This is a genomic window from Burkholderia sp. MR1-5-21 (assembly GCF_053427715.1).
Genome location: NZ_JBSAXD010000014.1, coordinates 110,374 through 168,044 on the forward strand (window position 1 = coordinate 110,374; position 57,671 = coordinate 168,044).

Below are 57,671 nucleotides of genomic sequence, written 5' to 3' on the forward strand. Positions count from 1 at the left end.
CGAGGTCGAGGTCGCGACCGACGTGATCGAAGCGTCGTTCGGGCCGCTCTGGCACCGCGAGACGCGCTGGCTGCGCACGATCCGGTCGCTGAACCCGGCCGGTTTCGCGTTTCTGTTCATCACGTTCACCGTGCCGTGGCTCGCGATCGGCGCGGGGCTCGCGCTGCGGCTCGACGGCACGTTCGCCGGCACGCTGGCGGGTGCGGCCGCCGCTGCGGGCGCGTTCGGGCGGCTCGTGCTGCATGCACGCGGCGAGGACGGCTGGCGCGCGTTCTGGCGCGATCTGCCGCTCGTCGCGGTGCGCGACACGCTGCTCGCGTTCGAGTGGCTCGTCGCGGCATTCGGCACGCAGGTCGTGTGGCGCGGCGCCAGGATGACGGTCGTCGGCGGCGAGCGCGCGACGGCCGTCGAGGGCGGCGACGGCCGCTGAGCGGCGCGGCGCGGTCCGACACCTATTCCGAGAGCGGGCGCCCGTGTGGCGGCCCGCGGTTTTTTTACTAGATTCTTGAAACGAACTCGAATTATGCAGGCTACCGGAGCATTCATGAAAACCCTGTTCTTGCAGGCCCCTTCGTACGACGGCTTCGACGGCGGAGCGGGCTCCCGCTACCAGGCGAAGCGCGAAATCCGTTCCTTCTGGTATCCGACGTGGCTCGCGCAGCCGGCCGCGCTCGTGCCGGGCAGCCGCGTCGTCGATGCGCCGGCCGACGGCCTGTCGGTCGAGGAGACGCTGAAGATCGCGAACGACTACGACCTCGTGATCATCCACACGAGCACGCCGTCGTTCCCGACCGACGCGATGTTCGCGCAGGATCTCAAGAAGATGAAGCCGTCGATGCTGGTCGGCATGGTGGGCGCGAAGGTGATGGTCGATCCGCACAACTCGCTCACGGCGAGCGAGGCAATCGACTTCGTGTGCCGCGAGGAATTCGACTACACCTGCAAGGAAATCGCCGAAGGCAAGCCGTTCCCCGAGATCAAGGGCTTGAGCTGGCGCGCGAAGGACGGCTCGATCGAGCACAACGAAGCGCGTCCGATCCTCGAGAACATGGACGAACTGCCGTTCGTCGCGCCCATCTACAAGCGCGACCTGAAGATCGACAACTACTTCATCGGCTACCTGAACTACCCGTACGTATCGATCTACACGGGCCGCGGCTGCAAGTCGCGCTGCACGTTCTGCCTGTGGCCGCAGACGGTCAGCGGCCATCGCTACCGCACGCGCTCGGTCGAGAACGTGCTCGCGGAAGCGAAGTGGATCCGCGACAACATGCCGGAAGTGAAGGAACTGATGTTCGACGACGACACCTTCACCGACGACCTGCCGCGCGCCGAAGCCATCGCCATCGGTCTGGGCAAGCTCGGCATGACGTGGTCGTGCAACGCGAAGGCCAACGTGCCGTACAAGTCGCTCAAGATCATGAAGGAAAACGGCCTGCGCCTGCTGCTGGTCGGCTTCGAATCCGGCGACGACCAGATCCTCGTGAACATCAAGAAGGGCGTGCGCACCGATTTCGCGCGCCGCTTCAGCGCGGACTGCAAGAAGCTCGGCATCAAGATCCACGGCACCTTCATTCTCGGCCTGCCGGGCGAGACGCAGGAAACCATCAAGAAAACGATCGAGTACGCGAAGGAAATCAATCCGCACACGATCCAGGTCTCGCTCGCCGCGCCGTATCCGGGCACGACGCTCTACAAGCAGGCCGTGGAAAACGGCTGGATGGAAGAGAACAAGACCATCAACCTGGTGAGCAAGGAAGGCGTGCAGCTCGCGGCGATCGGCTACGCGCATCTGTCGCGCGACGAGATCTATCACCACCTCGAGCAGTTCTATCGCCAGTTCTACTTCCGTCCGTCGAAGATCTGGGAAATCGTCCGCGAGATGCTGACGAGCTGGGACATGATGAAGCGCCGCCTGCGCGAGGGCGTCGAATTCTTCCGTTTCCTGCGCGCGCACGAGGCCTGATTCGTGACGACGCAGCGGGCGGCGCGGGCGCTCATCTTCACCGCGGACGACTTCGGGCTGCACCCGCGCGTCAACGCGGCGGTCGAGCGCGCGCACCGCGACGGCGTGCTGAACGCCGCGAGCCTGATGGTCGGCGCGAGCGCCGCGCAGGATGCGATCGAGCGCGCGCGGCGGCTGCCGTCGCTCGCGGTCGGCCTGCATCTCGTCCTCGCGGACGGCCCGGCTACGCTGCCCGCGGATGAGATTCCCGCGCTCGTCGGCGCCGACGGGCGCTTCGGCGATGCGATGGCGAAGGACGGCTGCCGCTTCTTCTTCCTGCCGCACGTGCGTGCGCAACTGCGCCGCGAGATCCGCGCGCAGTTCGACGCGTTCGCGGCGAGCGGCCTGCCGCTCGACCACGTGAACGCGCACAAGCATTTCCACCTGCATCCGACCGTGCTGTCGATGATCATCGAGATCGGCCGCGACTACGGGCTGCGCGCGGTCCGGCTGCCGTACGAGACGACCGCGCCCGCGTGGCTGAAGCCGTGGATCGGGCTCGTGCGCGCGCGGCTCGACCGCGCGGGGCTCGCGCACAACGACTACGTGGTCGGCATCGAGCACACGGGCCGCATGGACGAAGCCGTGCTGCTCGACGCGGTCGCGAAACTGCCGCCGGGTGTCGGCGAGATCTACTGCCATCCGGCCGAGGCGGGCGATGGCCCGATCACGCCGACGATGGCCGGCTACCGTCCCGTCGACGAACTGGACGCGCTGCTGTCGCCGCGCGTCGCTGCCGCGCTGAAGGCGGCGGGCGTCGCCACCGGCGGCTTCGCCGACGTGTTCGGCCAGCATTCGCCGTCGCGCGCGCCGCGCGCGGCGCGCCAACCGGGAGCGCAGCCGTCGTGACCAAGTGGATCAAATGGCTCGGCTGGCCGATCGGCATCGCGCTGCTGCTCGCGCTGGTGCTGCACGACGGCGTGGGCGACGTCACGCAGATGATCGGCCGTGCGGGGTTCGCGCTGCTGTGGCTCGTGCCGTTCCATGCGCTGCCGCTGCTGCTCGACGCGTACGCCTGGCACCTGTTGCTCGGCAAGCGCAATTCGCTGGCATTCCTGTGGTGGATCGCGACCGTGCGCGAGGCCGTCAACCGGTTGCTGCCGGTGGTCGGGATCGGCGGCGAGCTCGTCGGCATCCGGCTCGCGCGCTGGCAGAATCCGGACGCGAGCCGCGTGACCGCGTCGGTGATCGTCGAGGTGCTCGTCACGATCGTCGTCCAGTATGCGTTCGCCGCGCTCGGCCTCGTGCTGCTGCTCGCGACGACGCACGACATGAACGGCGGCACGATCGGCCTCGCGCTGCTGCTGTCGCTGCCGCTGCCGGTGCTCGGCGTCGTGCTGATGCGGCGCGGCGGGGTCTTCCATGCGATCGAGCGCTTCGCGAGCCGCCTGCTCGGCGATTCGCACCGGCTGCTGCAGGGTGTCGACGGCCGCCGGCTCGACGCGGACATCGACGCGCTGATGTCGCGCACGGGCCTGCTGTTCAGCGCATTCTTCTGGCAACTGCTCGGCTACGCGGTCGGCGCGCTCGAGATCTACTGGGCGCTCGAGCTGCTCGGCCATCCGGTGTCGATCGGCGGCGCGCTCGCGATCGAGGCGATGACGCAGGCTGCGCGCCACGCGGCGTTCATGGTGCCGGGCGGCCTCGGCGTGCAGGAGGCGACTGTCGTGCTGCTCGCGCAGATGTTCGGCGTCGACCGCGAAACGGCGCTGTCGCTCGCCCTCGTGAAGCGCGCGCGAGAAGTCGTGTTCGGCTGCCTCGCGCTCGGTTCGTGGCAGCTCGCGGAACTTGCGTACACGCGCCGCCGGATGAAGGCGCCCGCACCGCGCGCGCCGCGGCCGACGCCTGAGCACGAAACCGAAACGATGCACTGAACGAGACGGGCCGCGCGCCCGTCTTGCGCCTGTCTCGCGCTTTTGGCGGCGCGCGGGTATGCTTGCCGCGTGTTTGTCTCAATCCGCCTTTGCCTCCGATGATTTTCCGTTTCCGGCTGCTTCCCGTCGCCGTGCTGGCTGCAACGCTTGGGTTGTCCGGTTGCGACGACCAGCAAAGCGAGTTCAACGTGCAACGTCTGAAGGATTTCTTCAACGCGATCAAGCCGGCGCAACTGCTGCTGAAGGGGCTGAAGCCCGGCGAATCGACCGAGGCCGACATCCGCGGCACGATGGGCAAGCCGGAAACCGAGCGCGTGTTCACCGACGGCTCGAAGCGTTTCGAATATCCGCGCGGTCCGATGGGCAACCAGACCTGGTTCGTCGACATCGACGCGAACGGCCGCTACGTCGGCGCGACGCAGGTGCTCACCGCGGCCAACTTCGCGAAGGTGCAGCCCGGCATGAGCGAGGACGACGTGCGGCGGCTGCTCGGCAAGCCCGGCGACATCGCGGAGTATCCGCTGAAGCCCGAAACCGTCTGGAGCTGGCGCTGGCTCGAGGACGGCGTCAATACCGATGCATTCTTCAACGTGCATTTCGGCCCCGACGGACGCGTCTATACGACGTCGCGCTCCGACATCCTGAAAGGGCACTGACCGCCCCCGGCGCTATATCGAAAAAGCGACCGGAAAATTGCAAAAAGTCCGCTTCCCGGCGTGTTGTCGAACTGTCAGGAAGCGGCTTTTTTCCTTTTGAAACAGCCGCGTAGCGGGCCATTGTGAATGCCGGCACGGATTGTTGCGATGCAGCAAACCGGTGCAAGGTGATTTGAGGCAATCATTTCCGCTTGCGACTATCCGCGTCAGCCCGGCGCGGGACACGCATGCGCGCCGGCTTCCATTCCAACTCTGGAGACGCGCGTGTTTCTTTACGGCTTTGGTCCCGTTCTTTGGGCGGGCACCGTGCAGACGATCGAGCTGTCGGTGCTGTCGCTCGCCACTGCGGTGGCGCTGGGGCTGATCGGCGCGGTGGCTAAGCTGTCGCACAACCGGGTTCTGCGTTCGCTCGCGACCGGTTATACGACGCTGATCCGCTCGGTGCCCGATCTTGTCCTGATGCTGCTGCTGTTCTACAGCATGCAGATCTGGCTGAACCAGCTGACCGACCTGGCCGGCTGGGACCAGATCGATATCGACCCGTTCGTGGCCGGCGTGCTGACGCTCGGCTTCATCTACGGTGCGTACTTCACCGAGACGTTCCGCGGCGCGTTCCTGTCGGTGCCGCGCGGGCAGCTCGAGGCGGGCGCCGCGTACGGGATGAGCGGGCTGCGGGTGTTCGTGCGGATCATGTTTCCGCAGATGATGCGCTTCGCGCTGCCGGGGATCGGCAACAACTGGCAGGTGCTCGTGAAGGCGACCGCGCTCGTGTCGATCATCGGGCTCGCGGACGTCGTGAAGGCGGCGCAGGATGCGGGCAAGAGCACGTTCAACATGTTCTTCTTCATCCTCGTCGCGGCGCTGATCTATCTCGCGATCACGACCGTTTCCAACCTCGTGCTGATGCAGCTCGAGAAGCGTTATTCCATGGGCGTGCGCCACGCAGAACTATGATCGAGATTCTCCAGGAATTCGGGAAGGCGTTCCTTTACTGGGACGGCCAGCGCATGTCGGGCCTGGCGGTCACGCTGTGGCTGCTCGTCGCGTCGATTTCGTTCGGCTTCGTGTGCGCGGTGCCGCTGGCGGTCGCGCGCGTGTCGAAGAAGAAGTGGGTGTCGATGCCGGTGCGCTTCTACACGTACGTGTTCCGCGGCACGCCGCTTTACGTGCAGCTGCTGCTGATCTATACGGGCATGTACAGCCTGGAGTTCGTGCGCTCGCACTCGCTGCTCGACGCGTTCTTCAGGAGCGGCTTCAACTGCGCGATTCTCGCGTTTGCGCTGAACACCTGCGCGTACACGACCGAGATCTTCGCGGGCGCGATCCGTGCGATTCCGCACGTCGAGGTCGAGGCGGCGCGTGCGTACGGGATGACGCCGTTCACGATGTATCGCCGCGTGATCCTGCCGTCGGCGCTGCGCCGCGCGCTGCCGCTGTACAGCAACGAGGTGATCCTGATGCTGCATGCGACGACCGTCGCATTCACCGCGACCGTGCCGGACATCCTGAAGGTCGCGCGCGACGCGAATTCGGCGACGTACATGGCCTTCCAGTCGTTCGGGATCGCCGCGCTGATCTATCTTGCGGTATCGTTCGCACTCGTCGCGGCATTTCGCCGGGCAGAGCGCCACTGGCTCGCGTATCTCGCGGCCGGCCGTCATTGATTTCACTTCGAGGAGAGCCAGTTGGCCGAGATCACTCAAACGGGCGCTGCCTGCAAGCTTGCGGCGGTCGACATTCACAAGCGCTACGGTGACAACGAGGTGCTCAAGGGCGTTTCGCTGAACGCGAAGGCCGGCGACGTCATCAGCATCATCGGCGCGAGCGGCTCGGGCAAGAGCACGTTCCTGCGCTGCATCAATTTTCTCGAACGGCCGAATGCGGGGCAGATCGTCGTCGACGGCGAGGCCGTGCGCACGAAGGCCGACCGCGCCGGCGCGCTCGAGGTAGCCGACCACAAGCAGCTGCAGCGGATCCGCACGAAGCTTGCGATGGTGTTCCAGCACTTCAACCTGTGGGCGCACATGAACGTGCTCGAGAACGTGATGGAAGCGCCCGTGCACGTGCTTGGCATTTCGAAGAAGGAAGCCGAGGAGCGTGCGCGCGAGTACCTTGAGAAGGTCGGGCTGCCGCCGCGCGTCGAGAAGCAGTATCCGTCGCACCTGTCGGGCGGCCAGCAGCAGCGCGTGGCGATCGCGCGCGCGCTCGCGATGCATCCGGACGTGATGCTGTTCGACGAGCCGACTTCCGCGCTGGACCCGGAGCTCGTCGGCGAAGTGCTGAAGGTGATGCAGAAGCTCGCCGAGGAAGGCCGCACGATGATCGTCGTCACGCACGAGATGGGGTTTGCGCGCAACGTCTCGAACCATGTGATGTTCCTGCACCAGGGGCGGACCGAGGAGCAGGGCGATCCGTCGGAGGTGCTCGTGCGTCCGCAGAGCGAGCGCCTGAAGCAGTTCCTGTCCGGCAGTCTCAAGTAACGCAACGAAGCAGGTCGCATACGTGGTACCGGTGTCCCGTCCCGCAGGCGCCACCCGCACGACGCAGGTGGCGATCGTTGCATTGCCGCCCGTGTCGATGTCGGGTGTGGGTCCGATCGTCGATGCGTTGAGTCTCGCGAACGAGATCGACGGGCGGTTGCTGTATCGCTGGCAGGTGTGTTCGTGGGACGGGCGGCCGGTGCCGCTCGCCGGCGGTGCGCAATGGCATGCCGATGCGGCGTTCAATGACGCGATCGCGTGCGACTGGGTCATCGTCGTCAGCGAGCGGTTCCAGCAGTTTGCCGACTACCGGCTGTTTCTCGCGAGTCTCGCGCGGGTCGGGCAGCGCACGCCGCTCGTCACCGGCATTCACCATGGCGTGTGGTGGCTTGCGATGGCCGGGCAGTTGTCCGGGTATCGGGTCAGCGTGAACTGGGAGACGTACCAGCAGTTCGCGGAGCAGTTCGAGCGGTCGATCGTCACGCAGCAGATCTTCGAGATCGACCGGGATCGTGCGACGTGTGCCGGCGGGCAGGCGACCGTCGATTTCATGCTGGCCATGATTGGCCGGGAGCATGGGCCCGATCTTGCTGAAAGGATTGCCGATGCGCTCGGCGCGGGGACGTTGCGAAGCGGCGAAGAGCGCCAGCGGATTCCTTTCGTTACTGCGCCGGGCGAGCGGCATCCTCGTTTGAACGATGCATTGCTGCTGATGGAAGCGAATGTAGAGGATCCGCTCACGACCGACGAGATTGCCGGTTTGGTGGGGGTTTCGCGTCGGCAGCTCGAGCGGCTCTTTCGACAGTATCTCGGGGCGATGCCCTCCAAGTATTACCTCAACCTCCGTTTGCTCAAGGCTCGGACGCAGTTGCAGCGCACCAGCAAGTCGGTTGTGCAGGTCAGTCTCGCCTGCGGGTTCTCTTCTGCTGCGCACTTTTCCAACGCGTACCGCGAACGGTTCGGCGTGACGCCGCGCGAAGACCGGCGAGCCTGGCTCGAGAAGCAGACAGGGGGTGGCGCCGAGCCGCGGGCCGGGGCTCTGGTCGAGCGCGGAGGGAAGGACTGAGTGGCGCTTTCTTGCTGCGCCTGCTGTGGTTTGGGTGGTCGATCAGTGTTGCTCGTGAAGCACCTGTCATCTTTTCGGTCTATTAGCGTCGCCCCTCCCCGGGGCAGGGGTCACTTTTCTTTGTCTTGCCAAAGAAAAGTAACCAAAAGAAAGGCGCTGTGATAACGCAAGACTTCCCGGTGCCGTCGCCATCGGAGTGGATCGCACAAAAGTGTCCGCGCCACGTCACACACCGGAGTGGTTCGAGCAATGGTTCTGACACGTCGCACCACTGGGCAGAGTGGTATACCGCCCGCCAGCTCCGCCCTCGCTTCGCTCGGCCGACAGGTACACACCCACTTGCTTGCAAGCAACCAGTCGATTAGCGTGAGCAACAGCAACAGCAACAGCAACAGCAACAGCAACAGCAACAGCAACAGCAACGGTAGCCGTACCGGCACCGGCACCGGCACCGAATAGGGTGATAGCGGTTGCTACGGAGATGATGTGGGCGGCGGATTGAGCGAGTGGGAATCCGTCGTCATGCAGGCGTGGTAGAACGGTTGGCGTTGACCATGAGGTGGCTGCGAATGTGCGTGAGGGCGGGTCTGGTGCGAATGACGTGGATGTGTGGATCGTGAAGTACCTTGCAGCCGAGCTTAGCGAGGATGGAACTGATGAGCGGTATACCGCTCCGTTGGGTGGTGAGATGGGTCAGAACCATTGCTCGAACCACTCCGGCGTCGTGACTGGCGCGGACACTTTTGTGCGATCCACTTTGACGGCCACGGCACCGGGAAGTCATGCGTTATCCAGGCGCCTTTCTTTTGGTTACTTTTCTTTGGCAAGACAAAGAAAAGTGACCCCTGCCCCGGGGAGGGGCGACGCTAATAGACCGATATGAAAACGGGATCCGGCGAAAGCGTACGCGGATGACAAAAAAATCTGACCCTGCCCCGGGAAGGGGCGACGCAAATAGACCGATATGAAAACGGGATCCCGCGAAAGCATACGCGGATGACAAAAAATCTGACCCCCGCCCCGGGAAGGGGCGACGCAAACAGACCGATATGAAAACGGGATCCGGCGAAAGCATACGCGGATGACGAAGAAATCTGACCCCCGCCCCGGGAAGGGGCGACACAAACAGACCGCTATGAAAACGGGATCCGGCGAACGCATACGAGGATGACAAAAAATCTGACCAAACCGAAGCCCCCGCAAAGACCGCCCCCGCCGGAGGCGAACAAAGCGATAAAGGTGCTTCCGATAGAACCCGTCGCAATTCCGCAAGACGCTTGCATCACCCTTACCTAAACTTGAACCTGTTGCTTCAAGACCTCTTACGAAACCGAAAGGAACCCGCCATGACGAACCTGACCGTGAACCGCCAGACTTTCGACGAAGTGATGGTGCCGGTGTTTTCCCCCGCGCCGTTCGTGCCGGATCGTGGCGAAGGCTCGCGCGTGTGGGACACGGCAGGCCGCGAGTACGTGGATTTCGCATGCGGCATCGCCGTGACGTCGCTCGGCCACGGCCACCCGGAACTGATGAAGGTGCTGGACGAGCAAAGCCGCAAGCTCTGGCACATCGGCAACGGCTACACGAACGAGCCGGTGCTGCGCCTCGCAAAGCGCCTCGAATCGCTGACCTTCGCCGATCGCGCATTCTTCGCGAACTCGGGCGCGGAAGCGAACGAAGCCGCACTGAAGCTCGCGCGCCGCGTCGCATTCGAACGCCACGGCGCTGAAAAGTACGAAATCGTCTCGTTCGTGCAGTCGTTCCACGGCCGCACGTTCTTCACGGTCAGCGTCGGCGGCCAGCCGAAGTACTCGGAAGGCTTCGGCCCGGTGCCGGCCGGCATCAAGCACCTGCCGTTCAACGACATCGAAGCCGCAAAGGCCGCGATCGGTCCGCAAACCTGCGCCGTGATCGTCGAGCCCGTGCAGGGCGAAGGCGGCGTGATCCCCGCCGATCCGGCCTTCCTGAAGGCGCTGCGCGAAGCGTGCGACGCCAACAACGCACTGCTGATCTTCGACGAAGTGCAGACGGGCGTCGGCCGCACGGGCCAGTTCTACGCCTACATGGACACGGGCGTGACGCCTGACATCCTGACGACCGCGAAGGCGCTCGGCAACGGCTTCCCGATCGGCGCGATGCTGACGACGAACGAACTGGCCGCCCACTTCAAGGTCGGCGTGCACGGCACGACGTACGGCGGCAACCCGCTCGCATCGGCGATCGCCGACAAGGTCGTCGAACTGATCGGCGACCCGGCGCTGCTCGAAGGCGTGCGCGAACGCAGCGTGCGCCTGAAGGGCGCGCTCGAACGCATCAACGCACGCTTCGGCATCTTCAAGGAAGTGCGCGGCAAGGGCCTCCTCGTCGGCGCGGAACTCGTCGCCGCCTTCGACGGCCGCGCGAAGGACTTCGTCAACGCAGCCGCCGAGCACGGCGTGATCATGCTGATCGCAGGCCCGAACGTGCTGCGCTTCGTGCCGTCGCTCGTGATCCCGTTCGACGTGCTCGACGAAGGCCTCGCGCGCTTCGAGAAGGCAGTCGAACAGGTGGTCGCCGCGCAGGAAACCACCGCGCGCTGATTCGCGCATCCATCGCAGACAGGAACGACGATGCTATTTGTTCGCCCCGGCAAACTCACGGATCTCGATGCGCTCGCGCACATGGCGCGCACCGCGCAGCCGGTCCTGCACTCGCTGCCGCACGATCGCGCAGCGCTCGAGGCGCGTGTCGCGCTCTCGGAGGACTCGTTTCGCGCGGACGTCGACTTTCCCGGCGAGGAGTTCTATCTCTTCGTGCTGGAAGACAGCGCAACCGGCAAGCTGCTCGGCACCGCCAGCATCGTGGCGGCGGCCGGCTACTCCGAGCCGTTCTACGCGTTTCGCAACGACGCGCTGATCCACGCGTCGCGCGAACTGCACGTGAACCGCAAGATCCACGCGCTGACGATGTCGCACGAGCTGACCGGCAAGAGCCGGCTCGCGGGCTTCTACGTCGATCCGTCTCTGCGCGGCGACGCGGCCGCCCACCTGATCTCGCGCGCACGCATGATGTACATCGCCGCGAATCGCCGCCGCTTCACACCGGAAGTGTTCACGCTGCTGCTCGGCGTGAGCGACGAGAACGGCGCGTCGCCGTTCTGGGAAGCGGTGGGCCGCAAGTTCTTCGGCCGCGATTTCGCCGACGTCGACATCGCGTCGGGCGGCCGCAGCCGCACCTTCATCGCCGAAGTGATGCCCGGCTATCCGCTGTACGTGCCGCTGTTGCCCGAAGCCGCGCAGCGCGTGCTCGGCGAGCCGAACGCAACCGCGCTGCTCGCGTACGACATCCACCTCGAGGAAGGCTTCGAGCCGGACCGCTTCGTCGACATCTTCGACGCAGGCCCGGTGCTGACCCAGCAGGTCGATCGCACCGCGTGCGTGACGCACGCGGCCGAGCGCACGGTGCGCGAAGCCGCGCACCAGCGCGGCGACGTCGCGTACCTCGTGTCGAGCGGCAGTGGCGAATCGTTCCGCTGCGTGCTCGCCGACCTGCCGGGCGACGCGGGCCATGACGCACCGCTCGCCGGCGACGTGCGCGCAGCGCTGAACGTGAAGGACGGCGATGTCGTGCGCTGCGTGCCGCTGCACCAGCGCGATGACGAACATTCGAAGGGAGACGCAGCATGATCGTCGTTCGGGTCGTACAAACGGGCGATGTGGATGCGCTCGTGTCGCTCGCGAAAGAGACCGGTCCGGGCCTGACCACGTTCAAGCCCGACCGCGATGCGCTCGCCGCACGCATCGAACGCACGCGCCGCACGCTCGAAGGGCAGGCGCAGCCGTCGGAAGCCGGCTACTTCTTCGTGATGGAAGACTCGGCGACGGGCGACATCGCGGGCGTTTGCGGGATCGAGTCGCAGGTCGGCCTCGAGCAGCCGTTCTACAACTACCGTGTGAGCACCGTCGTGCATGCGAGCCAGGAGCTCGGCGTGTGGACGCGGATGTCCGCGCTGAACATCTCGCACGACCTGACCGGCTATGCGGAAGTGTGCTCGCTGTTCCTGAGCCCGCGCTACCGCACGGGCGGCGTCGGCGGCCTGCTGTCGCGCTCGCGCTTCATGTTCATCGCGCAGTTCCGCGAGCTTTTCCCGGAACGCATCTGCGCGGAACTGCGCGGCCACTTCGACGACGACGGCACGTCGCCGTTCTGGCGCGCTGTCGGTTCGCACTTCTACCAGATCGACTTCAACGCCGCGGACTATCTCAGCTCGCACGGCCGCAAGTCGTTCCTCGCGGAACTGATGCCGCGCTACCCCGTGTACGTCGACCTGCTGCCGCAGGACGCGCAGGACGCGGTCGGCCTCACGCACCGCGATACGCTGCCCGCACGCAAGATGCTCGAGGCGGAAGGGCTGCGCTACCAGAACCACGTCGACATCTTCGACGCGGGCCCCGTGCTCGAATGCCACGTCAACGACCTGCGCACGGTGCGCGAGAGCGTCGTCGTGCCGGTGTCGATCGGCGCGCCCGACGTGCGTGACGATAACCCGAAGGCGCTCGTGTCGAACACGTCGCTCGGCGATTTCCGCGTCGGCGTCGCGCCGGGCGTCGTCGCGAACGGCACGTTCGTGCTGTCGGCCGACGATGCCGCCGCGCTCGACGTGAAGGCCGGCGATCCGGTCCGCGTGCTGCCGCTCAAAGTCAAACAGGGATAAACGAATCATGACGGAACTCTTCATCGACGGCGCCTGGGTCGCAGGCTCGGGCCCCGCCTTCGCGTCGCGCAACCCCGGTACCGACGAAATCGCGTGGCAGGGCGCAAGCGCATCGGCCGCCGACGTCGACCGCGCGGTCACGAGCGCGCGCCGCGCGTTCGCCGAGTGGTCGGCGCTCGACTTCGAAGCGCGCTGCGAGATCGCGAAGCGCTTCGCCGCGCTGCTCAACGAGCGCAAGGAAGCGCTCGCCGCGGCGATCGGCCGCGAGACCGGCAAGCCGCTGTGGGAAGCGCGCACCGAAGTCGCGTCGATGGCCGCGAAGGTCGGCATCTCGATCCAGGCCTACCAGGAACGCACGGGCGAGAAGCGCCAGGACATGGCCGACGGCGTCGCGGTGCTGTGCCACCGTCCGCACGGCGTCGTCGCGGTGTTCGGCCCGTACAACTTCCCGGGCCATTTGCCGAACGGCCATATCGTGCCGGCGCTGATCGCGGGCAACACGGTCGTGTTCAAGCCGTCCGAGCTCGCACCGGGCGTTGCGCGCGCGACCGTCGAAGTGTGGAAGGACGCGGGCCTGCCTGCCGGCGTGCTGAACCTCGTGCAGGGCGAGAAGGACACGGGCATCGCGCTCGCGAACCACCGCCAGATCGACGGCCTGTTCTTTACCGGCAGCTCGGACACGGGCACGCTGCTGCACAAGCAGTTCGGCGGCCGTCCGGAGATCGTCCTCGCGCTCGAGATGGGCGGCAACAACCCGCTCGTGATCGGCGAAGTCGAGGACATCGACGCGGCCGTGCATCACACGATCCAGTCGGCGTTCCTGTCGGCCGGCCAGCGCTGCACGTGCGCGCGCCGCATCTTCGTGCCGGAAGGCGCGTTCGGCGACCGCTTCCTTGCGCGCTTTGCCGACGTCACGTCGAAGATCACGGCGGACGTGTACGACGCCGATCCGCAGCCGTTCATGGGCGCGGTGATCTCGGCGCGCGCGGCCGCGAAGCTCGTCGACGCGCAGTCGCGGCTCGTCGCGCAGGGCGCGAAGCCGATCATCGCGATGGCGCAGCGCGATCCGCGCCTCGGCTTCGTGAACGCGTCGATCCTCGACGTGACCGGCGTCGTCGACCTGCCCGACGAGGAGCACTTCGGTCCGCTCGCGCAGATCGTCCGCTACACGACGTTCGACGCCGCGATCGAGCGCGCGAACGACACGGCGTTCGGCCTGTCCGCTGGCCTGCTCGCCGACGACGCGCGCGTGTGGGAGCACTTCCGCCGCACGATCCGCGCCGGGATCGTCAACTGGAACCGCCCGACCAACGGCGCATCGTCGGCCGCGCCGTTCGGCGGCACGGGCCGCTCGGGCAACCATCGCCCGAGCGCGTACTACGCGGCGGACTACTGCGCGTTCCCGATGGCGTCGGTGGAAAGCACGCAACTGACCCTGCCCGCGACGCTGTCGCCGGGCCTGCACTTCTGATTCGAGGGAACGACGATGAACGCACAAGAAGCCAATTTCGACGGACTCGTCGGCCCGACCCACAACTACGCCGGGCTGTCGTTCGGCAACGTGGCGTCGCTGAACAACGAGAAATCGGCCGCGAACCCGAAGGCCGCCGCGAAGCAGGGGCTGCGCAAGATGAAGCAGCTCGCCGACCTCGGCTTCGCGCAGGGCGTGTTGCCGCCGCAGGAGCGGCCGTCGCTGCGCCTGCTGCGCGAACTCGGCTTCTCCGGCAAGGACGCGGACGTGATCGCGAAGGCCGCGAAGCAGGCGCCCGAACTGCTCGCCGCGGCGAGCTCGGCATCGGCGATGTGGACCGCGAACGCGGCGACCGTCAGCCCGTCGGCCGACACGAGCGACGGCCGCGTGCACTTCACGCCGGCGAACCTGTGCAGCAAGCTGCACCGCGCGATCGAGCACGAGGCGACGCGCCGCACGCTGTCGACACTGTTCGCCGATCCCGCGTACTTCGCGGTGCACGAAGCGCTGACCGGCACGCCGGCGCTCGGCGACGAGGGCGCAGCGAACCACACGCGCTTTTGCGCCGAATACGCGCAGCCGGGCGTCGAGTTCTTCGTGTACGGCCGCTCGGAATACCGCCGCGGGCCGGAGCCGAAGCGCTTCCCGGCGCGCCAGACGTTCGAGGCGAGCCGCGCGGTCGCGCATCGCCACGGGCTGAGCGAGGAAGCGACGGTCTACGCGCAGCAGGATCCGGACGTGATCGACGCGGGCGTGTTCCACAACGACGTGATCTCGGTCGGCAACCGCGACACGCTGTTCACGCATGAGCGCGCGTTCGTCAACAAGCAGGCGATCTACGACACGCTGACCGCGGCGCTCGACGCGCGCGGCGCGCGCCTGAAGGTGATCGAGGTGCCCGACGCGGCGGTGAGCGTGAACGACGCCGTCACGTCGTATCTGTTCAACAGCCAGCTGCTGTCGCGCGCCGATGGTTCGCAAGTGCTCGTCGTGCCGCAGGAGTGCCGCGAGAACGCGAACGTCGCCGCGTACCTGGACCAGCTCGCGGCCGGCAGCGGACCGATCCGCGACGTGCTCGTGTTCGACCTGCGCGAAAGCATGAAGAACGGCGGCGGCCCCGCGTGCCTGCGGTTGCGCGTCGTGCTGAACGACGCGCAGCGCGCGGCCGTCACGTCGAACGTGTGGATCAACGACACGCTGTTCGCGTCGCTCGACGCGTGGATCGAGAAGCACTACCGCGACCGCCTCGCGCCGGAAGATCTCGCGGATCCGGTGCTGCTCGACGAGTCGCGCACCGCGCTCGACGAACTGACGCAGATCCTGCGCGTCGGGTCGCTGTATGACTTCCAGCGCTGAGGGCCGCATGCGCGATGCGGCAGGCTCGGGCGGCGCTGCCGCCGGCGCATGGCTCGACGACTTCCTCGCGTTCACGCTCGCGGGCGTTGCGCCGACCGAGCGTGACGGCGTCTGTGCCGGCGGCGCGGTGCGCTGGCGATGGCACGGCGAGGGGCTGCTCGCGCTCGAGCCGAGTATAGAGCCGCATGCCGAACCGCATACCGCCGATGCAGCGGAAGGCCGGACGACGGCCCCGCAGCAACCGGTGTCACAGCGAAGCGTGCTCGTGTCGGCCGGCGTGCACGGCGACGAGACCGCGCCGATCGAGCTGCTGTCGATGCTCGTGCGTGACGTCGCGGCCGGCGCGGTGCCGCTCGCGTGCCGATTGTTCGTCGTGCTCGGCAATTCGCCGGCGATGCGCGCGGGCGAACGCTATCTCGACGACGACCTGAACCGGCTGTTCAGCGGCCGCCACGCGCAGGTACCGGACAGCCGCGAGGCGCCGCGCGCCGCGCAGCTCGAAGCGGCCGCCGCGGCGTTCTTCGCCGCTGCGCCGGCCGATGCGGGCGCGCGCTGGCATATCGACATGCACACGGCGATCCGCGCATCGGTGTTCGAGCAGTTTGCGCTGCTGCCGCATACGGGCACGCCGCCGTCGCGCGCGATGTTCGAATGGCTCGGCGATGCGCGCATCGCGGCGGTGCTGCTGCATACCGCAAAAGGGCAGACGTATTCGCACTATACGGCCGAGCATTGCGGCGCACTCGCGTGCACGCTGGAGCTCGGCAAGGTGCGCCCGTTCGGCCAGAACGACCTGACTCGCTTCGCGGCGGCCGATCGCGCGGTGCGCCGGCTCGTGTCGGGCGCGTGGGGCGGCCATCCGCCGAAGGATGCCGGCGCATCGCTGCCGCGCGTGTTCACCGTGATCGACCAGATCACGAAGCAGAGCGACGCGCTCGAGCTGTTCGTCGCGGCCGACGTCGCAAACTTCACGCCGTTCCCGCGCGGCACGGTGCTCGCGCAGGACGGCGCGTACCGCTATACGGTGCAGCACGTCGAGGAACGGATCGTGTTTCCGAACCCGTCGGTGAAGCCCGGGCTGCGCGCGGGGCTGCTCGTCGTCGACACGACGCGCGAGACGCTCGCCACGCTCGTCTGACGGCGTGCGTGCATGCGTTCGCGCGTGACGGCGCGGCGCATGCACGTCGTCCCGATCGCATGTGCGACGCGGATGCCTTGCGCATTTGCGACACCATCTTGCAAGTTCGACATGCGTTGCGCGCGGTGCCATGCGCGCGGTGCAGCAAGCGGCCCGGCCGGCCGCTTTGCCGGGACGGCGCGCGCGGATTGGTACAATCGCGGCCTTGCGGCTGTTGCGCCGCATCACGGCGCCGCATCGCGATTGTCCGGGTAATTCGACCCTGCAATGATGCGTGCGCACGTTGTTCCGGAAATACCCGTTCGTATCAGGAGGACCCTCTAATGAAGTTGGTTTGGCGAAAAATGGCCGCGCACGCGGTGGTGGCGGCAGTGGCCGTGGCGGCGGGAAGCGCGTTTGCTGCGGATCTGAAGGAGCTCCGCTTCGGCGTCGAGGCTTCGTACGCGCCGTTCGAATTCAAGACGCCCGACGGCAAGCTGACCGGCTTCGACATCGACGTCGGCAACGCGGTGTGCGCGAAGCTGAAGACGAAGTGCGTGTGGGTCGAGAACGACTTCGACGGCCTGATCCCGGCGCTGCAGGCACGCAAGTTCGACGCGATCAACTCGGACATGACGATCACCGACCAGCGCAAGCACGCGATCGCGTTCACCGATCCGATCTACACGATCCCGAACCAGCTGATCGCGAAGCAGGGCAGCGGCCTGCTGCCGACCCCGCAATCGCTGAAGGGCAAGCGCGTCGGCGTGCTGCAAGGCACGATCCAGGAAGCGTATGCGAAGAAGAAGTGGGCGCCGGCCGGCGTCGAAGTCGTGCCTTACCAGACGCAGGATCTCGCGTACGCGGACCTGAAGTCGGGCCGTCTCGACGCGACCTTCCAGGATTCGGAAGCGGGCGCGAAGGGCTTCCTGTCGAAGCCGCAGGGCCAGGGCTTCGGTTACGCGGGCGGCACCGTCAGCGACGCCGAGATCCTCGGCTCGGGCGTCGGCTTCGGCCTGCGCAAGAACGACGCGGCGCTGAAGACCGCGCTCGACCAGGCGCTGAAGGAACTGAAGGCGGACGGCACGATCGACAACCTCGCGAAGAAGTACTTCAGCGTGCCAGTGACGCTCAAGTAAGCGCGCGTTCCGACCCCCGTCGCACGATGCAGCCGGCCGCTTTTGCGGCCGGTTTGCTTTTGGGGGGCGGGGGCAGGAAGGGGGCGCAACGCGCTGCGGGTACGCAGCGCCATCAGGCGCAGCCGGGCCGCTCAGGCCTTGAAGAACCGGCTCAGCTCTCGTGCCAGCTCGTTGAGCACGCCCATTTCCTGCTGCGTGATCTTGCGCGCGCGCTGCGCGCCGGCCCAGTCGCCGTACAGCAGCGCCGTCGTCGACGTGCCGACGCGCACCGGCAGCAGCACGAACGCTTGCGCGTCGTCGAACGCGTTGAGATACCACGCGGGCAGGCGCTTCACCATCTTCGGGTCCTGCGCCTGCTCGATGAAGATGCCGACCGAGTTGGTGATTGCGAGATGGAACACGTCCGGCTCGAAGCGTTCGTTGAAGCGCAGCTGGCCGAGCGCAGCGTCGACGCCGGGGCCGAAGCCGAGGCGCGCGGCGAACGTGCCGTCGTCGTGCCGCACGAACATCACGGTGCGCGTGAACGCGAGACCCGCGAGCAGGCTTTCGGACGCGAGCGCGAGCACCGGCGTCAGCACATGCTCGGACGGCAGCGCACGCAGGTCCGCGAGACCGGCCTCCAGGCGGACTTCCGGCTCGGCTTGCGCGCGCGCGATCGCGTCCGCGTTCGCGCGCAGCTCGATGATTTCGCGCATCACGGTGTCGCTCGTCTCCTCGCGCGCGAGCTGGTCGGCGATCTGGATGAGCGCATCGGGCCCTGTATCGAGCTCCGCGCCATAGTGCTGAGCGAGCGATGCGATGCGCGCGTCGCGCTGCGGGCTCGCCGGCATCACGAGCGCGGCCGCGACGTCGGTCGAGCAGCGGCTCACCGCGCGCAGCCAGCGCACATCGCTGTCCGGGCTGTTGCCGTCGTCGTCGCTGACGTCCGCGTGGTCCTGCAGCGCGCCGCCGTCCGCCAGTTCGGCAAGGCGGACGTCGTCGGCCATGCCGGCGCGGATCACGTCGGGCAGCCGCCAGCGCGCGGCGGCCTCGAGGCCGATCTCGTCGAACCCGACGCCGAGCACGTCGACGCAGGCCGCAGCCTCGTCGCCGTGCAGTTCGGCCGCCCGCCGGCGGATCCGGTCCCATTCGCTGTCGAGGTAGCAGACGACGAGCAGCTTGCCGACCTGGCGCATCAGCGTGCAGACGACGGCCTCCTCGCCAGCGCGCAGGTCCGCGTGCTCGGTCAGCTTGCGCGCGACGCAGCCCGACAGCAGCGCGCGGTTCAGCTCGAGCTTCGCGTCGATCCGCCGGGGGGTGCTCTGGTGGAAGTGATCGACGAGCTTGAGGCCGACGACGAGATGGCCGACCGCGTCCATCCCGAGCACCATCAGCGCACGGGTGACAGTCGTGATGTTGCCGCCGAACGCCATGTACATCGCGGAGTTCGCGAGCCGCAGCACTTTCTGCGTGAGCGCGAAGTCCGACAGCACGACGCGCACGAGCGCGGTGAAGTCGAGGTCGTCGTTCTTCATCGCGGCCATCGTCGCGCGCAGCGAATCCGACAGCAGCGGGAAATCGCCCCGCTCGTTCATCCGGGCCCACAGCTTGTCGAGCAGCGCCGTCCGGGGCAGGTGTTCGGTGATTGACATACAGATCCGTTCGGTTCGCGGCGGCGCGTCAGGTGGCCGCGTGCAGGCGCAGCTGCTGCGCCTCGAAGCGTTGCGCCAGTTCCTCTGACGGCAGCGCCTTGCAGACCAGCCAGCCCTGGATGTGGTTGCAGCCCATCTCGGTCAGCAGCTCGCGCTGCGCCTCGGTCTCGACGCCTTCGGCGACGAGTTCGAGATCGAGCGTCTGCGCGAGGCCGACGACCGCCGACACGATCGCGCGGTCATTGCGCGACGTCAGCAGGTTCTCGACGAAGCTGCGGTCGATCTTCAGCTTCGCGAGCGGGAAGCGCTGCAGGTAGGCGAGGCTCGAATAGCCGGTGCCGAAGTCGTCGATCGCGAAGCGGATGCCGAGATCGGTCAGCTCCTCGAGCAGCCCCTTCGCGTGCGCCGGGTCGTGCATCAAGAGGCTCTCGGTGATCTCGAGCACGATGCGGCGCGGGTCGATGCCGGTCAGCGTGATCGCTTCGCGCACGCTCTGCGTGAAGCGCGGATCGCGGAACTGCTGCGGCGACACGTTGACTGCGACGTACTGCAGCGCGAGCCCCTGGCGGTCCCACGCGACGAGCTGCATGCACGCGGCCTTCAGCACCCAGTTGCCGAGGTAGTTGATGAGGCCGATCGATTCGGCGAGCGGGATGAACGTCGCCGGCGGCACGAGCCCGTGCACGGGGTGGCGCCACCGGATCAGCGCCTCGACGCCGACCACCGCGCCCGAGTGGCTGCGCGAGATCGGCTGGAAATGCAGCGAGAACTCGCCGTTGCGCACGCCGTCGTACAGGTCGGCTTCGAGCTTCAGGCGTTCGGCGTCGGCCGGGTCGTCGACCGGCGTATGGAACGCGAGCGCGTTGCCGCCGGACGCCTTCGCCTGCGCGAGCGCGTGGTCCGCGCGGCGCAACAGCGGGCTGTGATGCTGCGCCCGGTGCGGGGCCGCGCGCTCGTCCGGGTAGAGCGCGATGCCGATGCTCGCGGACAGGTGCACGGGCTGCCCGTGGTACACGTACGGCTGCCGCACCGCCGCCTGCAGCCGCCGGCCGAGCGCGCCCGCGATGTCGCTCGCCTGCGCGCGGCTCGGCGCGGTGAACACGATCGCGAACTTGTCGCTCGCGACCCGCGCGAGCTGCTCGTCCGGCGCCATCAGCGCCTGCAGCCGCTGCGCGGTCTCGCGCAGCAGTGCGTCGCCGGCGTCGTAGCCGAGCGCGCGGTTGATCCGCTGGTAATCGTCGAGGTCGAGCAGCAGCAGCGCCGCGCAGGTGCCCGACTCGTCGGCGATCTGCTGCGCGCGCATCAGCGCGGGCACGAGCGCCGACAGGTTGTCGAGCCCCGTCATCGGGTCGTGGTGCATTTCGTAGGTCAGGCGCGCCTCGAGCGCGCGCCACGACGACACGTCGAACGCCGCGATCGCGAAGCCGTCGACGCCGTGGTGGCGGCTCTTGACCGCGCGCACCTCGACGTCGAGCGGGTAGGTCAGCGACTTGACGATGCACATCGTCGCCTTTTCGACGTGGCCGGAGCGCGCGGCGCGGGCGAGCAGGTCTTCGAGCGCCGCGGTATCCTGTTCGGCGATCAGGTCGCGCAGCGTCAGCGTGTGCAGATAGTCGCGGTGGTAGCCGATGAAGCGCAGGCTTGCATCGGATACGTAGAGAAAGCGCAGCTCGCGGTCGACGTGCGCGAGGAAATCCACCGGGCCGACCGTCTGTTCCAGCCAGTTGCGCACGGTGTCGTCGCGGCGCGGCGCGCCGGCGCGCGCAGGCATCAGCGCGCCGCCCGACCAGGCGAAGCGGCGCAGCGTGTGCAAGGCGCTGCGCCAGGAGCCCTTGCGTGGCGTCTGTTTCCTGTTGGCTTCCATGTTTCTCGCTGACGTGAAGGGCTGGAACCGGTTGTCCGGGAGGAATAACGGCAAACCACGCGGAATCTTTAACATGTGATCAACTCGGGCGGCTCCGCTGGAGCGCGGGCGGCCCGAACTGGTCGCAGGCAACCGGATCACGCGCCGATGTTCGGCTGGCGAACATCGGCGCGTCACACATCGAGGCTGACTTTATAAGAAATGAGGACGCAGATGAAGCGAAAACTAATGGTGTCGATGGCGAGTATGGCGGCGGCGACGCTCGTCGCGGGCTATGCGCTGACCGCGCAGGCGGAACTGAAGCCGGGCGATCCGGCGCCGTATTTCACGACGCAGGCGTCGCTGGGCGGCAAGACCTACACGTATTCGCTCGCCGACGCGCTGAAGCAGGGTCCGGTCGTGCTGTATTTCTATCCGGCCGCGTTCACGAAGGGCTGCACGATCGAGGCGCACGCGTTCGCGGAAGCGGTCGACCGCTACAAGGCGTACGGCGCGACCGTGATCGGCGTATCCGCAGACAATATCGACACGCTGGAGAAGTTCTCGGTCAGCGAGTGCCGCAGCAAGTTCCCGGTTGCGGCCGATCCGGACGCGAAGATCATTCGCGAGTACGACGCGAAGCTGCCCGCGCTCAACCGCGCGAACCGCGTGTCCTACGTGATTTCGCCGGAAGGGAAGGTCCTGTACGAGTACACGAGCCTGTCGCCGGACAAGCACGTCGAGAACACGCTCGAGACCGTCAAGGCCTGGGCGGAGTCGCACCCGAAAAAGTGAGCGCGCAGGTGGCCCCGCGGTCCCGCGGGCACGCCGCGGGGCGGGGCAGCAGTGGACGGGGCGTCCGTGCGGCTGCTGCGGCGGCGCCCGCGGATGTCACGCGCGCAACGCCTGCTCGATCGGCACGCTGCCGCCGACGAAGCCGATCGTCTTCTTCGAGATCCCGAGCTTGATCGCCTCGATCGCGGCCCATGCGACGTCCTGCCGCGACACGGGCGGCGCGTGGTCGAGCCGTTCTTCGGTCAGCGCGATCTTGCCGACGCCGGGACCGTCCGCGAGCGGGCCCGGACGCAGGATCACATAGTCGACGCCCGACGCGATCACGTGGTCGTCGCCTTCGCGTTTCATCTGCGAGTAGTGGCGCAGCGCGTCGGGGCTGCGCTCGGGCCAGTAGGCGGACAGCGAACTGATCACGACCAGCTTCTGCACGTTGCACGCGAGCGCATAGGCGGCCGCGCGGGCGACGGCATCGCGGTCGACCTGTTCCTCCTCGGCCGCACCCTCCGACTCGGCCGAGCCGGCCGTGTAGATCACGTGCGTGATGCCCTGGAACGCGTGCGAGAAATCGTCCGTCAGGTCGACCTCGATCACCTTCGCGCCCGGCAGCGTGTAGCCGTGCCTGCGCACGAGCGCCGTGACCTCGAATTCCGGCTGCTTGAGCAGCAGATCGGCGCAGGCCTGGCCGGTGCGGCCGGCGGCGCCAATCAGCAGTACCTTCATCGTCATGAAACCGCTCCTTGATCCGTGCGTCGCCCGTCCAGATGGGGACGCACGACCGATACTCAAGTGTATGTCGATTTGACCCGGCGGCGGGCGCCAAAATGGGGGCGTACCGGCGGGGGCGTACCGGCGCGGGCGTACCGGCGCCAGCGTACCGATCAGGGCGTACCGATCAGGGCGTACCGGCGCGGGTATGCCTGCAAGGGCATGAAGCCGCGGGCGCGCAACTATCACGGGTGAGACCCCGCCGACCGGCTATCATGTGCGCCACGCATTTCCTGCCGCTACGCAATACAACGCGTCGGCCAACCGGTTGGAGTACACATGGCAATACCCCTCGATAACGTCAGCATGGCGGTGTTCTGCGACTTCGAGAACGTCGCGCTGGGCGTGCGCGATGCGAAGTACGAGAAATTCGACATCAAGCCGGTGCTCGAACGGCTGCTGCTGAAAGGCAGCATCGTCGTCAAGAAGGCCTATTGCGACTGGGATCGCTACAAGGGTTTCAAGGCGGCGATGCACGAGGCGAGCTTCGAGCTGATCGAGATCCCGCACGTGCGCCAGTCGGGCAAGAACTCGGCCGACATCCGGCTCGTCGTCGACGCGCTCGACCTCTGCTACACGAAGTCGCACGTCGACACGTTCGTGATCATCAGCGGCGACTCGGATTTCTCGCCGCTCGTGTCGAAGCTGCGCGAGAACGCGAAGAAGGTAATCGGCGTCGGCGTCAAGAAGTCGACGTCGGACCTGCTGGTCGCGAACTGCGACGAATTCATCTTCTACGACGATCTCGTGCGCGAGCAGCAGCGCGCGCTCGCGAAGCGCGAGCAGCAGCGGGCCGGCAACGGCGGCGCGAAGCGGCCGGACGAGCCGTCGCGCAAGCCCGAACTGGAGGTGCGCAGGGCCGAGGCGATCGCGCTTGCGGTCGAAACCTTCGACGCGCTCGCATCGGAGCGGGACGACGTCGGCAAGATCTGGGCGTCGGTGCTCAAGAGCGCGATCAAGCGCCGCAAGCCCGATTTCAACGAGTCGTATTACGGCTTCCGCGCGTTCGGCAACCTGCTCGACGAGGCGCAGGCGCGCGGCCTGCTCGAGGTCGGGCGCGACGACAAGTCGGGCGCGTTCGTGTCGCGGGCGCGCCAGAGCGCGGCGGCGGAGCCCGCGATGCTTGCCGACGTGCCGGCTGCGCGGGACGACGGCCGCGTGGCCGAGCGCGCGCGCTCGGAGCACGAGCGCCGCCACGCGCGGCATGCGGCGCCGGTTGCGCACGAGCCTGCGGCACCGGTCGTGGCCGAAGCTGCCGACGTGACCGAAACGGCCGAGGCGGTTGAAATCGACGACGCACTCGCCATTGCGCCGATGCCGGCGGATCGCGCCGAAGCAGGCGGCACGGCCACGGAAGACGCGCACGACGGCCGGAAGGACGACCGCAAGCGCACCCGCAAGAGCGCCGCGAAGAAGGCGGCGGTCAAGAAGGGCAGTGCGAAGAAGGAGGTGGCGAAGGATGAGGGGCATGCGGACGCGAAGCATGGCGTCCGCAAGCACGGCGACCACAAGGAAGCCGGCCACAAGCACGGCGACGAACACCACGCGGACGAAAAGCATGGCGAGCGGGCGCAGGCTGACGCCAGCCCGCGCGATGCGGCACCCGCCGGCGCGACGCACTCGGACGTCAACGGGGCAGGCACTGCGGCGGCTGAGGCGCGCGAAGCGGTCGCTGCGGTCGAATCGCCTGCGGAAACGGCAGTCGGCGACGCCAAGCCGAAAAAGCCCGCTCGCAAGACGGCGCCGCGCGCGCGTCGTCCGCGCAAGACCACGCCGGCTGCCGAGTAAGGCCGGCTGACATGGGCTGTCGCAGCCGCTTGACGCGGCTGCCCGCCGCTCCCCGCTAGCCGCCCAGCACGTAGGGCCGCGTCATCACTTCGAGGAAATGGCCGTCCGGGTCGTCGAAATACACGCCCCGGCCGCCGTTGTACCGGTAGATTTCGCCAGCGCGCTGTTTCGACGGATCGGCCCAGTACGGCAGCCCGTGCTCTCGAATCCGGGCAAAGACCGCGTCAAAAGCGGTTTCGTCGATCAGGAACGCATAATGCTGCTTCGTGATGTCGCCCGCCCGTTCGCAGAAGTCGAGCGACACGCCGTTATCGAGCTGGACGACCAGCATCGGCCCGAACGGGACCGGCGGCGGCAACGCGAGGAGGTCCGTCAGAAACCGGGCCGACGCGGCCTTGTCGCGACACCAGACGATCGTGTGGTTCAACTGGACGTTCATGTCGTGTCCCCTCGTGCATCCGCCAAGGGCGCGGCGGTGCGCATGGACACACGATAGTCGATGTCCGCCCGCGTTCAAGCCGGGATCGACGGCACCCGGGCGCGGCGGCCAGCGGCCGGCCCGCGCCGCTGCACCCACGCCGCCGCGAGCGGCGCGGGCTCATGCGCGACCGGGAGCGCCGTCATTCGCCGTCACTCGCCGGCAACCGCCGGCCCGCCGGCCGAACTGCCGCTGCGGCGCCGCTTCTCGGCCCACACCCGCAGCCGGTCCATGTACAGGTAGACGACCGGCGTCGTATAGAGCGTCAGCATCTGCGACACGATCAGGCCGCCGGCGATCGCGATCCCGAGCGGCGCGCGCAGCTCGGCGCCGTCGCCGCTGCCGAACGCGAGCGGCACCGCGCCGAGCAGCGCTGCCATCGTCGTCATCATGATCGGCCTGAAACGCAGCAGGCACGCCTCGTGGATCGCGTCGAACGACGATTTCCCGCCCGTGCGCGTCGCGTCGATCGCGAAGTCGACCATCATGATCGCGTTCTTCTTCACGATACCGATCAGCAGGATCACGCCGATCAGCGCGATGATGCTGAACTCGGTCTGGAACAGCAGCAGGCCGAGCAGCGCGCCGACGCCGGCCGACGGCAGCGTCGACAGGATCGTGATCGGGTGGATGTAGCTCTCGTACAGCACGCCGAGCACGATATAGACGGCCATCAGCGCGGCGAGGATCAGGATCGGCTGGTCGTTCAGCGACTGCTGGAACGCCTGCGCGGTGCCCTGGAAGCTGCCCTGGATCGTCGGCGGCATGCCGATCTCGGCCATCGTCTGGTAGATCGCCTGCGTCGCCTGCGACAGCGACACCCCCGGCGGCAGGTTGAACGAGATCGTCGTCGCGACGAAAAGCCCTTGGTGGTTGACCGCGAGCGGCGTCGTGCTCGGCCCGAACGACGCGATTGCGGACAGCGGCACCATCGTCGACTTCGACGTCGACACCGCCGCGCCCGACGACGCGCTCGACTTGCCGCTCGCCGCGATCGAGTTGAGCGCCTGGTTGCGCGCGGAATCGGACGCGATCGCGGCGGCGCTCTGCGCGGCCGTGCCGGCGCTCGACGTGCCGGCCGACGTCGCGACGTAGGTGCCCGCCGACGCGTTGGTCGTCTGCGCGCCGCTCGCGCTGCCGCCCGACGTGCTGACCCAGATCTGGTTCAGTGTTTCCGGGCTCTGCCAGTATTGCGGCGCGACCTCCATCACGACGTGATACTGGTTCAGCGGGTTGTAGATCGTCGAGACCTGGCGCTGGCCGAATGCGTCGTACAGCGTGTTGTCGATCTGCGCGGGCTTGATGCCGAGCCGCGACGCGGTCGCGCGGTCGATCGTGACCATCGCCTCGAGGCCGCCCTGCTGCTGGTCGGAGTTCACGTCGGCGAGTTCCTTGCGCTTCTGCAGCGCCTCGGTCAGGATCGGCCCCCACTTGTACAGATCGGGCGTCGAATCGCCGAGCAGCGTGAACTGGTACTGCGCGCTGCTCTGCCGGCCGCCGACGCGGATGTCCTGCGCGGCCTGCAGGAACGTGCGCGCGCCCGCGACGTCGGCGAGCGGCCGACGCAACTGCTGGATCACCTGGTCGGCCGACAGCTTGCGTTCGGTGCGGTCCTTCAGCGTGACGAACATGAAGCCCGAGTTGGTCTGCGTGCCGCCGGTGAAGCCGGCGACGCTCTTCACGTTCGGGTTGCCCTGCACGATCCGCATCATCTCGGAGAACTTCAGCTTCATCGACTGGAACGACGTGCTCTGGTCGGCCTGGATCCCCCCGATCATCAGCCCCGTGTCCTGCTGCGGGAAGAAGCCCTTCGGCACGACGATGTACAGGTAGACGTTCAGGCCGATCGTCGCGAAGAGGATCAGCAAGATCGTCCGCGGATGGCGCAGCGCCCACGACAGCGAGCGCTCGTAGCCGCGCTGCAGGCGCTCGAAGCAGCGCTCGAGAAAGCGCGCGAAGGGGCCTTCGTCGCGCTTGTCGTGCGTCTCGGCGAGCAGGCGCGCGCACATCATCGGCGTGACGGTCAGCGACACGGCCAGCGACACCGCGATCGCGAGCGACAGCGTCAGCGCGAACTCGCGGAACAGGCGCCCGACGATGCCGCCCATCAGCAGGATCGGCAGGAACACGGCGACGAGCGACAGGCTCATCGACAGCACCGTGAAGCCGACCTCGCGCGCGCCGTCGAACGCGGCCTGCAGCCGCGGCGTGCCGTTCTCGATATGGCGGGAGATGTTCTCGAGCACGACGATCGCGTCGTCGACGACGAAGCCGGTCGCGACGATCAGCGCCATCAGCGACAGGTTGTCGATCGAGAAGCCGAGCAGGTACATCGCGCCGAACGTGCCGATGATCGAGATCGGCACCGCGACGCTCGGGATCAGCGTCGCGCGCCAGTTGCGCAGGAACAGGAACACGACCATCACGACGAGGCTGACGGCAATCAGCAGCGTGTGCTCGGTGTCCTTCAGCGACGCGCGGATCGTCGTCGACCGGTCGAGCACCGGCGTGACCGTGATGTCGGCCGGCAGCGACGCGGTGAGCTGCGGCAGCGCCGCACGCACGCGGTCGATCGTGTCGATGATGTTCGCGCCAGGGGAGCGGTAGAGGATCACGAGCACCGCGCGCTTGCCGTTCGCGAGGCCGAGGTTGCGGAGGTCCTCGACGGAATCGACGACGTCGGACAGGTCGGCCAGCCGCACGGCCGCGCCGTCGCGGTAGGCGACGACGAGATCGCGGTATTGGGATGCCTGCGACGCCTGGTCGTTCGTATAGAGCTGGTAGCGCTGCGGGCCGAACTCGATCGCGCCCTTCGGGCTGTTTGCGTTCGCCGATGCGAGCGCCGCGCGCACGTCCTCGAGCCCGATGCCGTAATGGAACAGCGCGTGCGGCTGCAGCTCGACGCGCACCGCCGGGTTCGCGGAGCCGCTGACCGACACCTGGCCGACCCCGTCGATCTGCGACAGCGACTGCTGCAGCACGGTCGACGCGGCGTCGTACAGCTTGGCCGCCGACGACGTTTCCGACGTCAGCGACACGACCATGATCGGCGAATCGGCCGGGTTGACCTTGCGGTAGGTCGGATTGCTCTTCAGCGACGCCGGCAGGTCGGCGCGCGCGGCGTTGATCGCTGCCTGCACGTCGCGCGCGGCGCCGTCGATGTCGCGGTTCAGGCCGAACTGCAGGATGATCCGCGAGTTGCCGACCGTGCTGGTCGACGTCATTTCGGACACGTCGGCGATCGAGCCGAGGTGCCGCTCGAGCGGGCTCGTCACGCTGGTCGCGACGGTTTCCGGGCTCGCGCCCGGTAGCGACGCCTGCACCGAGATCGTCGGGAAGTCGACCTGCGGCAGCGGCGACACCGGCAGCTTCACGAACGCGAACAGGCCCGCGAGCGCGACGCCGAGCGCGAGCAGCGTCGTCGCGACGGGGCGGGTGATGAAGGGGCGCGACAGGTTCATCGCTTACGCATCCGTGCGCGTGCCGCCGGCGGCGGGGCCGTGGCGTTCGAACCAGCCGCGCACGCGGCGGGCGAGCGAGTCGAAGCCGAGATAGATCACGGGCGTCGTGAACAGTGTCAGCACCTGCGACACGATCAGGCCGCCCGCGATCGCGATACCGAGCGGCTGGCGCAGCTCGGAACCGGCGCCGGAGCCGACGATCAGCGGCACTGCGCCGAGCAGCGCGGCGAGCGTCGTCATCAGGATCGGCCGGAAGCGCAGCAGGCACGCCTGGTAGATCGCCTCGCGCGGCGGCTTGCCCTCGGCGCGCTCGGCCTCGAGCGCGAAGTCGATCATCATGATCGCGTTCTTCTTAACGATGCCGATCAGCAGCACGATGCCGATGATGCCGATGATGTCGAGGTCGTGCCCGGTCAGCATCAGCGCGAGCAGCGCGCCGACGCCGGCCGACGGCAGCGTCGACAGGATCGTGATCGGGTGGATGTAGCTCTCGTACAGCACGCCGAGCACGATGTACATCGTGATGATCGCCGCGAGGATCAGGAACAGCTGGTTCGACAGCGACGCCTGGAACGCGAGCGCCGCGCCCTGGAAGCGGGTCTGGAACGACGGGGGCAGCGCGATCTCCTTCTCCGCGGCGTCGATCGCCTTCACCGCCTCGCCGAGCGACGCGCCCGGCGCAAGGTTGAACGAGACCGTCGTTGACGGGAACTGCGACAGGTGCGACACGAGCAGCGGCGACGGCCGTTCGTGGAACGACGCGATCGACGCGAGCGGCACCTGGCCGCCGCCCGCGGACGGCAGGTAGATGTCGTTCAGCGATTGCGCGTAGTGCTGGTCCTTCGGTTCGGACTCGAGGATCACGCGGTACTGGTTCGATTGCGTGAAGATCGTCGACACGATGCGCTGGCCGAATGCGTCGTACAGCGCGTTGTCGACGGTCGCGGGTGTGATGCCGAAGCGCGCGGCGCTCGAGCGGTCGATCTCGACGTACACCGACTGGCCGCTGTTCTGCAGGTCGGTCGCGACGTCGGCGAGCGACGGCTCCTGCTTCAGGCGCGCGACGAGCTTCGGCACCCAGGTCGCGAATTCGTCGGGGTTCGGGCTCGTCAGCATGAACTGGTACTGCGTCGGGCTGACGGTCGAGTCGATCGTCAGGTCCTGCACCGACTGCATGTACAGCGAGATGCCCAGGATGTTCGACACGCGCTGCTGCAGGTCGCGGATGATCTCGGCTGCGGTTTGCGTGCGCTGGTCGCGGTCCTTCAGGTTGATCAGCATTCGACCGCTGTTGAGCGTGATGTTGGTGCCGTCGACGCCGATGAACGACGTCAGGCTGACAACGTTCGGATCCTTCAGGATCTCGGCCGCGAGCTGCTGCTGGCGATCGGCCATCGCGCCGTACGAGATCGACTGCGGCGCCTGCGTGATCGCCTGGATCACGCCGGTGTCCTGCGCCGGGAAGAAGCCCTTCGGCACGAGCACGTAGAGGAGGCCCGTCAGCACGAGCGTCAGCACCGCGACGACGAGCGTCGAGCGCTGGCGGTTCAGCACCCATTCGAGCGCGACCGCGTAGCGCGCGATCACCCAGTCGATCGCCTGGTGCACGCGCGCCTCGAAGCGGTGGCTCTCGGGCGGCGGCGAGTGGCGCAACAGCTTCGCGCACATCATCGGCACGAGCGTCAGCGACACGATCGCCGAGATCACGATCGTCACCGCGAGCGTGATCGCGAACTCGTGGAACAGCCGCCCGACGACGTCGCCCATGAACAGCAGCGGGATCAGCACCGCGATCAGCGACACCGTCAGCGAGATGATCGTGAAGCCGATCTGCTTCGAGCCCTTCAGCGCCGCCTCGAGCGCCGAATCGCCTTCCTCGACGTAGCGCGCGATGTTCTCGATCATCACGATCGCGTCGTCGACGACGAAGCCGGTCGCGATCGTCAGCGCCATCAGCGACAGGTTGTTCAGCGAGAAGCCGGACAGGTACATCACCGCGAGCGTGCCGATCAGCGACAGCGGCACCGACAGGCTCGGGATGATCGTCGCGTAGATGTTCGCGAGGAACAGGTACATCACCAGCACGACGAGCGCGACCGCGAGGCCGAGCTCGAACTGCACGTCGCGCACGGCCGCGCGGATCATCGTCGTGCGGTCGGTGACGACGCGCACGTCGAGCGCCGTGGGCAGCGATTCCTGCAGCTTCGGCAGCTGGGCCTTGATCGCGTCGACCGTCTGGATCACGTTCGCGCCCGGCTGGCGCTGCACGTTCAGGATGATCGCGGGTTCCGAGTCGACCCATGCGCCGAGCTTGGTGTTCTCCGAGCCGTCGATGATCTTCGCGACGTCGGTCAGCATCACGGGCCGCCCGTTCTTGTACGCGACGACGGCGCTCTGGTACTCGTCGGCGCTCGTCAGCTGGTCGTTCGCGTTGATCGTGTACGCGCGCGTCGGGCCGTCGAAGTTGCCCTTCGGCGTGTTGACGTTCAGGTTCGAGATCGTCGTGCGCAGGTCGTCGAGGTTCAGCCCGTACTGCGCGAGCACGGTCGGGTTCGCCTGGATCCGCACGGCCGGGCGGTTGCCGCCCGACAGGCTGACGAGGCCGACGCCCGCGACCTGCGAGATCTTCATCGCGAGCCGCGTATCGGCGAGATCCTGCACCTGCGTGAGCGGCAGCGTCTTCGACGTGACGGCGAGCGTCAGCACCGGCGCGTCGGCGGGGTTGACCTTCGCGTAGATCGGCGGCGCGGGCAGGTCGGACGGCAGCAGGTTGCCGGCCGCGTTGATCGCGGCCTGCACTTCCTGCTCGGCGATGTCGAGCGGCAGGTCGAGCGAAAACTGCAGCGTGATCACCGACGCGCCGGCCGAGCTCTGCGACGACATCTGGTTCAGCGACGGCATCTGCCCGAACTGCCGCTCGAGCGGCGCGGTGACCGACGACGTCATCACTTCGGGGCTCGCGCCCGGATAGAAGGTCTGGACCTGGATGGTCGGGTAGTCGACCTCGGGCAGCGCCGCGAGTGGCAGGAAGCGCAGCGCGACGAGGCCGGCCAGCAAGATGGCCGCCATCAGCAGGGCGGTGCCGACCGGCCGGAGAATGAAGATGCGGGACGGATTCATCAGGCAGCCCGCGCGTTATTGGGCGGACGCCTGTGATGCGCCCCCGTGATGCTGGTCGCGATGTCCGCCTTTCGTGCCCGATGCGCCCATTGCGCCCGATGCGGCGCTCGCGCCATGTGCGCCCGACGCGCCTTTCGGCTTGTCCGCCGGGATCGTGATCTTCGAGCCTTCGCGCAGGCGGTCGGAGCCGTCGGTGACGACCCGCTCGCCGATCGCGATGCCATCGACGATGCTCGTGCGTTCGCCGTCGACCGGGCCGGTCTTGACCTTGCGCACCGTCACCGTGTTGTCCGGCTTCACGATATAGACGAACTGGCCGATCGAGCCGGTCAGCACGGCCGACGTCGGCACGATCGTCGCGTCGCGGATCACATTGACGAGCAGCCGCGTGTTGACGAACTGATTCGGGAACAGCAGGCCTTCCTTGTTATCGAAGGTCGCGCGCAGCTTGACCGTGCCGGTGGTGGTGTCGATCTGGTTGTCGAGCGTCGCGAGCGAGCCGGTTTCGAGCGGGTTCGTGTTGCTGCGGTCGTAGGCCGTCACCGACAGCTTGTTGCCCGCGTTCACCTGCTTGATGATTGCCGGCAGGTTGTCTTCGGACGTCGTGAAGATCACGCTCATCGGCTGCAGTTGCGTGATCACGACGATGCCGTTCGTATCGCTCGGCGTCACGTAGTTGCCGGGGTCGACCTGGCGCAGGCCGACGCGGCCCGACACGGGCGCGGTGATGTGCGCGTAGACGAGGTTCAGCTTGGCCGAATCGATTGCCGCCTGGTCGGTCTTCACGGTGCCTTCGTACTGCTTGACGAGCGACGCCTGCGTGTCGACCGTCTGCGACGCGATCGAGTCCTGCGACAGCAGCGTCTGGTAGCGCTTCAGGTCGCGGCGGGCGGTCGCGAGGAGCGCCTGGTCGCGCGCGAGCGTGCCTTCGGCGTTCTCGAGCGCGTTCTGGTACGGGCGCGGGTCGATCTGCGCGAGCAGGTCGCCCTTCTTCACGATCTGGCCTTCCTGGAACGCGACCGCCTGCAGGTAGCCCGAAAGCTGCGTCTTCACGGTCACGTTCGCGAGCGGCGTCACGGTGCCGAGCGCGGACAGCACGATCGGCATCTCGCCGTGCGTCGCGGTCGCGACCTGCACGGGCTGCGGGACGTTCGCCATCGCGGCGGGACCGCCGCGGCTGCGCTTGCCGGCGGTGGCGCTGGCGCCGTCCGCTCCGGACGGGCCGCTGGCCGTGCTGCGCCACGGGTGCCACCACAGCAGGCCGCCGACCACGACGAGCGCGAGCGCGCCGGCCATCAGCTTGCGGCGCGGGCGTCGCGCGGCGGGGGAGGCGGGCGCAGGTTCGTGCGCTGACGGCGTGGGCTTTTGTTGATTGTCCATCGGTTCTGTCTGGATGACGACGCGGCGCGCTGCGTACGGGGAGCGCAAGCGGGCCGCGCGTGGGCATACGGCATCTGGCGGGCCGGCCCGGCCCCCGACCCGCGCGGGAAAAGAACGGTGCGCACCGCGGATGCGGCGCGACGATGGGCATGATCCTACGTCCCGTCCCCGTTACAGTCCAGCCCCCTATCTTTCAACGGGTTACGGTCGTTACAGAACGCGACAGGAAGATGACAGACGGGTCAGTTGCCGCTGCGGCGGGCCGGGGCGCCGCCGATCTCGCGGGTGATCTTCGCGATGCACTCGTGCAGCGCCGGCACGACGTGCTGCTCGAGCCATTCGGGCGGGCACTGGTGCGATGCGCCGCCGCAGTTGACCGAGTAGCGCTGGCCGGACGGGCCGACGAAACCCGCGGCGACCGCGTTCAGGCCTTCGCGCCATTCGCCGATCGCGATCGCGTGGCCGTTGCGTGTCGCGTCGTCGAGCGCCGGGTTGAGCCGCGCGAACACGTGCGGCCAGTCGTCGCCGGCGGCGGCCCGCAGCGCGTCGATCAGCGCGCTGCGATCGTCGTCCTCGAGCGCGGCGAGATAGGCGCGGCCCACCGCGGTGCGCGCGATGTCCATCCGCGAGCCGATTTCGAGCCGCGTGACGAGCACCGCCGAGCGCGGCCGGATCACGTCGATCGCGACCATGTCAAGGCGGTCGCGCACCGCGAGGTGCACGGACAGCGACGTGCGCTCGGCCAGCTCGATCATGAACGGCCGCGAACGCGCGCGGATGTCGAAGTTGCGCAGGAAGCCGTGACTCAGCTCGAGCACCGATGCGGTGAGCACGAAGCGTTCGCTGTCCGGCAGCTGGAACAGGAAGCCGGCGCTGACGAGCGTCGCGGTGATCCGCGACACGGTCGGCTTCGGGATGCCGGTCAGCTCGGTCAGCTCGCGATTGCTGACCGGCGCGTCGGCGGCCGCGATGCGGCGCAGGACAGCAAGGCCGCGCGCGAGCGCGGTAATCTCGTCGGGCGACGATTCGCGTTCGCGGGAAGCGGGAGGAGGCACGGGTATCGACACGGGAGGTTCTCTCAATTTCCGAAACTGTATTTCAATTTTGTTGGTATCGTAGGATGATTGTCAAAAAATGCATGTTATACGCATGAACCGGTCATGCGATGAGATTTTACGGGTTCACCCTTGGTTTATTAGGAAAACGCTGAAGCTTTCGTTGCTGTAAATTGCAACGATTGGTGCAAATACCGCTTGACTTGACGATCGGAAACGGAAAGAATGTGTCACGTTTTCGAAACATCGTTTCGGAGTTTAACCGGCAACGTTGTTTCGCGCAGTCTCTCAGGTTCTAGCACGGCCCTCGGAATGGCTAGAACTTTTTTAGCGCCACGGTCTCCGTGGCGCTTTTTTTTGCCCGTCGCTTTTGCCCGTCTCCGCGCCACTTCAGGCCCGTATTATCCCCCGTCCTCCACATCCGTCCGCGCAAGTGCCCGCGGCGGACCTTCGCGCGCGCAAAAAAAAGCGCGATGCCCGCAAAGGCATCGCGCGAAAGGCGGCGTGGAGCCGACGAATGAAACGTGATGAAGCCGGAGTCCGTGTGCGTCAGGCCTTCGCGAGCTTGATGCTCGTCGGCTCGGCCGTCAGGTAGCCGACGCTCGCGCCGAACCGGTCCTTGAAATTCGCGCGCACGAGCGGGTCGAGCGTCGGCTTGACCTTGTCGTGCAGCGGCGATTCCCAGTCGCCCGCGTGCTGGAAGTTGCTCATGATGTAGGTCCAGCCGTTGATCTCGTCGACCGCGTGCAGGCCCGTCGATTCGGCGCCGGCCGGGCAGGACAGCACGCGCGTGAGCGTTTTCGTGTCGACGTTGTACGCCCACAGGAAGTTGTTCACGTGCATGCCCGAGTCCTCGCCGATGAACAGCGTGCGCAACTTTTCGGAGAACTTGAGGTTGTCGGGGTTCGCGACCTTGTCTGGGTTCGCGAGGTTGCCGAGCGCGTCCGCGGCGGCGAGGTCCTCGCCGACGAGCGCGGCCGGCGCGCTCATGTCGACCGGCACCCACTCGCTGTCGATCGCGGCGCCGTTCGAGTCGCGCTGACCGCCCTTCAGGTTCAGCGCATAGGTCGCGCCCGCGGCGATCTTCTTGTCGAGCGCAACGTCGCGCGATACGGCATTGCCCTTGACCATCGACGTCTCGATCCGCGACATCGCCGTGTAGACGATCTTGTCCTTCGCGTTCACCGTCGTCCCCTCGAGCTTCGTGAACGCCATGCTGCCGCCGAGCAGCGCCGCGTAGCGGTGCGTCTCGAGGAACGCGGCGGCCTTTTCCATGCCGGGCTTCACGCGGATCCAGTTGAACTTGCCGCTGAAATGGATCTTCGTGAAGCTCGCGTCGTTCGGATCGCTCGTCGCGACGTCCATGATGTCCGACCACTTCAGCGTGTTCGCGAGCGCCTCGATCTCCGCGCTCGTCGCGTGGCCGACCTTGATCCACGCGAGCGTCGCCGAGCCCGCGCCCGCCGACGACGTCTGCGTCCACTTCGCGACGTAGAGCGTGCCCGCCGACAGGTCGGCCGGCTTGTCGGCGACGAACATGAAGAGGCCGCCGTTGGTCGCGTCGTCGCCCATCATCACCGTGCGCTGGTCCGGCATCACCTGGATCAGCTCGTGCGAGATCCGGCCGAGGCAGTAGTGCTTCTTCGCGGTGCCGGTGCCGTCGGCGTTGACGATGATCTCGGGCAGGTGGCCGTAGTGATACGGGTTGGCCTTCGTCTCGTCGCCGAACGTGTTCCTGCTGAATGCCTTGAACTGCGCGTCGGTCGCGGCCTTCGTCGCGTCGGGCTCGTATTCCTCGCTCGACAGGTGCGTCCCCCACGGCGACAGGCTCGCGCCGCAGGTGATCCACAGGCCGTGCGCCTTCGACGTGTCGACGTTGTGGTACTTGACGAGCTTCAGCGCGCCGGTCGCCGGATCCTGGTCGAGCGTCAGCACCGCGATCGGCGACGGCAGCTGGCCGTACTGCGACACGCTCGCCTGGTCGCGCGTCGTGTATTCGAACTGCACGACCGCGAACACCGTGTTGCCCTTCACGCCGGGCACGCTCGCGTTCTTCACCGTCAGCAGCGAGCTGCCGTCCGGGCAGTCCGAATAGAACTGGCGTTCCTTGCCTGCCACCGAACGGTCGATGATCGGCTGGTTGTTGATGTCGTAGTAGCCGCCCGCGAGGATCGTGCCGCCCTTGCCGTCCGGCACCTTGTCGCCCGTCACGAAGAACGGCCGGTACGCGAGCTTGAAGTTGCGCGACGTGCCGTCGGAGAAGGACACCGACAGCATCGAGCCGACCGTCGTCGTCGCCATCGCGGACGCATCGGCGAGCGTCGGCGCGGCCATTGCCGAGAACGTCGCCGCGGCGAACGCGGCGGCGGCGGGCGTCGAGGCCGGGCCGTCGTCGCCGCCGCAACCCGTCAGCAGGGCGGGCAGCGCGAGACCGGAGAGGGGAAGCATCGGTGCGCCGGCGAGGATCTTCAGAGCCTGGCGACGGGAAGCATTGGGCAACGCGGGCATGGGGTGTCCAGTTTCAGGTGTTGGAAGAATCTTCGCCTTCGCACCGTTTGCAACAAGCAAGCAGGGCGAAGGCAAATTGAAAACTGGACGGAAGTGTAAGGACGCTCGATGAAAGTTTTTTGAATTGCAATTGTAATGTGATGCATGGCGTCCGAGTGGCGCTCAGTCGCGCTCGGGCGTCGCCGAGATGCGGTGGATCGACAGGTCGGCGCCGTCGAATTCCGCCTCGCGGTCGAGGCGCAGGCCGACGGTCGCCTTCAGCGCGCCGTAGACGAGCGTGCCGCCGGCCAGCGCGATCGCGATCCCGCCGAGCGTGCCGATGAGCTGCGACACGAACGACACGCCGCCGAGCCCGCCGAGCGCCGGCAGCCCGAACACGCCGGCCGCGAGGCCGCCGAGCGCGCCGCACATCCCGTGCAGCGGCCACACGCCGAGCACGTCGTCGATCCGCCACTTGTTCTGCACGCACGTGAACATCGCGACGAACAGCGCGCCGGCCGCGGCGCCGGTCGCGAGCGCACCGATCGGGTGCATCACGTCGGAACCCGCGCACACTGCGACGAGCCCCGCGAGCGGGCCGTTGTACGTGAAGCCCGGGTCGTTGCGGCCGGCGAGCCACGCGGCGAGCGTGCCGCCGACCATTGCCATCAGCGAGTTCACCGCGACGAGGCCGCTTACCTTGTCGAGCGTCTGTGCGCTCATCACGTTGAAGCCGAACCAGCCGACCGCGAGCACCCAGGCGCCGAGCGCGAGGAACGGGATGTTCGACGGCGGGTGCGCGGCGATCCGTCCGTCGTTGCCGTAGCGGCCGTGGCGCGCGCCGAGCAGCAGCACGGCGGGCAGCGCGACCCAGCCGCCGAACGCATGCACGACGACCGAGCCCGCGAAATCGTGGAACGGCGCGCCGAACGCGTGCGTGAGCCATGCCTGCACGCCGTAGCGCGCGTTCCACGCGATGCCTTCGAAGAACGGATAGACGAAGCCGACGATGATCAGCGTCGCGACGAGCTGCGGATTGAATTTCGCGCGCTCGGCAATGCCGCCGGAGATGATCGCCGGAATGGCGGCGGCGAAGGTCAGCAGGAAGAAGAAGCGCACGAGCGCATAGCCGCTGTGTTGCGACAGCGTGCCGATGTCGTCGAAGAACTCGACGCCGTACGCGATCGTGTAGCCGATGAAGAAGTACGCGATGGTCGACACCGAGAAATCGACCAGGATCTTCACGAGCGCATTGACCTGGTTCTTCTTGCGCACCGTGCCGAGTTCGAGAAACGCGAAGCCGGCATGCATCGCGAGCACCATGACGGCGCCGATCAACAGGAACAGCGTATCGACGCCGGATTTCAGATCATCCATTCCGAAGCTTCCTTGCTCAAAAAACGGGCAAGGGACGCAAAAATCGAGCCAAGTTGGTGAACGGATGCGTGGAAGTGGTGCGGGGGCACGACCCCGTGCGGCTTTCCGGTGAATTACACCTGTGCATCACCGGACGGCTTTCGCGTGGCGCCGGCCGGTGTTGCACGCGTGTGGTGCGACGCGTCCCGATCTGGTGCGTCATGAGGGGCGGCGCGGTGCACGCCGCGCACCGGCCTGGCGCGTCACTGGCGCGCGAACAGCAGGCGGGTGCGGCGCAGCCGCAGCGCGAGCACGGCCCAGTACGTGGCGACCGACGTGAGGCCGAGCGCGGCGAACGCGAGCGCCGCGAAGCCGGCCAGCGACGCGTCGGCGCCCTCGGCGCCCAGGATGCCGCGCACGACGATCAGCGCGGCCGTCCAGAACGCGAGGGCGGCTTGCGCCATCAGGCGCGCGGCATCGAAGCGGCGCTCGCGCCCGATTTCGGACGCGCGGGCAGTGAGCGGCGCGCGCAGGCACAGGAACAGGGTGGCGGCCAGCATGGCGGCGAGAAAGATGAACCAGTCGACAAGGAAATGCATGGACTTCGAAGGGCGGGCGATGCGAGTTGAGGCTGCGTCACTTTAGTGCGGCCGTCCGCACGTTTAAATCAGACGAGTCCGAAATTGAAAGCCATTTTTAACCTGCGGCTGGCAAATGGCGGTGCGCATCGGCGGTATCATCGACGTCGGTTCAATCCTGAGGGCCGCGCGACGCGCGGCCGGAGAATGCTGATGAAGATGAAGTCATCGCGGGTGCGCAGTACGCCCGTTCTGATCGCCGCCGCATGCGCGGCGGTGTTGCTCGCAGGCTGTGAGAAATCCCCGGCGCCGTCCGCGCCACCGCCCGATACGGCTGCGAGCGCGGCCGCCGACGTCGCGAAGCAGGCGACGCAGGCGATCGACCAGGTCGCGAGCGCGGTGAACCAGCAACTCGGCGTGGCGAAGGCCGGGATCGCGTCGGCGGCGTCGGCCGTGCCGCCGCTGAGTGCGAGCGGCCTTGCATCCGCCGCGCAGGCGCAGTTGAACGCGGCGGCGTCCGCGGTGGTGGGCCAGGCCGCGTCGGAAGCCGGCGCGCAGATCGCGGAGGCGGGCCGCAAGCTCCAGCAATGGAGCCAGCAGGGCGCGTCCGCAGCAAAGCCTGCCAGCGGTCAGTGACATGCCGGTTGCGCGATCCATAAAATGTAATTATCATGGTTACACATTGACGCCGGAAGCCGTGGTGGTCGCAGTACGGGGCCGGCGTCGCCGAGTGAGTGACGAATGAATACCAGCAGCCGGTTCGCGTTTGCCGTCCACGTGCTCGCCTTGCTGTCGATGCAGGAAGGCGTGCCGCTGTCGTCCGACGTGATCGCGGGCAGCGTGAACACGAATCCGGCGCTGATCCGCCGGCTGCTGTCGATGCTGGCGTCCGCGGGGCTGACGACGTCGCAGCTCGGCGCGGGCGGCGGCGCGCTGCTGGCGCGCGAGCCGGGCGGCATCACGCTGCTCGACGTGTACCGGGCGGTCGACGATGCGCAGCTGTTCGCGCTGCACCGCGAGGCGCCGAATCCCGCGTGCCTCGTGGGGCGGCACATCCAGGGCGTGCTCACCGGCTACATCGGCGACGCGCAGCGCGCGATGGAAGCGTCGCTCGCGACGCGCACGCTGGCCGACGTGACGGCCGACTTGCTGAATTCCGAGCAGCTTGGGCAGCAGGCGGGCGCCGGTGGATGAGCGCCAGCATGTGATGCAGTGAGCCGGACGGTGCGCATGCGCGACGTCCGGCGCGACGGGGTTGACCACCCCATTTTTTTCGTTCTTTTATGTAATTAACAGAGTTACATATTTTTCTTTCTGGAGAATCGACATGACGCAACGTCCCCTGAACATCGCGCTGTTTGGCGCCACCGGCATGATCGGCTCGCGCATCGCGGCGGAAGCCGCGCGACGCGGCCATCGCGTGACGGCGCTGTCGCGCACGCCCGGCGACAGCGCCGACGGCATCGCCGCGAAAGCCGCCGACCTGTTCGATCCCGCCAGCATCGCGGCCGCGCTGCCGGGGCATGACGTCGTCGCGAGTGCTTATGGTCCGAAGCAGGACGACACGGCGAAGGTCGTCGCGGCCGCGCGGGCGCTCGTCGCCGGCACGCGCGACGCAGGCCTGAAGAGGCTCGTCGTGGTGGGCGGCGCGGGCTCGCTCGAAGTCGCGCCGGGCAAGCAGCTCGTCGACGCCGAAGGGTTTCCGGACGCATACAAGGCGGTCGCGCTCGCGCACCGTGACGCGTTCGACTACCTGCGTTCCGTCGACGACCTCGACTGGACGTTCTTTGCGCCGGCCGCGCTGATCGCGCCGGGCGAGCGCACGGGCACGTTCCGCACCGGCGTCGGCAAGCTGATCGTCGACGCGAACGGCGACAGCAAGATCTCGGCGGAAGACTACGCGGTCGCGTTCGTCGACGCGCTCGAGCAGGGCAGCTTCGTGCGCGAGATCGCGACCGTCGCGTATTGAGCGGCGCGGTGGCCGGCGGCGCGAAGCCGCCGGTTCGCCCCAGGTTTGCCGTCGTTACGACCCCGCCGTTGCGTCCCGCCGTTACGTACCGTTACGCCCGGTTCGACGGTCGGGGCGCGGTGAGCGGCTACACTAGGCGATCCGTGCTTCCCCAGACAGGATCGCAATTTGCTTTCGTATTCCTTGCATTTTCTGGACTGGGCCTTGACGGCCTGTTGTCTTGTCTTGCTGACCGCCGTCGCCACCGCTGCGCGCGGACGGGTCAGGCTCCGTGTCGTGCTGGGCGCGGCGGCGCTCGGCCTCGCGGTCGCGCAGCCGGCCGGCGCGGCTGCCGCGCCTCCCGCCCTCGCGGCGTTCCAGAAACTGATCGCGCCGGCCGCCGAAGCGCCCGCGTCGGCGGCATCGGCTGTCGCCGCGTCGGGCGCCGCCGCGGCATCGGCGCCGTCGCCCGCGAGCGCGGCCGAGATCGCCCGATCGTTCAACGCGGTGATTCGCATGCTCGACAACGATCGGCAGCGCACCGCGCTCGTGTCGCAGCTCAAGGCGTTGCGCGACGTCGCGCAGACCGCGCAGGCGTCGTCCGCCGCATCGGCTGCATCGGCGGCGAACGCGGGCCTGTGGGGCGCGATCGCGTCCGGCATGGCGTCCGTCGAAACGAGCATGAAGCAGGGCGATTCGCCCGCGCGCTACTGGGCAGGCCGTTTCAATGCGGCCGGCAACGAGCTGTACACGATCGTGAGCGGCCATGGGCCCGAGTCGTTCGGCCATATCGTGCTCGACTGCGCGCTGCTGCTGTTCGGCTGGGGCGCCTGTGCGGTCGCGCTGATCTGGCTGCAGCAGCGGCTTGCCGCGCGGGTCGGCCTCGTCATCAAGCTGGATCCGAATCCGAGCGCGCGCGAGATGCTGATGTTCGCGCTGCGCCGCGTCGGGCCGTGGATCATCGCGTTCGCGGTCGTGCTCGCGATTGCCCGCAACCTGCCGGAATCGCTCGGCCGCACCGTCGCGCTCGTGATCGCGTACGCGATCGTGTCGGGCTCGGTGTTCGCGGCGCTGTGCCTGATCATGTTCGCGCTCTTCAGCGCGGGGCATCGCAGGGCGGCGGGGCGTGTGCTGATCGAGCGGTCGTGGCGGCTGCTGCGCGTGATCGGCGCGTTCGGCGCACTCGGCGACGCCGCGCTCAACTACGACGTCGCGCATCAGCTCGGCACCAATCTCGCGGGCCTGATCGCGACCGTTGCGAACATGGCGGCCGCGACGCTCTGCGCGTATTTCGCGCTTGCGTACCGGCGGCCCGTTGCGCACCTGATCCGCAACCGCAGCCATACGCTGCGCACGAACCACCGCGCGACGACCGAGATGGCGGAATTCGCCGCGTGGATCTGGCCGGTGCCGGTGCTGCTGCTCGCGTTCGCCGCGGTATTCGGCACGCTTGCGGGCAGCAGTACGTCGTCGAACCTGCTGCAGACGTCGATCGTCACCGCGCTGCTGCTCGTGCTCGCATTCTTCCTGTCGGCGGTCGTGCTGCGCATGACGCGCCCGAACCCTGCGCGTCGCCGCGTGCGGCGCAACCAGTCCGCGTACATCGCGCGGCTCGTGCGCTTCGCCGGCTCGCTCGCGACGCTGCTCATCTGGCTCGGCTACATCGAACTGACATCGCGGCTGTGGGGCATCTCGATCGCGCGCATCGTCGAGCACAGTGTCGCCGCGCGCGGGATCGCGCAGGCGGTGACCGCGATCGTCGTCACGTGGTTCGTGTCGTGGCTCACGTGGATCATCGTCGACACGGCGATTCTCGAGGCGCTCAATTCGGCCGCCGCGCGCCGCGGCCGCAATCCGAGCGTGCGTGCGCGCACGATGCTGCCGCTCGTGCGCAACGTCGTGTTCGTGACGATCCTCACGATCGCCGCGGTGGTCACCGCGGCGAACCTCGGCATCAACGTGACGCCGCTGCTCGCCGGCGCCGGCGTGATCGGCCTCGCGGTCGGCTTCGGCGCGCAGTCGCTCGTGACCGACCTGATCACGGGGCTGTTCATCATCGTCGAGGACACGATCTCGGTCGGCGACTGGATCGACGTGGACGGCGGGCATGCAGGCACGGTCGAACACCTGTCGATCCGCACCGTGCGGCTGCGCGACGGGCAGGGCGCGCTGCATGCGATTCCGTTCTCGCAGATCAAGATCGTCAAGAACCTGTCACGCGACTTCGGCTGCGCGGTGTTCGAGGTGCGCGCGCCGCTGTCCGCCGATGTGGATGCGCTCACGCACCTGATCCGCGACGCGGGTGCGGACCTGTGGAGCGACTTCACGGTGCGGCGCCTGATGCTGGGTGGGGTCGAGGTGTGGGGGCTCGACCGCTTCGAGCCGAACTGGCTGATCATCAAAGGCCAGATCCGCACGCAACCGCAGCAGCAGTCGACCGTGATGCGCGCGTTCAACGCGCGCGTGAAGGCGAGGATGGAGGCGGCAGGCATCGAGATGCCGGTGCCGCAGATGCAGATCGTGACGCCGACGGGGACGCGGCCGGAGCCCGTCGCGGCCGCCGGCGACACGGTGGCGGCCAACGAGGCCGCGGTGGCGGTGCCGGTTGCGGAGACGGGGACGTCCGCGTCGGCGGGCGCCGCGCACTCGGCGGCTTCGGGGGCGACGCACGCGGCGCCGGTTTCGGTTTCGGCTGCGTCCCTTCGGGACGGCGGTCTGGCTTGATGCGTCGCGGCAGGGCGACTGCGGCCGCGCTTCAGCGTTGTGGTTTCGCTACACGACGCGCGCCGAACGGCGCGTCGACGCGCCGTTACGCGTGACCGGACGCCGCGACGCGCACGACATCGTTGACGTGCGTCGCGATCTGCTCGCCCGCCACGCCATACACGTGCAGCGAGACGGCTGCCGTCTCGTCTGCCGCGTCCGCCGCGCCGGCGTGGCCGAGCTGGTGGATCCCTTGCGCGCCGGCCCGCACGAACGACACCGCGCCCGCTTCGCGCAAGTGGCGGCGCGCCTCGGTCGCCAGTCCCGCCGCCGCATCCCAGTCATACAGCGTTTCGGACAGCGTGCCGTCGAGCACCGTGTAGCCGCACCACGTCCGGTGGCCGTGGACGGGGCTGCACTGGCCCGGACGCCAGACCAGCACGACGATCGCGTAGCGCCCGAGCGGATCGGCGGCGAGCAGGTGGCGGCAATATTTCTGCGGATCGCACGCGCGCTCGGCGTCGGTGAGCCACGGCTCGGTGGCGCTGGCCTCGGCGAGCGCGGCCCGGACGCGGCGCGCGAATTCGGCATGCCGCGACGGATCGGTCGCGTCGTCGTCCGATGCGGCGGATTGCTCGGACGCCGCGTCGAACGCGGCGTCGATCTGCCGGCACAGGCGCGCCAGCGCCGGGCGTTGTGCGGGCTGGGCGGCCGCGGCAACGGGGACATCGCCGCGCGTCGTGCGCGCGGCGCGTTGCACGGTGGCGGAAAGGGCGGCTGACGGTTGCATGGCGTTCTCGTTGTCGTTGTCGGGCGCGTGGCGGCAAGCCCACGCATGTTGGTATTTATACCGGTCGACGCGGAGAAACGGTTTCCATATTGTTCCCCGGGATGTGCTATGCATAGAATAAATTTCTATCCACAAGGGGCCGAGGAAATGGATGCCATCGATCGCAAGCTGCTCGAATTGTTGCAGACGGATGCCACGCTGCCGATCGCGGAGCTCGCGCAACGCGTGAACCTGTCGCAGACACCCTGCTGGAAGCGCGTGCAGCGGCTGAAGGAAACCGGCGCGATCCGCGCGCAGGTGGCGCTGTGCGATCCGCGCAAGCTCGGTGTCGGCACGACAGTGTTCGTCGCCGTGCGCACCAACCAGCACACCGAGGAATGGGCGCAGCGCTTCACGCAGGCGGTGCGCGACATGCCGGAAGTCGTCGAGGTCTACCGGATGAGCGGCGAGACCGATTACCTGCTGCGCGTCGTGGTGGCCGGCATCGACGACTACGATCGCGTGTACAAGCGGCTGATCCGCGAGGTGCCGCTGTTCGACGTCAGCTCGTCGTTCGCGATGGAGCAGATCAAGTATTCGACGGCGTTGCCGGTGCGCGACGTCGCTGAACCCGCGTAGCGCCGCGAGTTCCCGCGGGTTCCTGCGATTTGGATACGCAGCTGCACCCGTACGCCGACCGGGCTGGCTGGCACGGGACCGCGTCAGCGATGCGCCCGCGAGTTCAGCGGCCGCGCGCGAGCGCGCGGGCGCGTTCGTCGGCGAGCGCGTCGCGGCGCACGAAATCCGCGACGAACGCGCTCGCCGGGTGGTGATGCAGCGCGTACGGCGTGTCCCATTGCGCGAGCTTCCCGTGCTGCATCACGCCGATCCGGTCGGCGATCGCGAATGCTTCGGCCTGGTTATGCGTGACGAGGATCGCCGTATGGCCCGTGCGCTTCAGGATGTCGCGCAATTCGAACGCGAGCCGCTCGCGCGTGTCGACGTCGAGATTCGAGAACGGTTCGTCGAGCAGCAACAGCTCCGGCGACGGCGCGAGCGCGCGGGCGAGCGCGACGCGCTGCTGCTGGCCGCCGGAGAGTTCGTGCGGATACGCGTCGGCGGCGTCCGCGAGGCCGACGAGCTCGAGCATCTCGGCGACGCGCGCGCACCGCTCGGCCAACGGCTGCCGCCGCAAACCGAACGCGACGTTGTCTGCGGCGCTCAGGTGCGGGAACAGCGCGTAGTCCTGGAACATCATGCCGATGCGCCGCCGCTCGGGCGGCACGTCGAGCGACGGCGATGCAACGGGCGCGCCGTCCAGCACGATGCGGCCCGCGCGCACGGGCTCGAAGCCGGCGATCGCGCGCAGCACGGTCGTCTTGCCGCATCCGGAAGCGCCGAGCAGGCAGCCGATGTCGCCGCGGGCGAGCGCGAGGCTCAGCCCGTCGACCACCGTGCGGCGGCCGTGCGGCGTGTCGTAGGCGAGGGAGAGGGCGTCGAGTTCGAGCAGGTTCACGATGTCAGTGTCCGATCTTGTGGCGGGTGCGGGCGAGCAGGATCACGGGCACGAGCCCGGCGAGCACGATCGCGAGCGCGGCGACCGCGCCTTCCTCGTAGGTGCCGCGCGCAGCCTCCGCGTACAGCCAGCTCGCGAGCGTGTCGAAGTTCAGCGGGCGCAGCAGCAGCGTGGCCGGCAATTCCTTCATCGCATCGACGAATACCAGCAGCGCGCTCGTCGTGAGCGCGGGCCGCAACAGCGGCAGGTGCACGCGCCGGAGCGTGCCGCCCGCCGTTTCGCCGAGCGAGCGGGCCGCCTGTTCGAGCGACGGCGGGATGCGCGCGAGGCCCGCTTCGATGCTGCCCGCCGAGATCGCGAGAAAGCGTACCGTGTACGCAATCACGAGCGCAGCCACCGAGCCCATCAGGATCAGTCCGTCGCGGCCGAGCAGCGCGCCGATCATGCGGTCGGCCGCCGCGAACGGCAACAGCAGGCCGATCGCGAGCACGGTGCCCGGCACCGCGTAGCCGAGACTCGCGATCCGCGCGCAAACCCGCGCCGGGCCCGCGCCCGCGCTGTCGCGCTGCGCGCGCGCGGCCCACGCGACGACCAGTCCGCACGCGAGCGTCGCCGCGGTTGCGGCGGACGCGACGGTCAGCGTGTTGGCGAGCCCCGTCAGCAGTTGCGCGGAGACGCCGCCGACGAGATGCAGCCGCTTGGCCGTTTCGACCGCGAGATACGCGGCCGGCGCGCCGAAACCGAGCAGCACGGGCAGCCAGCCGAGCGCGGCGGCGCTCCACGCGGCCGGGCCGGTCAGGCGGCGCGGCGCGATCGGCCGCATGCGCCGGCCGTGCGCGTAGCGCTGGCGGCGGCGCCCGTAGCGTTCGAGCGCGATCATCCCGACGACGATCGCGAGCATGGCGAGCGCAATCTGCGCGGCGCCGGCGAGGTCGGAGCGCGTGATCCACGTGGTGTAGACCGACACGGTCAGCGTCTGCACGCCGAGGAATTCGGACGCGCCGATGTCGTTCAGCGTCTCCAGCAGCGCGAGGCTGACGCCGACCGCGATCGCCGGCCGCGCGAGCGGCACGACGACGCGCCAGAACGTCGCGATGCGCCCCGCGCCGAGCGTGCGCGCGGCTTCGAGCAGGCTCGCGGACTGCGTGACGAACATCGCGCGCGTGCTCAGATAGACGTACGGATACAGCGCGAAGCCGAGCACGAAGACCGCGCCCGGCAGCGAACGCAGGTCGGGCAGGCGGAACTGGCGCGGGCTGTCGAAGCCGAGCAGCCAGCGGATTGCGCGCTGCACGGGGCCGATCGGGTGCAGCAGGTCGAGATACGCGAACGCGACGATGTAGGTCGGCACGGCGAGCGGCAGCAGCAGCGCCCACGTGAGCGCGCGGCGGCCCGGGAAATCGTAGGCCGTAACCAGCCACGCGCTGCCGGTGCCGACGACCGTGACGATCGCACCGACGCCCGCGAGCAGCAGCAGCGTGTTCGCGAGCGCCTGCGGCAGCACGAATTCGGCGAGGTGCCGCCAGTGCGCGAGATCGGCGTCGAGCGCGGCGCCGACGAGCGTCGCGATCGGCGCCGCGACCGCTGCGGCGATCACGAGCGCCGCAGCGAGCCACAGGCCGCCCCGCATGCCGCCCTTCATGCGCGGCATCCGCCGCGCGCGACGCGCGGGCGCGAGCGAAGCGTCAGTTGTCAAAGCCGACCTTGTCGACGAGCTGGCTCGCCTGCTTGCGGTACTTCGCGATCTCGGCGAGCGGCAGAGGATCGACCTTCAGCGGGCCGAAGCTCGCGACGACGGGGTCGAGCTTCACGTTCGCGCGCACCGGATACTCGTAGTTCGCCTGTGCGTACAGCGTCTGCGCGTCCGGCGATACGAGGTATTCGAGCAGCTTGACCGCGTTGGCCTTGTGCGGCGCGTGTTTTGCCACCGCGGCGCCGCTGATGTTCACGTGCGTGCCGCCGCTCTTCTCGTTCGCGAAGGTCGGCCGCACGACCTTGATCGCGTCGCCCCACTTGCGTGCGTCGCTGCCCGGCTCTGCGTGCGTCATGTGGCCGACGTAGTACGCGTTCGCGAGCCCGACGTCGCAGATGCCGCCGAGGATGTCGCGCGCGACGTCGCGGTCGCCGCCCGTCGCCTTGCGCGCGAGGTTCGCCTTCACGCCGCGCAGCCACTTCTCGGTCGCGGCCTCGCCGTCGTGCGCGATCATCGCGGCGACGAGCGCGGTGTTGTACGGATGCTGGCCCGAGCGGATGCACACCTTGCCTTTCCACTTCGGATCGGCGAGGTCCTCGTAGCGGAACGCGTCGACCTTCAGGTCCTTCTCGACGTACAGCACGCGGTCGCGCAGCGACAGTGCGTACCAGTCGCCCTGGGCGCCGCGCAGGTTCGCGGGAATCGCGTCGTCGAGCGCCTTCGAGCTGACCGGCTGCGTGAGCCCGCCGTCGACGAGGTCGAGCAGGTTGCCGATGTCGACCGTCATCAGCACGTCGGCCGGCGACTGGCCGCCTTCCGCCTTCACGCGCTCGAGCAGGCCGTCCTTCACGAACACCGTGTTGACCTTGACGCCGCTCTGTTTCGTGAACGCGTCGATGAGCGGCTGGATCAGCTTCGGTTCGCGGGTGGTGTACAGGCTGACTTCGTCGGCCGCGTGGGCGAGCGGCGCGAACGCGGCGGCGGAAACGGCGAGGGCGCTGACGAGCGGAAGCAGGCGGGGGCGCGAGGGCGACATGGAGGCTCCGGTGAGGCAGGCAGACGAACGGGCGTTCCGGGACGCGCCTGCCGCTCGGCGACCCGGAACATTACAAAGCGAAAGATCCAGGATTCTAGATCGAAATGGGAATGATTATCAAATGAAAGCTTGCGCTGGGCGCTGAAAATTACGTGCGGCACGGGCGGCGGGGCGGAGGAAGATGTGCGGCAAGGTGCGCGCAAGCGCGTAGAATGCCCGCTTCGATGAATTTGACGGAGCCGGGCCCGACCATGAACGATCAGCGCAAGAAGAATCCTGTACGCAACGTGGGCATCCTGATCGTCGTGGTCGTCGCGATCGTGATCGCGACGATCCTCTACAACGCGATCTCGCAGAAGCGTGCATACGACGAGGCGCATCCCGCCGAGGCGTCGAGCGCGTCGGCCGCGCACTGAGGCTGCTGCGCCGGGCGCGCTGGGCCGCCACGAAAGGCGGCGCGCGACCGGCAGCGCGGGAAGCAGCCGGGCGGGATACGGCAGGGGGGCGCCGAAGCTGGCGCGCATCCGGCCGGGAGGACAGCGAGGCGGGCGCCGGAGCCGGCGCCCGCCTGTGTACGCGCCAACGTGTGTGCGTCAGCGTGACGCAGGCGCGAATTTCGGGCGGATCCGGATGAAGAAGACCGCCGCGAGGAGCACGAGCCACGCGGCGCCGACATACAGCGCGATGCGGGTGTCCTCGAACCAGCCGAGCATCACGATCACGAAACCCATGAACGCGATCGTCAGTGCCGGCGCGACCGGCCACAGCGGCACCTTGAACTTCAGCGCCGCGACTTCGGCGGCCGGCAGGCGGCGGCGCATCGCGACCTGCGACAGCAGGATCATCAGCCACACCCACACCGTCGCGAACGTCGCGATTGCCGCGACCATCTCGAACACGTCCTTCGGCATCAGGTAGTTGAGCAGCACGCCGACGAACAGCGCGGCGGCCATCACGAGCACCGTGACCCACGGCACGCCGTGCCGGGACGTCGACATCAGCACGCGCGGCGCCTGGCCCTGCTGCGCCATCCCGAACATCATGCGGCCTGCGCCGAAGATGTCGCTGTTGATCGCCGAGATGGCCGCGGTGATCACGACGACGTTCAGGACCGTCGCGGCCGATTTCACGCCGAGCGACGAGAAGATCTGCACGAACGGGCTGCCGTTGCTGCCGACACCCGTCCACGGGCTGATCGACATCAGCACGACCATCGTCAGCACGTAGAACAGCAGGATCCGCGCCGGCACTGCGTTGATCGCGCGCGGGATCACGCGCTCCGGGTTCTTCGCCTCGCCGGCGCTCATCCCGATCACCTCGATGCCGCCGTACGCGAAGATCACGACCGACAGCGACGCGATCAGCCCGCCGAACCCGTTCGGCAGGAAGCCGCCGTGGTTCCACAGGTTCGCGAGCGACGGCGCGTCGGCCGTGTGGCCGAGGTGCATGCCGGTCGCGAGGATCGCGACGCCGCCGCCGATCATCGCAATGATCGCGCCGACCTTGATGATCGACAGCCAGAACTCGAGCTCGCCGAACACCTTCACGTGACACAGGTTCAGCCCGCAGATGACGGTCACGACCCCGAGCACCCAGATCCACTGCGGCACGCCCGGAAACCAGAAACCCATGTAGATGCCGAACGCGGTGATGTCCGCGATCGCGACGATCACCATTTCGAGCGTGTAGGTCCAGCCGGTGACGAAGCCTGCGAACGGGCCGAGGTTCTCGGTCGCGTAATGGCCGAACGAACCGGCGACAGGCTCGCGCACGGCCATTTCGCCGAGCGCGCGCATCACCATGTAGACGGCGGCGCCGCCGAGGATATAAGCCAGGATTACCGCCGGGCCCGCGAGCTGGATCGCGGACGCCGAGCCGTAGAACAGGCCGGTGCCGATCGCCGAGCCCAGCGCGAGAAAGCGGATATGCCGCGCGCTCAGGTGGCGCTGCAAGTTTTTCATCGAGTCTCCGATATGTTTATTGCGACGAACCGGGCGAGCGGGGCCGGTTCGATTGGACCTAAGTTGTCTATACAACTTGATGTCGGACGAATGATACCAAGCAGCGTGCATCATACGGAATCAGGGAATCCCTGACTGGCGCGATGCGCGGAAGCGGAGGCAAGGGGCGTTGCTGCACCGGGCAGGGGCGCGCGATGCCCGTGGCGTATGACGGATTCGCCGCGTCCGAGAGGCTTTTCGAAAGGGGCAGGCGCCAGCGGCGCGCCCGTCCTTCCGGTGGGGCACGCCGGCGCGTCTTGCGTGCGAATGCGGCGAATGTGCGAGCCGGCGCTAGGCCGGCAGGCGGATCATGCTCGCATCCTTGCGGATCAGCAGCGATGACGCGAGCATCTGCTTGCACTGGTGCGCGAGCACCTTCAGGTCGTGCGTGCGCTCGGCGCTGACCGCGTCGGACTGCTCGGCGGCGACGACCATCGCGTCGAGGTCGCGCGTGATCTGCCTGGTCGCCTCCAGCTGGTGCGCGGGCGGCGGCTCGCCGGCCTCGGCCTTCTCGAGGTTCTCGAGCACGGCGGCGAGGCCGCGCTGCAGCGCATTGTCGTGGCGCGCGGGGGGATCGGCGGGGTCGTCATCGGCCGAGCACGCGCTGCGGATCAGCGGCGCGGCGGCCGTGATCTGCGCGCCGAGCACGTGCGTCTGCACGAGCAGGTCGTTCAGCTCCGGCACGAAGCGCTGGTGCGCCTTCGGTTCGATCATCATCCGCTGGAACGCCTGGCCGAGGTTCGCGAACGCGATGTGCACGTTCTTGCGCGCGAGGCGGTACGGGTAGTCGCCGTCGAGGCTGGCGACCGGCGCTTCGACCGCCGCCGCGACGACCGGCACGACGGCCGCGCCGTCGGGGCCCCGCATGGCGGCCTCGGGCACGACCGGCGCGCGCGCGCCGCGGCCGACGCGCCACGCGGCCTCGAAGTACTTGCGGGTTGACGTCAGCACGTCGGTGACGAGCTTGCCCATCAGCCGGTATTCCCAGTACGGGAACAGCCGGCTCGCGGCGATCGCGATCATGCAGCCGACGACGGTGTCGATCGCGCGCTCGCCGATGATGCGCATGTTGCCCGGCGCGAGCAGGTGGAACATCAGCAGCACGTACGACGACGTGAACACGACGCTCGCCGCGTAATTGAACAGCAGCAGGCTGTAGCTCATCACCATCGACCCGAACATCATCACGATCAGCAGGTGCGGATTCTTGACCGTGTAGATCAGCGCGAGGCTCGCCGCGCAGCCGATCAGCGTGCCGACGATACGCTGCGCGTTGCGCTGCTTGGTCAGCGAATAGCCGGGCTTCAGGATGATGATGCTGGTCATCACGATCCAGTACGCGTTGGTGAGCGGCAGCAGCCGCCCGAGCCAGAAGCCGACCGCGACCGCAATCGTCACGCGCAGCGCGTGGCGGAAGCTCGGCGAGCGCATGTTCAGGTTCGAGAAGATCAGGAGCGGCGACATCCGGCGGCGCTGCAGGAAGCGCGTGAGCGCCTTGTCGATCTTCAGCTCGGTCTGCTGCGGATCGGCGCGGCCGGACAGGTTGCGCCGCATCCGCTCGATCAGGCGCGTCGCGCTCCAGATCCGCCGGAACGTCGCGAGCACCGCCGCGTACGCTTCCGCATTGGTGGCCGGGAAGTTCTTCTTGCGCATCAGCTCGATCTCGTACTCGATCGCGCGCAATTCGGCCTTCACGCTGATCCGCGAGTGCGGTGCACGGTTCTCGAGCACCGCGAGGCCGATTTCCTCGAGGTCGAACGCCGCTTTGCGGATCAGGTCGCGGTAGAAGATGATCAGGTCCGAGCCGCCGAACGTGTTGCGCACGAGCGGGTAGTCGGTGTGGGCGCCGACGAACAGTTCGTGCAGGTCGACGCTGTTGATGAACAGGTTGTACATCGTCACGCGGCCCGGGTCGAGCTTGCCGCGGCGCAGCTTCGGCAGGTTGCGCAGCACGATGTCGCGCGCGGTCTCCTGCGTCTCGACCGCGGTGATCTGCTTGGCGACCAGATTGCGGTAGCACTCGTCGAGATCGGCGTCGAGGTCGTAGAATGCGGCGCGCGCGAGCAGGTAGTCGGCGCACGCGAACAGGCTCTCGGCGAGCGCCTGCTGCTCGATCCGGCGCGCCTGCCATTGCGACACGATGGTCGCCCAGTACGTGTACCAGAGGCCGCCCGCGAGAATCCAGCCCGCGTTGATGAACGCCTGCAGCGGCGTGAGATTCTCCTCGAGCGTCATCACCATCATGAACAGCGTCGCGAAGCTGATCTGCGGCCAGCGGTTGCCGTAGACGACGATCAGCGACAGCACGAACGTGAGCGGCACGATCGTCAGCCACAGTGCGAAGATGTTCGGCGTCGCGAGGCCCGTCGCGAGCGCGGCGAGAAAGCCGATCACGCTGCACGCGAGCATTTCGTTGTGCTTGTACTTGAGCGGGCCCGGCATGTCGACGACGCATGCACCGAGCGCGCCGGTCGAAATCGTGAAGCCGAGCTCGCGGTTGTGGAACACGAGCAGGCAAATCACCGCGGGGAGCGAGACACCGACCGCGATGCGCAAGCCGCCGAAAAAATACTGGCTGTAAAGAAACTTTCTGATTTCGACGGAATAGCGCATCGATGGGCTGCAAGGCTGACGAAGACACCAGGGCGGCGTTCGGATTGGCGACGAGTCTATCGTATTTCGCGGTGCTCAAGACCCTGGCCGTTCGGCGGATACGCACCGCGCCGCCCCTTTGCTATCCTTGGTGCTTCCGTTCGCCCGGCCCGGCCGGTGCGACGCTTCGACGCCTGCTTCATGCTCCATCTCTTCTATTCGAACCGTCACGAAACGCTCGCCGATGCGCTGCTCGACGATCTGTCGGCCTTTCCCGCCCGCAATGCGCCGTGGGCGCCGCAACAGATCATCGTGCCGAGCGCGGCGCTGCGTCGCCGGCTCGAGCTCGACATCGCCGAGCGCCACGGTGTGTGCGCGAACGTCGAGTTCACGTATCTCGCGCAATGGCTGTGGGCGCAGATCGGCCGTGTGCTGACGGTGCCTACGCGGTCGCCGTTCGCGCCGGACCGCCTCGTATGGCGCTGCTACCGGCTGCTGTCGGACGCCGCCGGCGGTGCGCCATGGCTCGCGTCGCCGCGGCTCGCCGCGTACCTGTCCGCGTCCGACGACGCGATGCGCTACGAGCTTGCGCAGCGCGTCGCGACGGTCCTCGATCATTACCTGACCTATCGTCCGGAATGGCTGGCCGCGTGGCAGGCGGGCGAATCGGTTCTCGCGGGCGACGGCGCGCTGCGCGGGATCGGCGACGCGGCGCGCGACGACGAGCGCTGGCAGGCCGCGCTGTGGCGCGCGCTGCTCGCGGAGCTGAGCGACAGCGGCACGCCGCCCGCGCACCGCTTCCTCGGCGAAGCGCGTCATCTCGATCTCGACACGGTCGCGCGCGCGAACTGGCCGGAATCGGTCAGCGTGTTCGCGCTGCCGACGATGCCGCCGCTGCACGTCGCGCTGCTGCGCGAACTGTCGCGCTGGATCGACGTGCGCATCTACGCGCTCAACCCGTGCCGCGAATTCTGGTTCGACATCGTGACCGCCGCGCACGCCGAGGCGCTCGACGCGGCGGGGCGGCTCGACTACCAGGAAGTCGGCCACCCGCTGCTCGCCGAATGGGGCCGCCAGACGCAGGCACAGCTCCACATGCTGCACGAGCTGACCGAAAGCGCTGCATCGGGCGACGCGTCGTACTACGTCGCCAATCCCGCGCCGACCTGGCTCGCGCGAATCCAGAACGCGATCCTCGACCTGCAGCCCGAAGCGGATCTCGGCGAGCCGCCCGCGGAGCATGGGATCGAGGTGCACATCTGTCACAGCCTCGCGCGCCAGCTCGAGGTGCTGCACGACCGCCTGCTCGCGTGGTTCGATGCCGACGACAGCCTGCGGCCGTCCGACGTGCTGGTCGCGGTGGCCGACCTCGCGGCGGCGGGGCCGCTGATCGACGCAGTGTTCGGCACGGCCGGTGCCGGCGGCGCACGCGTACCTTACCGGATCACGGGCCTGCCGCCGTCGCAGGCGAACCCCGTCGCGCGCGTGCTGCTCGACTGGCTCGCGCTGCCCGAGCGCCAGGTCGGCGCGCCGGCGCTGATCGAATGGCTGCGCGTCGATGCGGTGGCCGCGCGCTACGGGATCGACGCGGCTGCGCTCGAAACGGTGCAGACCTGGCTCGCGGCCGCCGGCGCGCGCCGCGGGCTCGCGCCCGAAACGAGCGACGACGCGGCGGTGCCGTCGCCGCGCCACACGTTCTCGGATGCGCTCGCGCGCCTCTTTCTCGGCTACGCGATGCCCGACGGCGCGGCGCCGGTCGGCGCATGGCTGCCGATCGATGCGGCCACCGGCAGCGAGGCCGAGCTGCTCGGCCGTCTCGCGCGCTTCACCGACGATCTCGACGGCTTCGCGCGGCGCCTCGCGGAGCCGCACGCACCGCACGCGTGGAGCGAACTGTTCGCCGACACGCTCGCGCGCTTCTTCGATTCGGGCGCCGCGCATGCCGATGCGCTCGCGGGCGTGCGCGACGCGCTCGATGCGATGCTGGCCGCAATGACGGAGGGGGCGCCCGAGCAGGCGCTGCCGGCCGCCGTCGTGCGCGCGGGGCTTGCCGCCGCGCTCGACGATCCGGCCCGCGGCGGGGTGCCGTGGGGCGGCGTGACGTTCTCGTCGCTGACGAGTCTGCGCGGACTGCCGTACCGGATCGTGTGCCTGCTCGGCATGGACGATGGCGTGCTGCCGAGCCTCGCACGCCCGGACGAGTTCGACCTGATGGCCGTGCTGCCGAAGCTCGGCGACCGGCAACGGCGCGACGACGAGCGCAACCTGTTCCTCGACCTGCTGCTCGGCGCGCGCGACCGGCTGCTGATCGCGTATACGGGGCGCAGCATCCGCGACAACGCGCCGTTGCCGCCGGCCGCGCTCGTCGACGAGCTGCTCGACCATCTCGCGCTCGTCGCGGCCGGGCCCGATGCGGCGCCGGCCGACGTCGACGCCGCGCGCCGCTCGTTCATCGTCGAGCATCCGCTGCAGCCGTTTGCCGCCGCGTATTTCCGGCCCGGCGGGCCGCTCTTTTCGTATGACGCGGAACGGGCGTCGCTCGCGTCGCTGCTGGCTGCCGACCTGTCGCAAGGCGGCGCGCGCGAGGCCGCGTTCTTCGCGCAGCCGTTGCCGGCCGAACCCGCCGAGCCGGTCGCGTTCGCCGACTTCGAGCGCTTCTGGCGCCACCCGGCGCGCGCGCTGCTGCGCGAACGCCTCGGCATCGTGCTCGCGGACGCGCAGGCGGAACTGCTCGACACCGAGCCGTTCGCGCTCGATTACGCGGGCAGCGACGCGCTCGCCGAACGCGTGCTGCCGCTCTTGATCGAATCGGGCGAAGCGGCCGCGCACGATCGTGCGCTGCGTATCGCGGACGCGAGCCCGGAACTGCCGGGCGGCGCGACGGGCGCGGTCTGGCGCGACCAGGCGCTCGGTTCGCTGACGCAACTGGCGGCGAACGTGCGGCAGGTGCTTGCCGACGGCGCCGAGCGCCGGCCGTTTTCGATCGAAGTCGTGCCGGTCTGGCCCGACACGGAGCAAGCGCTGTTCGGCGCCGACGACGCAGTGCTGTCGCGCGACGCGGCGAGCGCGCCGCTTGCGCTGCACGGCACGCTGAACCGGCTCACGGCCGCGGGCCAGGTGATTTACCGCTATGCGCGGCCGAGCGCGCGGGACTATCTGTCCGCGTGGCTCGCGCATCTCGTCTATTGCGCGGTCGTGCCGGACGGGCCGCGCCGCACGCTGTGGTTCGGCAGCGGCGGCGCGTTCGAGCTGACGCCCGTCGCGGCGCCGCTCGCGCGCCTCGCGCCGCTTGCCGCGCTGTTTCGCGCGGGCCGGCGCATGCCGCTGCGCTTCTTCCCGCGCAGCGCGTGGGCGTGGGTGACCGACAGCGAGGCGAAGGCGGCGAGCGTCTGGATCAACGACCGGGTCGTCGGCGAATCCGACGATCCCGCACTCGCGATTGCGTGGCGCGGTGCGAACCCGTCGCTCGACGAACCGTTCGGCACGCTCGCACGCCTCGTGTTCGAGCCGCTCGTCGAACACCTGAAGGAGGCGTCATGAGCGGCGCATCGCAATCGCTCGACGCGCTCGAGCTCGACGTGTTCGCGTGTCCGCTCGACGGCGTCAACCAGATCGAGGCGTCGGCGGGCACCGGCAAGACGTGGAACATCTGCGCGCTGTATGTGCGCCTGCTGCTCGAGAAGGATCTCGGCGCGGACCAGATTCTCGTCGTGACCTTCACGAAGGCGGCGACCGCGGAGCTGCACGAGCGGATCCGCGGCCGCCTCGCGCAGCTCGCGCATGCGCTCGACACGGGCGACGACGGCGGCGATCCGTTCATCACGCGCCTCGTCGACACCACGCTCGGCAACGACGGCGTGCTCGATCCGGAGACGGCCGCGAAGCGGATCCGGCGCGCGCTGCGCGCGTTCGACCAGGCCGCGATCCATACGATCCACGCGTTCTGCCAGCGCGCGTTGCAGGAGGCGCCGTTCGCGGCCGCGATGCCGTTCGCGTTCGAGATGGAAGCCGACGATGCGTCGTTGCGCTTCGAGCTCGCGGCGGATTTCTGGCGCACGCGCGTCGAGCCGATGGCGGCGCGCTGGCCGGGCTTCGCCGCGTGGCTCGTGGAATCCGGCGCGGGGCCCGCCGCGCTCGACGCGCAGCTTGCGCGCCGGCTGAAGAAGCCGCTCGCGGCGCTGCGCTGGGACGGCGTCACAGAGCCTGACGAATCGGCGGAAGCGGCGGCGGCCGAATGCTTCGCGGAGGCGGCCCGCATGTGGTCCGCCGAGCGCGACGCGATCGACGCGTTGCTGCGTGCCGCGCAGCCTGCGCTCAACCAGCGCTCGCACAAGGCGGATGCCGTTGCCGACGCGCTGGTCGCGTGGACGACGCATTTCGCGCAATCGGACGCGTCTGCCGCGCTGCCGAAAGCCGCGCTGAAGCTCACGCGCACAGCGCTCGTCAAGGCGACGAAGAAGGGCGGCGCGACGCCCGAGCATCCGTTCTTCGACGTCGCCGACGCGCTCGACGCGGCGGTCGCCGCAGCCGAGGCCGTGCAGCGCGCGCGCTGGCTCGCGCTCATCGCGTCATGGCTCGAGGACGCGCCGCGCGAGCTGGCCGAACGCAAGCGCACGCGGCGCGTGGTGTCGTTCGACGATCTGCTCGCGAACCTGTACGACGCATTGCACGCGCACCCGTGGCTGGCGGACACGCTGCGCGCGCGCTACCCGGCCGCGCTGATCGACGAGTTCCAGGACACCGATCCGCTGCAGTTCGCGATCTTCGACCGGATCTTCGCGCCCGGCGGGCCGCTGTTCCTCGTCGGCGATCCGAAGCAG

43 protein-coding genes and 2 pseudogenes (2 of these 45 only partly in view) are annotated in these 57,671 nt (G+C 68.2%); 27 read left to right on the plus strand and 18 right to left on the minus strand.

All coding sequences use genetic code 11. The features are described 5' to 3' along the window. The 10 genes and pseudogenes from hpnI to ACV229_RS20310 form a co-directional block, all read left to right on the plus strand. Positions 1 to 430 carry the 3' end of a bacteriohopanetetrol glucosamine biosynthesis glycosyltransferase HpnI gene (hpnI, locus tag ACV229_RS20265; RefSeq protein ID WP_448084879.1) on the plus strand. 743 nt of this gene lie to the left of the window's left edge, so the window shows 430 of its 1,173 coding nt (coding positions 744-1,173); its start codon lies beyond the left edge, outside the window; the stop codon is at positions 428 to 430. Positions 431 to 544: 114 nt separating this feature from the next. Then, on the plus strand, positions 545 to 1,966 hold the full coding sequence (gene hpnJ, locus ACV229_RS20270) for a hopanoid biosynthesis associated radical SAM protein HpnJ (RefSeq protein ID WP_448084880.1): 1,422 nt from the start codon (positions 545 to 547) through the stop codon (positions 1,964 to 1,966). Between the two features lie 3 nt (positions 1,967 to 1,969). Beyond that, entirely contained in the window at positions 1,970 to 2,854 is an 885-nt protein-coding gene (gene hpnK, locus ACV229_RS20275; RefSeq protein ID WP_448084881.1) for a hopanoid biosynthesis-associated protein HpnK, read from the plus strand. Further along, positions 2,851 to 3,879 (plus strand): lysylphosphatidylglycerol synthase domain-containing protein, encoded by a 1,029-nt coding sequence (locus ACV229_RS20280; RefSeq protein ID WP_448084882.1) that lies wholly within the window; start codon positions 2,851 to 2,853, stop codon positions 3,877 to 3,879. Before hpnK ends, ACV229_RS20280 begins: the two co-directional genes overlap by 4 nt. Before the next feature lie 98 nt (positions 3,880 to 3,977). Further along, positions 3,978 to 4,535, plus strand: coding sequence for a hypothetical protein (locus tag ACV229_RS20285; RefSeq protein ID WP_448084883.1), 558 nt, complete (start codon positions 3,978 to 3,980; stop codon positions 4,533 to 4,535). A gap of 264 nt (positions 4,536 to 4,799) precedes the next feature. Then, positions 4,800 to 5,489, plus strand: coding sequence for an ABC transporter permease (locus tag ACV229_RS20290; protein ID WP_448084884.1), 690 nt, complete (start codon positions 4,800 to 4,802; stop codon positions 5,487 to 5,489). After that, positions 5,486 to 6,199 carry an ABC transporter permease gene (locus ACV229_RS20295; protein WP_448084885.1) on the plus strand — a complete coding sequence of 238 codons (714 nt, stop codon included), beginning with the start codon at positions 5,486 to 5,488 and terminating at the stop codon, positions 6,197 to 6,199. Before ACV229_RS20290 ends, ACV229_RS20295 begins: the two co-directional genes overlap by 4 nt. Before the next feature lie 21 nt (positions 6,200 to 6,220). Continuing rightward, positions 6,221 to 7,015, plus strand: coding sequence for an ABC transporter ATP-binding protein (locus ACV229_RS20300; RefSeq protein WP_448084886.1), 795 nt, complete (start codon positions 6,221 to 6,223; stop codon positions 7,013 to 7,015). A 22-nt stretch (positions 7,016 to 7,037) separates the two neighbouring features. Beyond that, complete coding sequence (locus ACV229_RS20305) at positions 7,038 to 8,081, plus strand: GlxA family transcriptional regulator (protein WP_448084887.1); 1,044 nt, start codon at positions 7,038 to 7,040, stop codon at positions 8,079 to 8,081. 86 nt (positions 8,082 to 8,167) lie between these two features. Then, positions 8,168 to 8,243 (plus strand): annotated as a pseudogene (locus tag ACV229_RS20310) (ion transporter); the annotation flags it as partial. A gap of 632 nt (positions 8,244 to 8,875) precedes the next feature. Here the strand turns inward: ACV229_RS20310 and ACV229_RS20315 are convergent. Next, positions 8,876 to 8,947, minus strand: a pseudogene (locus ACV229_RS20315) (ion transporter); the annotation flags it as partial. Positions 8,948 to 9,427: 480 nt separating this feature from the next. Here ACV229_RS20315 and ACV229_RS20320 point away from each other — a divergent pair. The 7 genes from ACV229_RS20320 (at position 9,428) to ACV229_RS20350 (ending at position 17,857) form a co-directional block, all read left to right on the plus strand. Continuing rightward, on the plus strand, positions 9,428 to 10,660 hold the full coding sequence (locus ACV229_RS20320) for an aspartate aminotransferase family protein (RefSeq protein WP_448084888.1): 1,233 nt from the start codon (positions 9,428 to 9,430) through the stop codon (positions 10,658 to 10,660). Positions 10,661 to 10,690: 30 nt separating this feature from the next. Further along, the gene (gene aruF, locus ACV229_RS20325; RefSeq protein WP_448084889.1) at positions 10,691 to 11,746 is read left to right on the plus strand and encodes an arginine/ornithine succinyltransferase subunit alpha; all 1,056 of its coding nucleotides are present in this window, start codon (positions 10,691 to 10,693) and stop codon (positions 11,744 to 11,746) included. Next, complete coding sequence (gene astA / locus ACV229_RS20330) at positions 11,743 to 12,774, plus strand: arginine N-succinyltransferase (RefSeq protein ID WP_448084890.1); 1,032 nt, start codon at positions 11,743 to 11,745, stop codon at positions 12,772 to 12,774. The genes aruF and astA overlap by 4 nt, the downstream gene beginning before the upstream one ends. Positions 12,775 to 12,781: 7 nt before the next feature. After that, positions 12,782 to 14,245, plus strand: coding sequence for a succinylglutamate-semialdehyde dehydrogenase (astD, locus tag ACV229_RS20335; protein WP_448084891.1), 1,464 nt, complete (start codon positions 12,782 to 12,784; stop codon positions 14,243 to 14,245). A gap of 15 nt (positions 14,246 to 14,260) precedes the next feature. After that, positions 14,261 to 15,601 (plus strand): N-succinylarginine dihydrolase, encoded by a 1,341-nt coding sequence (gene astB / locus ACV229_RS20340; RefSeq protein WP_448084892.1) that lies wholly within the window; start codon positions 14,261 to 14,263, stop codon positions 15,599 to 15,601. After that, positions 15,585 to 16,739 (plus strand): succinylglutamate desuccinylase, encoded by a 1,155-nt coding sequence (gene astE / locus ACV229_RS20345; RefSeq protein WP_448084893.1) that lies wholly within the window; start codon positions 15,585 to 15,587, stop codon positions 16,737 to 16,739. The genes astB and astE overlap by 17 nt, the downstream gene beginning before the upstream one ends. A 323-nt stretch (positions 16,740 to 17,062) precedes the next feature. Further along, a complete protein-coding gene (locus ACV229_RS20350; protein ID WP_448084894.1) occupies positions 17,063 to 17,857 on the plus strand; it encodes an ABC transporter substrate-binding protein in 795 nt (264 codons plus the stop codon). Between the two features lie 131 nt (positions 17,858 to 17,988). Here ACV229_RS20350 and ACV229_RS20355 read toward each other — a convergent pair whose 3' ends face one another. Together ACV229_RS20355 and cdpA are read right to left on the minus strand one after the other, a co-directional pair. Next, positions 17,989 to 19,488, minus strand: coding sequence for an HDOD domain-containing protein (locus ACV229_RS20355; protein ID WP_448084895.1), 1,500 nt, complete (start codon positions 19,486 to 19,488; stop codon positions 17,989 to 17,991). A gap of 28 nt (positions 19,489 to 19,516) precedes the next feature. Next, positions 19,517 to 21,259 (minus strand): cyclic di-GMP phosphodiesterase CdpA, encoded by a 1,743-nt coding sequence (cdpA, locus tag ACV229_RS20360; protein ID WP_448084960.1) that lies wholly within the window; start codon positions 21,257 to 21,259, stop codon positions 19,517 to 19,519. Positions 21,260 to 21,565: 306 nt separating this feature from the next. On the opposite strand from cdpA, the gene ACV229_RS20365 reads away from it, so the two are divergent. Beyond that, positions 21,566 to 22,126, plus strand: a complete 561-nt coding sequence (locus ACV229_RS20365; RefSeq protein ID WP_448084896.1) for a peroxiredoxin — start codon at positions 21,566 to 21,568, stop codon at positions 22,124 to 22,126. 96 nt (positions 22,127 to 22,222) lie between these two features. Here ACV229_RS20365 and ACV229_RS20370 read toward each other — a convergent pair whose 3' ends face one another. Next, on the minus strand, positions 22,223 to 22,852 hold the full coding sequence (locus ACV229_RS20370) for an NAD(P)H-binding protein (protein ID WP_448084897.1): 630 nt from the start codon (positions 22,850 to 22,852) through the stop codon (positions 22,223 to 22,225). A 318-nt stretch (positions 22,853 to 23,170) separates the two neighbouring features. Here ACV229_RS20370 and ACV229_RS20375 point away from each other — a divergent pair, with 318 nt between their 5' ends. Then, positions 23,171 to 24,679: an NYN domain-containing protein gene (locus tag ACV229_RS20375; RefSeq protein WP_448084898.1), complete on the plus strand. Its 1,509-nt coding sequence runs from the start codon at positions 23,171 to 23,173 to the stop codon at positions 24,677 to 24,679. Positions 24,680 to 24,734: 55 nt separating this feature from the next. Here ACV229_RS20375 and ACV229_RS20380 read toward each other — a convergent pair whose 3' ends face one another. The 8 genes from ACV229_RS20380 to ACV229_RS20415 form a co-directional block, all read right to left on the minus strand. Further along, positions 24,735 to 25,118 (minus strand): VOC family protein, encoded by a 384-nt coding sequence (locus ACV229_RS20380; protein ID WP_448084899.1) that lies wholly within the window; start codon positions 25,116 to 25,118, stop codon positions 24,735 to 24,737. Positions 25,119 to 25,309: 191 nt separating this feature from the next. Beyond that, a complete protein-coding gene (locus tag ACV229_RS20385; RefSeq protein ID WP_448084900.1) occupies positions 25,310 to 28,618 on the minus strand; it encodes an efflux RND transporter permease subunit in 3,309 nt (1,102 codons plus the stop codon). Between the two features lie 3 nt (positions 28,619 to 28,621). Continuing rightward, positions 28,622 to 31,738 carry an MdtB/MuxB family multidrug efflux RND transporter permease subunit gene (locus tag ACV229_RS20390; protein ID WP_448084901.1) on the minus strand — a complete coding sequence of 1,039 codons (3,117 nt, stop codon included), beginning with the start codon at positions 31,736 to 31,738 and terminating at the stop codon, positions 28,622 to 28,624. Positions 31,739 to 31,753: 15 nt separating this feature from the next. Next, on the minus strand, positions 31,754 to 33,118 hold the full coding sequence (locus tag ACV229_RS20395) for an MdtA/MuxA family multidrug efflux RND transporter periplasmic adaptor subunit (protein WP_448084902.1): 1,365 nt from the start codon (positions 33,116 to 33,118) through the stop codon (positions 31,754 to 31,756). 242 nt (positions 33,119 to 33,360) lie between these two features. Next, a complete protein-coding gene (locus ACV229_RS20400) occupies positions 33,361 to 34,185 on the minus strand; it encodes an IclR family transcriptional regulator (protein ID WP_448084903.1) in 825 nt (274 codons plus the stop codon). 537 nt (positions 34,186 to 34,722) lie between these two features. Continuing rightward, positions 34,723 to 36,681 (minus strand): PhoX family protein, encoded by a 1,959-nt coding sequence (locus tag ACV229_RS20405; RefSeq protein WP_448084904.1) that lies wholly within the window; start codon positions 36,679 to 36,681, stop codon positions 34,723 to 34,725. 162 nt (positions 36,682 to 36,843) lie between these two features. Continuing rightward, the gene (locus ACV229_RS20410) at positions 36,844 to 38,037 is read right to left on the minus strand and encodes an ammonium transporter (RefSeq protein ID WP_448084905.1); all 1,194 of its coding nucleotides are present in this window, start codon (positions 38,035 to 38,037) and stop codon (positions 36,844 to 36,846) included. Between the two features lie 242 nt (positions 38,038 to 38,279). Then, positions 38,280 to 38,615, minus strand: a complete 336-nt coding sequence (locus ACV229_RS20415) for a hypothetical protein (protein ID WP_448084906.1) — start codon at positions 38,613 to 38,615, stop codon at positions 38,280 to 38,282. A gap of 192 nt (positions 38,616 to 38,807) precedes the next feature. Between ACV229_RS20415 and ACV229_RS20420 the strand changes: the two genes are divergently transcribed. The 4 genes from ACV229_RS20420 to ACV229_RS20435 all read left to right on the plus strand — a co-directional run bounded on the left by ACV229_RS20420 (position 38,808) and on the right by ACV229_RS20435 (position 43,266). Beyond that, positions 38,808 to 39,230, plus strand: a complete 423-nt coding sequence (locus tag ACV229_RS20420; protein ID WP_448084907.1) for a hypothetical protein — start codon at positions 38,808 to 38,810, stop codon at positions 39,228 to 39,230. A 105-nt stretch (positions 39,231 to 39,335) separates the two neighbouring features. After that, a complete protein-coding gene (locus tag ACV229_RS20425) occupies positions 39,336 to 39,788 on the plus strand; it encodes an Rrf2 family transcriptional regulator (protein ID WP_448084908.1) in 453 nt (150 codons plus the stop codon). Positions 39,789 to 39,921: 133 nt separating this feature from the next. Then, positions 39,922 to 40,563, plus strand: coding sequence for an NAD(P)-dependent oxidoreductase (locus tag ACV229_RS20430; protein WP_448084909.1), 642 nt, complete (start codon positions 39,922 to 39,924; stop codon positions 40,561 to 40,563). 495 nt (positions 40,564 to 41,058) lie between these two features. After that, a complete protein-coding gene (locus ACV229_RS20435) occupies positions 41,059 to 43,266 on the plus strand; it encodes a mechanosensitive ion channel family protein (protein ID WP_448084961.1) in 2,208 nt (735 codons plus the stop codon). Positions 43,267 to 43,351: 85 nt separating this feature from the next. Here the strand turns inward: ACV229_RS20435 and ACV229_RS20440 are convergent, their stop codons facing one another. Beyond that, positions 43,352 to 44,035, minus strand: a complete 684-nt coding sequence (locus ACV229_RS20440; protein ID WP_448084910.1) for a cysteine dioxygenase — start codon at positions 44,033 to 44,035, stop codon at positions 43,352 to 43,354. A gap of 147 nt (positions 44,036 to 44,182) precedes the next feature. Here ACV229_RS20440 and ACV229_RS20445 point away from each other — a divergent pair, with 147 nt between their 5' ends. Beyond that, positions 44,183 to 44,653: an Lrp/AsnC family transcriptional regulator gene (locus ACV229_RS20445; protein WP_448084911.1), complete on the plus strand. Its 471-nt coding sequence runs from the start codon at positions 44,183 to 44,185 to the stop codon at positions 44,651 to 44,653. Positions 44,654 to 44,756: 103 nt separating this feature from the next. Here the strand turns inward: ACV229_RS20445 and ACV229_RS20450 are convergent, their stop codons facing one another. From ACV229_RS20450 to ACV229_RS20460, 3 genes are read right to left on the minus strand one after another with little or no spacing between them, the layout of a single operon-like run. After that, positions 44,757 to 45,530 (minus strand): ABC transporter ATP-binding protein, encoded by a 774-nt coding sequence (locus ACV229_RS20450; RefSeq protein WP_448084912.1) that lies wholly within the window; start codon positions 45,528 to 45,530, stop codon positions 44,757 to 44,759. Positions 45,531 to 45,534: 4 nt separating this feature from the next. Beyond that, positions 45,535 to 47,226, minus strand: coding sequence for an ABC transporter permease (locus tag ACV229_RS20455; protein ID WP_448084913.1), 1,692 nt, complete (start codon positions 47,224 to 47,226; stop codon positions 45,535 to 45,537). Then, positions 47,216 to 48,259, minus strand: coding sequence for a Fe(3+) ABC transporter substrate-binding protein (locus ACV229_RS20460; RefSeq protein ID WP_448084914.1), 1,044 nt, complete (start codon positions 48,257 to 48,259; stop codon positions 47,216 to 47,218). The genes ACV229_RS20455 and ACV229_RS20460 overlap by 11 nt, the downstream gene beginning before the upstream one ends. A gap of 251 nt (positions 48,260 to 48,510) precedes the next feature. Between ACV229_RS20460 and ACV229_RS20465 the strand changes: the two genes are divergently transcribed. Continuing rightward, positions 48,511 to 48,675 (plus strand): hypothetical protein, encoded by a 165-nt coding sequence (locus ACV229_RS20465; RefSeq protein ID WP_448084915.1) that lies wholly within the window; start codon positions 48,511 to 48,513, stop codon positions 48,673 to 48,675. Between the two features lie 177 nt (positions 48,676 to 48,852). Here the strand turns inward: ACV229_RS20465 and ACV229_RS20470 are convergent, their stop codons facing one another. After that, a complete protein-coding gene (locus ACV229_RS20470; protein WP_448075306.1) occupies positions 48,853 to 50,220 on the minus strand; it encodes an amino acid permease in 1,368 nt (455 codons plus the stop codon). Between the two features lie 330 nt (positions 50,221 to 50,550). Further along, positions 50,551 to 52,872 carry an FUSC family protein gene (locus ACV229_RS20475; protein ID WP_448084916.1) on the minus strand — a complete coding sequence of 774 codons (2,322 nt, stop codon included), beginning with the start codon at positions 52,870 to 52,872 and terminating at the stop codon, positions 50,551 to 50,553. Between the two features lie 180 nt (positions 52,873 to 53,052). Here ACV229_RS20475 and recC point away from each other — a divergent pair, with 180 nt between their 5' ends. Together recC and recB are read left to right on the plus strand one after the other, a co-directional pair. Continuing rightward, a complete protein-coding gene (gene recC / locus ACV229_RS20480; RefSeq protein WP_448084917.1) occupies positions 53,053 to 56,391 on the plus strand; it encodes an exodeoxyribonuclease V subunit gamma in 3,339 nt (1,112 codons plus the stop codon). Further along, positions 56,388 to 57,671, plus strand: partial view of an exodeoxyribonuclease V subunit beta gene (gene recB, locus ACV229_RS20485; protein WP_448084918.1) — the start only. Its footprint extends 2,430 nt past the window's final position; the window shows 1,284 of its 3,714 coding nt (coding positions 1-1,284); it begins with the start codon at positions 56,388 to 56,390; its stop codon lies off the right edge, out of view. The genes recC and recB overlap by 4 nt, the downstream gene beginning before the upstream one ends.

Bases quoted from the DNA above. Each gene is read 5' to 3' on its own strand.
- hpnJ (WP_448084880.1), top strand. From the start codon at position 545: ATGAAAACCCTGTTCTTGCAGGCCCCTTCGTACGACGGCTTCGACGGC.
- ACV229_RS20285 (WP_448084883.1), top strand. From the start codon at position 3,978: ATGATTTTCCGTTTCCGGCTGCTTCCCGTCGCCGTGCTGGCTGCAACG.
- ACV229_RS20295 (WP_448084885.1), top strand. From the start codon at position 5,486: ATGATCGAGATTCTCCAGGAATTCGGGAAGGCGTTCCTTTACTGGGAC.
- ACV229_RS20320 (WP_448084888.1), top strand. From the start codon at position 9,428: ATGACGAACCTGACCGTGAACCGCCAGACTTTCGACGAAGTGATGGTG.
- aruF (WP_448084889.1), top strand. From the start codon at position 10,691: ATGCTATTTGTTCGCCCCGGCAAACTCACGGATCTCGATGCGCTCGCG.
- astA (WP_448084890.1), top strand. From the start codon at position 11,743: ATGATCGTCGTTCGGGTCGTACAAACGGGCGATGTGGATGCGCTCGTG.
- astD (WP_448084891.1), top strand. From the start codon at position 12,782: ATGACGGAACTCTTCATCGACGGCGCCTGGGTCGCAGGCTCGGGCCCC.
- astB (WP_448084892.1), top strand. From the start codon at position 14,261: ATGAACGCACAAGAAGCCAATTTCGACGGACTCGTCGGCCCGACCCAC.
- astE (WP_448084893.1), top strand. From the start codon at position 15,585: ATGACTTCCAGCGCTGAGGGCCGCATGCGCGATGCGGCAGGCTCGGGC.
- ACV229_RS20350 (WP_448084894.1), top strand. From the start codon at position 17,063: ATGAAGTTGGTTTGGCGAAAAATGGCCGCGCACGCGGTGGTGGCGGCA.
- ACV229_RS20355 (WP_448084895.1), bottom strand. From the start codon at position 19,488: ATGTCAATCACCGAACACCTGCCCCGGACGGCGCTGCTCGACAAGCTG.
- cdpA (WP_448084960.1), bottom strand. From the start codon at position 21,259: ATGCCTGCGCGCGCCGGCGCGCCGCGCCGCGACGACACCGTGCGCAAC.
- ACV229_RS20365 (WP_448084896.1), top strand. From the start codon at position 21,566: ATGAAGCGAAAACTAATGGTGTCGATGGCGAGTATGGCGGCGGCGACG.
- ACV229_RS20370 (WP_448084897.1), bottom strand. From the start codon at position 22,852: ATGACGATGAAGGTACTGCTGATTGGCGCCGCCGGCCGCACCGGCCAG.
- ACV229_RS20375 (WP_448084898.1), top strand. From the start codon at position 23,171: ATGGCAATACCCCTCGATAACGTCAGCATGGCGGTGTTCTGCGACTTC.
- ACV229_RS20380 (WP_448084899.1), bottom strand. From the start codon at position 25,118: ATGAACGTCCAGTTGAACCACACGATCGTCTGGTGTCGCGACAAGGCC.
- ACV229_RS20385 (WP_448084900.1), bottom strand. From the start codon at position 28,618: ATGAACCTGTCGCGCCCCTTCATCACCCGCCCCGTCGCGACGACGCTG.
- ACV229_RS20390 (WP_448084901.1), bottom strand. From the start codon at position 31,738: ATGAATCCGTCCCGCATCTTCATTCTCCGGCCGGTCGGCACCGCCCTG.
- ACV229_RS20395 (WP_448084902.1), bottom strand. From the start codon at position 33,118: ATGGACAATCAACAAAAGCCCACGCCGTCAGCGCACGAACCTGCGCCC.
- ACV229_RS20405 (WP_448084904.1), bottom strand. From the start codon at position 36,681: ATGCCCGCGTTGCCCAATGCTTCCCGTCGCCAGGCTCTGAAGATCCTC.
- ACV229_RS20410 (WP_448084905.1), bottom strand. From the start codon at position 38,037: ATGGATGATCTGAAATCCGGCGTCGATACGCTGTTCCTGTTGATCGGC.
- ACV229_RS20415 (WP_448084906.1), bottom strand. From the start codon at position 38,615: ATGCATTTCCTTGTCGACTGGTTCATCTTTCTCGCCGCCATGCTGGCC.
- ACV229_RS20420 (WP_448084907.1), top strand. From the start codon at position 38,808: ATGAAGATGAAGTCATCGCGGGTGCGCAGTACGCCCGTTCTGATCGCC.
- ACV229_RS20425 (WP_448084908.1), top strand. From the start codon at position 39,336: ATGAATACCAGCAGCCGGTTCGCGTTTGCCGTCCACGTGCTCGCCTTG.
- ACV229_RS20430 (WP_448084909.1), top strand. From the start codon at position 39,922: ATGACGCAACGTCCCCTGAACATCGCGCTGTTTGGCGCCACCGGCATG.
- ACV229_RS20435 (WP_448084961.1), top strand. From the start codon at position 41,059: ATGCTCGACAACGATCGGCAGCGCACCGCGCTCGTGTCGCAGCTCAAG.
- ACV229_RS20440 (WP_448084910.1), bottom strand. From the start codon at position 44,035: ATGCAACCGTCAGCCGCCCTTTCCGCCACCGTGCAACGCGCCGCGCGC.
- ACV229_RS20445 (WP_448084911.1), top strand. From the start codon at position 44,183: ATGGATGCCATCGATCGCAAGCTGCTCGAATTGTTGCAGACGGATGCC.
- ACV229_RS20460 (WP_448084914.1), bottom strand. From the start codon at position 48,259: ATGTCGCCCTCGCGCCCCCGCCTGCTTCCGCTCGTCAGCGCCCTCGCC.
- ACV229_RS20465 (WP_448084915.1), top strand. From the start codon at position 48,511: ATGAACGATCAGCGCAAGAAGAATCCTGTACGCAACGTGGGCATCCTG.
- ACV229_RS20470 (WP_448075306.1), bottom strand. From the start codon at position 50,220: ATGAAAAACTTGCAGCGCCACCTGAGCGCGCGGCATATCCGCTTTCTC.
- ACV229_RS20475 (WP_448084916.1), bottom strand. From the start codon at position 52,872: ATGCGCTATTCCGTCGAAATCAGAAAGTTTCTTTACAGCCAGTATTTT.
- recC (WP_448084917.1), top strand. From the start codon at position 53,053: ATGCTCCATCTCTTCTATTCGAACCGTCACGAAACGCTCGCCGATGCG.